Genomic DNA, 57,671 nt, shown 5'->3' with positions numbered 1-57,671 from the left:
GGAGAAAGGCCGCAAGACGATGCGTCTGGCGGTCAGGGAACAGCTCCGGGATCCGCTGCGCGTGCCGGATATTCGCCTGCTGTTTGCGCCGCTGCGGAAACACCGCACGACCATCGTGATCGAGAAGGCGACGGAACTCGGCGTGCGGATCTTGCAGCCTGTCGTAACAGAAAGAACGCAGTTTCAGACCTTTAATATGGAGCGCGCCCAGAGTCAGGTGATCGAAGCCGCCGAGCAGACGGAACGGCTCGACCTGCCGACACTGTTCGAACCGATCGGTCTGGACGAGGCGTTGAAATCATCGCGTCCCCTGATCTTTGCGGATGAAGCCGGCGGGGAATGTGTGGTCGGTGCCGTCAGTAGCATCGGCCTGCCAGTCGATGTGCTAATCGGGCCAGAAGGCGGCTTCACCCATGACGAGCGAGAGCGGATCCGCGCGCTGGACAGGACCGTTCCCGTGACCCTCGGGCCCCGCATATTACGGGCCGACACGGCGGCGATTGGTCTCCTCATGCTGATACAGTCCACAATCGGCGATTGCCGGATCACGGCGTGATTTCATTCAGGCGTGAATATGCTGTGACGGGAATGTCGGGTTTCATACATTTGCGCATACTGATAAGCCTGTCAGTATGAGCGACACATTTGACATGGTGATTATCGGTGCGGGCCTGTCCGGCATCGGTTCGGCCTGTCGTTATGTGACAGAATTTCCCGACGGCCAGTTCGCCGTCCTCGAATCGCGCGAGGCGATCGGCGGAACCTGGGACCTGTTTCGCTACCCCGGGATTCGGTCCGATTCCGACATGCTCACGCTCGGCTATGACTTCCGGCCCTGGCCTGGCGTGAAGACGCTGGCCGGTGGCCCAGCCATCAAGGCCTATGTCGAAGATACGGCGCGCGCATACGGTATCGATGATCATATCCAGTTTCATAGCCGGGTTATCGCTGCAGATTTCGACACGTCGACCGATCTGTGGACCTTGACGATCAATGACACGTGTGACGGAAGCCAGCGGACAATCCGGACGCGTTTTGTGCTCTCCTGTGCTGGCTATTACCGCTACGATAAGGGGCATGATCCGCATTTTGACGGGCGCGAAGATTTCGCGGGCGACATCGTCCATCCGCAATTCTGGCCGGAAGATTATGACTATGCGGACAAACGCATCGCGGTGATCGGCTCCGGCGCCACGGCCGTGACGCTGGTGCCCGAACTCGCCAAGACGGCCCGGCATGTCGTGCAGGTTCAGCGGACCCCGACCTATGTGGCATCATTGCCGTCCGAAGATCCGGTCATGAAAATCACGGACAGGATTTTGTCGAAAAAGTTGTCATACCGCATCAACCGTTGGAAGAATGTGAAACTGGCCGGGTCCATCTATCGTCGCGCCAAGAAAAATCCCGCCAAGACACGCCGCAACATTCGCAAGCGGGCCATCAAGGCCTTAGGCAAAGAGTATCCGGTCGATATCCATTTCAACCCGCCTTACGAGCCTTGGGATCAGCGTCTCTGCGTCGTGCCAGAAGGGGATATGTTCAAGGCGATCAATCGCGGCGAGGCCTCGATCGTGACGGGGCAGATTGACCGCTTCGTTGATGCCGGCATTCTTATGCAGGATGGTACCCTGGTCGAGGCCGATATCATCGTGACAGCAACCGGGCTGGAGATGAATTTCGGACGGAATTATCCGATTGCCATTGACGGCAACGTCTATGATCAGAGCGAACATTTTCTGTTCAAAGGGGCAATGACATCGGATCTGCCCAATATGATCGCCGTCACGGGCTATACGAATGCCAGCTGGACTCTGCGTGCCGATCTGCTGGGCCGCTATCTGATACGGCTGATGAAATATATGCGCGAACGGGGCTTCACACGGGTGATGCCTGTCGCGCCTGAGGGGATGGTGCGTCATCCTGTATCTGACTTCCAGTCAGGGTATTTCCGACGGGTCATCGACACATTGCCGCGACAGGGCGACAGGATGCCGTGGCTGAATGTCCAGAACTACAAACATGATGTGAAACATTTGATCGAAGCGCCGATCGAAGATGATGCGCTGCATTTCAGTCAGGTCGATACGAAGGCCGAACCCTTGCCCGAAGCCGCCGAATGAAGACCTTTCCGAGTTTTGACGGCAAGGTCTGCGTCGTCACGGGCGCGGCGTCAGGCATAGGGCGCGCGGTTGCCATCGCGCTGGCTGCATCCGGGGCGCGTCTGGCGCTGACGGACATTAATAGCGACGAGCTGGACAAGACCGTCGAGATGATCGGCGGGGCCAACCAGCATAAGGTCGATGTCATGGACATGGCGGATGCGCAGGCCATCGCGGCTTACGCCCCCGATGTCGAAGCGGCGCTCGGCCCGGCAGATTACGTCTTCAACATTGCCGGCCTGTCCCGGTTCGGTGATTTCCGCAATACGCCGGCGGAGAGCTTCGAAAAGGTCATGGACGTCAATTTCTATGGCATGGTCCGCATGTCCAAGGCGTTTCTGGAACAGTTGATCAAGACCAAGGGCGGGCTGGTCAATGTCAGTTCTATCTACGGCATTATCGGCGTTCCGGGGCAGGCTCATTACTGCGCGTCCAAATTCGGCATTCGCGGCTTTTCCGAAGCGCTGTCGCTGGAAATGCTCGATTACGGCGTCACGGTTACGTCCGTGCATCCGGGCGGGGTCAAGACCAATGTCGTGCGCAACGGCGAAGTCGACAGTCTCGCCCATATCGGGACGACCAAGGACTCGCTGATCGAGAATTTCGACAAGAATGCTGCGCGGACCAGTGCGGAAGACGCTGCAACCATCATTCTGGACGGAACGGAGCGCAAGAAACTGCTCGTGCTCGTGGGCGGCGACGCGACCTTCGTGCAACGCCTGACCAGGCTTTTCCCCGTGCGCTACCGCAACTTCGTCATGAAACGCCAAGCGCGTATCACCGGTCGGTAGATCACACATGATTGTTACCGTCTTGCGAAGCGGCGGCCATCGGCCTAGGCGGCGTTTGTGAGCGGACCATCGACCCCAAATCCCATTCTGATCGAATCCAAGGCGCAACTGGCCGCGCATCTGGCCCGTGGCTGCAAGCCCAATGCGGATTGGCGCATCGGCACGGAACACGAAAAGATCGCCTTTGCGACGGCGGATAATCGTCCGCTGCCCTATGACGGGGAGACATCGATCCGCGCGCTGCTGGAAGGTCTGCAGCGCTTTGACTGGGAGCCCTACGAGGAAAATGGCCATCTGGTTGCGCTGAAACGCGACGGGGCGTCGGTCAGTTTGGAACCGGGTGGTCAGTTCGAACTCTCCGGTGCGCCGCTGGAGCATGTGCACCAGACTTGCGCCGAAGTGACTCGTCATCTGCGCGAGGTGAGGGAGGTCGCCGACGAAATCGGCGCGGGTTTCCTGTCGCTGGGTTTCCGGCCCGATACCAAGCTGGAAGATGTCCCCGTCATGCCCAAAGGTCGCTACAAGATCATGCGTGACTATATGCAGACCGTCGGGACGCTGGGTCGCGAAATGATGTTCCGGACCTGTACGGTGCAGACCAATCTCGATTTTTCCAGCGAAGCGGACATGGTCAAGAAGTTCCGCGTCAGCCTGGCGCTGCAGCCGGTGGCGACGACACTCTTCGCCAATTCGCCCTTTACCGATGGCAAGCTGAACGGGTTCAAATCCTATCGCTCGCGCGTCTGGATGGATACGGATGCTGACCGGACCGGTATGCTGCCCTGGGTGTTCGATGACGGGATGGGGTTCGAACGCTATGTCGATTATGCGCTCGACGTGCCGATGTATTTCGTCCAGCGCGATGGTCGCTTCCTCGATGCATCCGGCAAGAGCTTCCGCGATTTCATGAACGGGACACTCGATGTCGTGCCGGGCGAAATTCCGACGCTGTCGGATTTTGACGATCATCTCTCCACCATCTTCCCCGAAGTGCGACTGAAGCAGTTCCTGGAAATGCGCGGCGCCGATACGGGTCCTTGGGACGAGCTTTGCGCGCTGCCGGCCTTCTGGGTCGGCTTGCTCTATGACGATCAGGCGCTGGATGAGGCTTGGGATCTTGTCAAGAACTGGACCGCGGAGCAGCGCCAGACACTGCGCGAAGATGTCCCGGCCCAAGGGTTCGAGGCCGTGATCGGCGGGCGATCGGTCCGCGATCTGGCCCTTGAAAGCCTGTCACTATCGCGCGGGGGCCTTAACCGCCGGGCCTATCTCAATGGTCACGGCGAAAATGAAACCGTTTTCCTTCAAGCGCTCGACGCAATGGCGCGCTCAGGACAATCCAATGCGGACTTGCTGATCAAGGCTTATGAGTCGGATTGGAACGGCGATATTTCCCGCTGCTACACGGACTGCATCTACTGATGGGGACCGGATTTGCAGGTTTTCATCCTAAAAGCTGTGCGTTTCTGAACCAGATCTGCCTTTTCTGAGGCCTGCATTTCTGGTGGCCTGCCTTGCAGATTTGGATGATCTCCGGACTGCGCGATTTGAGCGACCTCGCGGCGATGCCAAATTGACCGGCGAGTTTGTATAAATAACTGAATTATATACCATGTTTCTTGGCGGGCGCACTTTGCTTCCAAAACAATGCGTTCATCAGGAAATGACTTTTCTCAATCTCATTCAATTTTGAATGGCTTCATGTGCCCCATTTTGTGGCCGACATGCCCTAGGTGATGGGTGTGGCACCCCCCGCCACGCCCCTCAATCCGCGACGGCCCCCACCGTCCATCCAAGGAGAACCGCCATGAAACTCAATACGCTCGTCATTGCCGCCGCCGCCCTGATGGTCCTGCCGCAAGCCGCATCCGCCAGCACCAAAACGGCTGATCACATCGCGTCCTGCACATCCGAAATCCAGTCTTCCATGGGTGCAACAGCGACCGATATCGATTTCAAAGCCGTCCGTGGCAATTCCCGCCTGCAGACCCTGACATTCGCGATCGATGCCAATGGCACATCCGACACGGTCAAGTGCAAGGTCCGCCGCAAGGGTGCCGTCGAAATCGTCTGGGGCAAATCGGTCAAGCCAGTCATGGCGAAATCGGTTCAGGCCAAGACTGAAACCAACGCCGGCGAATAAACCCGCCTGCCTATCCGGCTTAGCCGGAAAAAGCGATCGACGCCTCCGCCGATGCGGGGGCGTTTTTTGTTTGCGCTTGACGAAATGGCGCGGTCTGGCACGATCTGGCTCCATTAGATCTGTCTGCCGGAGCCTGCCATGACCCGTTCTATTCTTTGTCTGTCGACGGCCTTGGGCCTGTCTCTCATTGCCCTGATGCCTGCCAAGGCGGCATCGCCCGAGGCGGTGCTAGAGTCCAAATTGCGGGCCATCGAGACGGTGCTGGACACGCAATTGGCGCATGAGGCGGTTCCAGGCGCGGCGTTTGGCATTGTCGCCGACCAGGATCTGGTCTGGAGCCACACATTCGGGGTCGAAGATCTGGGCACGCGCCGCGCCGTGAGCGAAGACACGGCCTTTTCCATATGCTCCATCTCCAAACTGTTCACCGGCATTGCCGTGATGGACCTCGAAGAACGCGGCGTTCTCGACATTGATGCGCCGATTACGGCCTATCTGGGGGATGATGGCGGAACTGCTGACGGGGTGACAGTACGCAATCTGCTGTCGCATGTGTCCGGCCTGCCCCGGGAGGGCGAGACCGATTTCTGGTTTACCAATAATTTTCCGGACGATGCCACATTGCGCGCCGATATTAGCGGTCGGACTGACTGGTATCAGCCTTATGATCACTGGCAATATTCCAACCTCGGCATGGCGGCGCTCGGTCAGGTCATCCAAGCGGCCAGCGGTCAGTCATTCCACGATTATGTCGATGCCCGTATCCTTCGTCCGTTGAATATGGGGAATACGACGACGGATATGCCCTTCGACAAGGTCGGGCAGGGCTTTGCCCGAGGCTATTATGTGCGCGATTCCAAGGGCGCGCGTAAGCCAGTCGAAGCGCATCGCTTCGATGCCTTCGCACCCGCCGCCGGCGTCGCGTCGAGCGTCAACGATCTGGCGAAATTCATGGCCTGGCATTTTCGATTGCGCGATGCGGACAGCGAAGAAGTGCTGAAACCCGATACGCTCAAGACCATGCAGCGCGTTCACTGGACTGGCGAGGATTTCGATGAACCGGCCTGGGGCTTAGCCTACGCCACCCGACGTCTCGACGGCAAGACGCTATGGGGTCATGGCGGCTATTGCCCCGGCACGGTGGCGGAATTCACCATGCGTAATCCGGACAAGGTCGGCGTCATCGTCATGGCGACGGCCAATGACGTCAGCGCGGGCGGTATGGCCCGCATGATCCACAGCATGGTACGCGACGATGTGAAGGCGGTCCACATGAAGGAGGCCGACGCGGATTCAGACGATAAGGCAGACCGCGAAGACGACACGTCCTTTGTCGCTTATGAGGGTGTCTATAGCCGCCCCAATTATGACTGGGCCGTCTATGTTGGCCTGTCATCCAAGGGGCTGTTTGCCGTGCCGCTTCATGATGACCGCCCGCATGAGAATGTCGAGACTTTCCGGCACGAGGAGGGCGATGTCTTCATCCGCAAGCGGGATAATGGCTCTGATGCCGAGCCGCTCCGGTTCGAACGGGATAATACGGGCAGGATCGTCAGCGTCGTGTCGGGCGGTTATCGGCTGATGCGCGAATAAGGCGGCAATCCTCCGCCCGATTTGCGCCACATTGTTGCGAAAACAAGGCGGGAGGCTGCCTTAGTCCCGCCAACACCCTCACTTAAGCGTCTTTTCACCAAGACATTCAAGCTGGGGTTTTACACATGCACACGATGAGCCTAGTCAAGGAGCGGACCTATTCACCACGCCGGGTTGGGGAACGCACAATGGCCACCATCTATCTCGTCGATGATGACGAGAATATTCTCACATCCGTCTCCATGTATCTGGAAGGCGAGGGCTATGACGTGCGCAAGTTCCATGACGGCGCCAGCGCGCTGGAAGCGCTGAAAGTCAGTCCCCCGGATCTGGCCGTCTTCGACGTGAAGATGCCGCGCATGGATGGGATCGAACTGCTGCGTCGCTTGCGCCAGAGTTCCAACCTGCCGGTGATCTTCCTGACCTCCAAGGACGACGAACTCGATGAAGCCATCGGCTTTTCCATGGGGGCTGACGACTATATCACCAAACCCTTCAGCCAGCGCCTGCTGGGGGAGCGGATCAAGGCCGTGCTGCGCCGCGCCAAGCTGACCTCGACCGTCAATCCGATGCCGGAAGAGGGCGATGACAAGGTCATTCGCCGCGGAAAGCTTGTGCTCGACAGCAATCGTCACGCCTGTTCGTGGGATGGCGAGTCCGTGCGTCTGACCGTTACGGAATTCCTCATCCTCGAAGCGCTGGCCAAGCGGCCGGGCTACGTCAAATCACGCGATCAGCTGATGGATGCAGCCTATGATGATCAGATCTATGTCGATGATCGCACCATCGACAGCCACATCAAGCGCCTGCGCAAAAAGTTCCGCAAGACGGACCGCTCATTCGACGCTATCGAAACGCTCTATGGTGTCGGATACAAATATAAGGAAAGCTGAGCCCGCCATTCAGTCGAAGACGGACAGGACCCAGAGCGCGCAACAGCCGCAACAGAGAAAAGAGCGTCGGCGCTTCACGCCCCGGCGCTTTCTGTTCTCGTCGCGCCTGACGCAGCTCATCCTGGCGGCCAATCTGATCGGGCTAATCATCCTCGTATCGGGTGCGTTGGCGATGAACCGGTTCGAAGAGGGGCTGATTCAGGGCAAGATAGATAATCTCCAGTCTCTCGCCGCGACCATTACGACCGTCATGGCGGAGCAGGCGACGGGGTTCGGCCTGCAGTCCGAGCTGGATGTGGATGGTGCCAAGCAGGTCCTGCGCGGGGTCAATGTGCCCCAGGGGTGGCGCGTGCGCCTGCATGATCGCAACGGTCTGGTGGTGGCGGACACGGAACGGCTGCGCGACGATATCGAAGTCGGAACGCTGGACCCGATCATTCCACCCGAAGCGGTCGAACCGGACCCGCTTCTGCAAAGGTGGCGCGTCGGACTGACGGGCTGGGCGCGAACGACACTGCATCGACTGCCTTGGCGCAAGGCCCGTCGGGACAGGCTGCGCCGCGATCTGCGCGCAGACGTGATGGCGGGACTGGGCGGCGATGCGGTTGCGGGCGCGCGTTATGATGCCGATGACACGCTGGTCGTGACGGTCACTCTGCCGGTGTCGCGCGTTCAGCAGGTTCTGGGCACGGTCACGGTCGAAAGTCATGATGTTGCGAGCATTGTCGAAGCAGAGCGGCGAGCCTTGGCGCCGATTATCGCGCTCGCCCTGATCGCGACCCTGCTCTCGTCCCTGGCGCTCATTCTGTTCATCACCCTGCCAATGCGCAGGCTCGCGCGCGCAGCCGAGCGTGTGGCGCGCAACCCTCAGGACTATGATGCGATCCCGGATCTATCGCGGCGGCGCGATGAAATCGGCGATCTGTCCGTCGTCATGCGGGACATGACGCGCGGTCTTTTCAACCGGGTCGACGACATTGCCAATTTCGCGGCCGACGTCGCGCATGAAATCAAGAACCCGCTGACCTCGTTAAGATCGGCTTCGGACACCTTATCAGTCGCTCGGACGGATGAGCAGAGAGACAAACTGATCGCAATCATTCAGCAGGACGTGTCGCGCATGAACCGCCTGATCACGGATATCAGTCATGCCTCCAAGGTCGATGCCAATCTGGCGCGGGACACGGCGCAGATTCTCGATCTGGCCGAAATCGTCCACAATATCGTAGATTTCTATCAGCAAACTGCAACCGACAGTGACGCATCCGTGCTCAACGCGACCGCGCTTGTGGAGCCGGTCTTCATCCGGGCATTCGAGACGCCTTTCGCCCAGGTCCTGCGCAACCTCATCGACAATGCCATGACGTTTTCGCCGCCGGGTGGCGTCGTGACCGTGACGGCTGAAGCCGACGAGCAAACGGCGACGATCACCGTGGAGGATGAGGGTCCGGGCATTCCGCCCGCCAATCTCGACGCCGTTTTCGACCGTTTCTACACGCAGCGACCCGAGGGTGCGATCTTCGGATCGCATTCAGGGCTTGGTCTGGCCATTTGCCGTCAGATCGTGCGTGCTCACAAAGGACGGATCTGGGCAGAAAACCGCGCGAATGAGGACGGAGCAGTGCAAGGCGCGCGCTTTACCGTCGCGCTTCCCCGTCAGACGACGGGCGGCGGACCGTCCGCACCGCGCCGGAAACGGAGTTGAGGCAGCAAACGCAGTTAAGTGCGTCCCGGACCGAAAAAAGCGCTTTACCAGACTGTCAAATGACGTTTTAGCGAAGGGATGATTTGCGAGACGGCTTCATGATTGGACTGGTGATCGTCACTCACGGCGAACTGGCGATAGAACTGCGCCGCGCGACGGAACATGTCGTCGGTCCACAGGAGGCCCTGCAAACGATCTGCATCGGACCCGACGACGATATGGAGCGCCGACGCGACGATATTCGCAAAGCGGTCGACACCGTCGATTCGGGGCGGGGCGTTATCCTGCTGACGGACATGTTCGGCGGTACGCCGTCCAACCTCTCCATCTCCATGCTACGCGAAGGCAAGGTCGAAGTGCTGGCCGGCGTCAACCTGCCCATGCTGATCAAGCTGGCCGAGGCGCGACAGACGGCCAGCCTGTCCGAAGCGGCGACCAAGGCGATGGAAGCTGGCCGCCGCTATATCGCCATCGCCTCGCGCATTCTGGCCGGCGAGGAATAGTGCCTTTATCCTGCGGCATTCCGGACGCGAACGGCGCGAGGTCTGCCAAAGCGACCCTGCTGCTGACCAATATGCGCGGCCTGCATGCGCGCGCCTCCAACAAGTTCATGGAAGCGGTCGGGCAGTTCGATGCGCGTGTCTGGGTCCGCAGTCACAATGATGTCTGCGCCGAGACGGTCGAAGCCGACAGCGTCATGGAACTGCTGCTGCTGGGCGCCGCCTGCGGCGAGAAGATCACCGTGACCGCCCAAGGCGAGGATGCGCCGGACGCAATCGCTGCAATCACGGCGCTGGTCAAAAGCCGTTTCGGCGAAGAGGAATGAGAGCGCTCTGTCTGCCAGCCGCGCTGCTTCTGGTGGCCTGTGGCTCAACGCAGGTCTTTCATCCACAAAGCCAATATCCGCCTGATCCCTATGTGAAGGGCTATGCCGATCCGGATGACTGCATTGGCGGCGAAGCGCTGGCGGCCATCGATCTGGACCTGCCGGAATATCCCAGCCGTGCGTTCCGGACCGGGCGACAGGGCTGGGTCCTGCTGCGGCTGGATGTGGCGGCTGACGGGACGATCGCCGATGTGAAGGCGCAGCGTGCCCTGCCGGTTGGTCTGTTCGAACGGTCCGCCGAGCGCGCTGCCGCCAAGTGGCGCTTCGAGCCTCCGGCTTCAGGCGGGTTGACCGATTGCCGGGTTCTGGTGCGTTACCGTCTGGGCGACGTCTCCTTAGGCGGCTGATCCAAGAACGGCTGATCCCAAGGGTGGTTGATCCTAAGGGTGGCTGGTCCCAAGGGTGGCTGATCGATTTTCACGGTTATTTCACGCCGCACTCATAAGACCCGCGCATGGGACATTATAGCCAAATACTTCCAGTCATTCTGAGCGGTGGTGCGGGGAGCCGGCTCTGGCCGCTCTCGCGACAGGCCGAGGCCAAACAATTCCTGGCCCTCTCGGGCGATCGGACGATGATTCAGGAAACCGCCGACCGGATGTCTGGGCCGGAGTTTCTGCCGCCAGCCTTCATCTGCAACGCGTCGCATGTCGACCAGATCCAGACTCAGGTGCCGGACCACGGCGAGATTCTGGTTGAACCTGAAGGTCGCAATACCGGGCCCTGTGCCATGGCGGCAGCGATGCATGTCATGGCGACAGACCCGGATGCGTTGATGCTGCTCGCACCCGCAGATCATGTGATCGAACGCCCCGACGCCTTTCGCGAAGCCGTGCTACGCGCCGCCCCGATTGCGGCTGCCGGTCATCATGTCACTTTCGGTATGACGCCGGATTATCCGGCGACAGGGTTCGGCTATATTCAACAGGGCCAGCCGATCGATGCGGGGCTTTTCCAGATCGAGAGCTTCCGGGAAAAACCGGACGAAGCCACGGCGCGGGGCTGGCTGGAAACCGGCGGCTATCACTGGAATAGCGGGATATTCCTGTTCAAGCCATCACTGGTGATCGAGGAAATGCTGACACTGGCAAACGATTGCGCCAATCCGGCGCGCAAGGCCTATGTCAATGCGACGCGCAACGGTGCCGTGATCGCGCTGGAGCCACAGGCATTCGCACGCTGCAAACCCGAACCGATCGACATCGCGCTGATGGAACGGACAAGCAAAGGCGCGGTCCTGCCCTGCGATCTGGGCTGGCGCGACATTGGCAGCTTCCGGGCATACCGCGATCTTCATGCCGCAGGCGATGACAGTGTGATCTTTGGTGACGGCTATTCGCAGGGCAGCCATCGGAGCCTGATTGACACGGATGGTCCTCTTGTCGCACTGGTCGGTCTCGACAATGTCGGTGTCATTGTCCGGGACGGGCGGATTCTCGTCGTGAACCTCGATGCCGCGCAGGATGTCAAATCCATTGTGACCCGGCTGAAGGCCGACCAGCGTGAGGACATGCTCTGACATGGCGAACTATTTTGGCACGGACGGTATTCGCGGACGGGCTGGCGAAGGTAAGTTAAGCGAAGCTTCTCTCGAACGTCTGGCGCAGGCCATCGGCGCGCATTTCGGCGATGGATCGCTCGGCGTCATTGGACAGGATACGCGCGAATCCGGTGACTGGGTGCGACGGGCCTTGATGCGCGGCCTGCTGCGGCAGGGCGTGAATGTGGCCTCGCTCGGTATACTGCCGACTCCAGCGACCGCAGCCGCCGTTCCACTCCATTCCGCCCATTTCGGCTTGATGATCACGGCCTCGCACAATCCCTGGCAGGATAATGGCGTCAAACTGTTCGGGCCCGACGGTCGCAAGATTTCCGATGCCGCCCAGGACGCGATCGAGACGCTGATCGAAACCGCGATGAGTGACGGGCTCGACCCGGCTCTGGTCCCGGGGCGGGATCACGGTTCAGTCGAGGGCGCAGGTGCCTATGTCGACGGCCTTGTCGAGGCGTTTCAGTCGACCGGTGTGCAATCGCTCGCCGGGCTGAAGCTTGTCGTCGATGCCGCCCACGGCGCGGCCTTTCAGGCCTTTCCGAAGGCGCTACGCAAACTCGGCGTCGAGCCGGTGTTGATCGGGGTCGAACCTAACGGCCGCAACATCAATCTCGACTGCGGCTCCACCCATACCGAAGCCTTGTCCAAATCTGTCATCGCTCATGAGGCCGATATCGGGATTGCGCTGGACGGCGATGCGGATCGATTGATCCTGATGGACCGGACCGGTCAAGAGGTCGATGGCGATCAGATTATCGCGCGGCTGGCAACCGACTGGAAAAATGCGGGGACCTTGAAGAGTGACGCCGTCGTCTCGACCGTCATGTCAAATCTCGGGCTCGAACGTTACCTCGTACAGCAGGGTCTGCGCCTGGACCGGACGCCAGTTGGAGACCGCCATGTCGCGGCCCGCATGTATGAACTCGGCGCCAATCTGGGTGGAGAACCCTCCGGTCATCTGTTGATGACGGATTATGCTGTCACAGGTGATGGCAGCCTGGCCGCGCTGATGATCTTGTCAGGTCTGGTCCGGTCCGGGCAAACCAGCGAGCATTATCTTCATCTGTTCGACGCCTATCCGCAGATCATGCGCAATGTCCGTTATTCGGGGGCGTCTCCGATGGAGCAGCCAGAGGTTCAGGCGGCGATCCGGCGCGTCGATGCCGATCTGGGAGAGGGCGGCCGGGTTCTGGTTCGCGCATCCGGCACTGAACCGAAAATCCGGGTCATGGCCGAAGGCGAGGATCAGTCGCTTGTTTCGGCTGCGGTCGACGAACTGGTTGCTGTGGTCGAGAAAGCCGCGCTTTAAGCGCGCTTGCGCCTTTTCACTGACCGTCCGTCCCGCTAACGAAGGCAGGATGTGAGAGAGTGTGCGGGCGTGGGGTCGTACCAAGCTGGGAGCCGGGAAACAGGCTGTGCCTCTGAATGTGATCGACATGAATCTGGCCATATCCGCGGTCTCCGTCGCGCTGGCGCTGGCCATGGGGTTGATCCTGCTGGTTATTCTGGGGCGCATCAACCGGTCCGAAAAGCGCTGGAAGGGTAAAGCCAAGGATCTCGATCGTCAGATCGGCCAATATGATGGCGTGTTCGGAGCCTATCCGGGACTGGTTCTCGTCTGGGACGAGGCGACGGTCGGCCGGGAGACGGACTTCGGACAGCCTCGCGTCTTTGGCAGCCCTGCAGCGCTGGCGTCCATGATGCGCATGTCCGAACCGGGCGGTTTCGGCGACACGGCGATGCGGGTTCTATCCGGGCTGGCGGACCTCGATCTGATTACGGATGACCCGAAACGACCGACCCTGCGTACCTTGCTCGGCGCGCTCCGCAATGAGGGAGAGCCCTTTTCGACGACGATCCTGTTGCCGGAAGGCAATATCATCGAGGCGGATGGCCGCGTGGCGGGCGCGCAGGTCGTTCTGTGGCTGCAGGATGCATCGATCCGGGGTGAGGATGAACGCAAGGCGATTTCGCGCTTCGAGACATCGCGCACCATGGCGGAGGCTGAACCCGTCGCCTTTGTCGAAATGATGAGCCGGGCACCGCATCCGGTCTGGCGTCTGTCCAGCATGCGCCGGATCAACTGGGCGAATTCGGCCTATATCGACGCTGTCGGCGGGCGCGGTCTGGATGATGTCTTGCATCGTCAACTCCATCTCGATGCGACGACCCAGTCCGAGGCGATGTCCGTGTTGGAGACAGGCTCGCCCAAAGCGTCCGTCCGTCCGATCGTCACGGCCAGTGGCAAGCGCATGGCGATGCAGATCGATCTGTTTCCGGTCAGTGGCGGTGTTGCAGGCATGGCGATGGACGCGTCGGAAGCGGAAAGCCTGCGCCAGACGCTGGACCGTCATGTCGCTGCGCATGATGCGTGGCTGGGCAAGACGAGCGAAGCCGTAATCTCCTTTGCGCCGGACCAGACACTCCGCAGTTTCAATGAGGCGTTCACTACCCTGTTCAAACTCGATCCGGTCTGGCTCCAGACCAGCCCGTCGCACGCATCCCTGTTGGACCGGTTGCGCGAAACGGATCAGCTTCCGCCGCAATCGGATTACCGCGCTTGGAAGAAAAGCGAACTCGGGCTCTATACAAACTGGCCCACCGAAGTGCCGGAAGAGACCTGGAATCTGCCGAACGGCAATCTCTACCGGGTGGTGCGTCTGCGCGACGCGGAGGGTGGTATCAGCCTGATGTTCTCGGACATGACCGACAAGATGACGCTGAAGAGCCAGCTCGGCACACTGATCAATGTGCAGCGTGCGACGCTTGACAAGCTAACCGAAGGCATTGCCGTTTTCAGTACGGATGGACGCCTGCGCCTGCATAATTCCGCCTTTGCTGACCTGTGGCATCTGGAAGAGGATATGCTGCAGGACAATCCGCGCTTTTCAGACATCATCGATCTCTGCTTCCCGCTGCACCACAATGCCGAATTTTGGGACAATCTCAAAGCGCGGGCGACGGACCCTAATCCGGAAATCCGCCGCCATGTCGACGGAGAAATCATCACATCTGACGAACGCATTCTCTGCTGGCTATCACGACCCTTGCCGGACGGGGCAACACTGATCGCCTGGGACGACGTGACCGCGTCGCGCAAGACCGAGCGTGCCCTGGTCGAACGTGCGGAAGCGCTGGAAGAAGCCGACCGGATGAAAAGCGAATTTGTCGCCCATGTCTCCTATCAGTTACGAACTCCGTTGACGACGATAGCCGGCTATTCCGACTTTCTGCAGAATGGCGGGGCAGGGGAGCTGAGCGACAAGCAGAGCGAATATGTCTTTGCGATTCAGAGTGCGTCCGAGGATCTGGCCAAGGCGATCGACGATATTCTCGATATTGCCGCGATCGAAGCGGACAAGCTCGATCTGGAACTCGGCGATGTCGATATCTTTGATTTGCTTGACCACTCGCTCGACTATGTCGCGACCAAAGCTGACGACACACGCATCACACTGGACCTGCAATGCGATACCGATATCGGTATCGTCCGGGCCGATGAAACGCGGATGAAGCAGGTTGTCTATAATCTGCTGACCAATGCGCTGCGCTTTACCAAGCCCGGCGGCTTGATCGAACTGGGTGCGGAACGCTCAGCCGGTGGCGGCGTCAAGATCTGGGTCCGGGATACGGGCGTCGGTATTCCGCTGGAAAAACAGTCAGCTGTTTTCGAGAGCTTCGAAAGCTCCCGCGGAGGCGTCGGGCTGGGACTGACGCTTGTGCAGCGTATAATCGACCGTCACGGGGGCTGGGTCGAACTGGACAGTGTCGAGGATCAAGGCACGCATGTGACCTGTTATCTACCGCGCGAAGCCAATACCGAAGCCGCCCATCCGGAGCTGTTCGCCGTCGTCGAGAGTTAGGACCCCGTTCGCGACGGGCCCATCAGGATCGTCGCCATGTCTCCCTTATGCCGTGACGTCAGGATCAGCAGATAGACCGACAGGAACAGCATCCCGCCGAAAAAGGCCAGAAGAGCCAGAATCCACGACATCGGCGAAAACCCGTTGCGCCAGGCGACCCAGATCGCCGAAAGCATCAGGAAGGTCATGAAATCGAGATTGAACTGACCCGGCCAGCCCATGGCGAGCATGTCGTTGAAGAAGACGGGGAGCAGATTCGGCCCGTGATTGATCATCACAATGGCTGTGTAGACGATGATAGCGCTCAGAATAGCGAACAGAAACATACGGAAGAGGGTCATGATAATCCTTGTAGCAATCGCTACATCCCTAGCAGACTGTAGCGATTGCTACAAGTCACACCTTTCGCGGTCTTCCGCCTGACCACAATGCTTGCATTTACGCGTCTGCGCGATTAGACGCCCGCATTCCGTTTATCCCTCTTTACAAGAGAGTCTCATGGCCCGCGTTACCGTTGAAGATTGCGTCGAGAAGATTCCAAACCGGTTTGACCTCGTTCTCCTTGCTGCGCACCGTTCCCGCAACATTTCCGCAGGCGCGAGCCTGACCGTGGATCGCGACAACGACAAGACCCCCGTCGTGTCGCTGCGCGAGCTGGCCGACGGCAATCTCGATCTCGACGATCTGCGTGAAAGCCTCGTCGCCAACCTGCAACGCGTCATCACGGATGATGACATGCCGGATGAAGAGACGGAAGAGGCGACACCGGTTCTCGCGCTCGAGCATGGCGAAAGCAAACAGGCCGAAATGTCCGAAGCTGATCTGCTGCGTGCCCTGCAGGGTGACCGCGACAATGACAGTTCGACCCGCTTCTAGCCGTCCGGACAGACTGATTTTTTGCCAAGCCATCGGGTGTGCCCGGTGGCTTTTGCATGAGTCCGCCTCTATGCTGGTGCGGTGAACGATCATACGCCGATCATGCCCGCGCCTCAGCCGGGCCAGCAGGGTTATCTGCGCCAGTTCGAGCTTGTCGAGCGGGTCAAGGCGTATGATCCCTCCGCCGATGAAGGGCTGATCAACAAAGCCTATATTTTTACCGTCAAGGCGCATGGCGAGCAGAAGCGCCATTCCGGTGATCCCTATTTCGCCCATCCGATCGAAGTGGCCGGCATCCTCGCCAACCTGCATCTGGATGTCGCATCAATCTGCACGGCGCTTCTGCATGATGTGCTGGAAGATACGGACGTCACGCGCGACGAGCTGGCAGAACAGTTCACGCCGGAGATCGCCGATCTGGTCGATGGGGTGACGAAGCTGTCGCAGCTCGAGCTCAGCCCATCCGCCTCCCGTGAACGCGCACAGGCGGAAAACTTTCAGAAATTTGTCCTCGCCATGAGCAAGGATGTCCGCGTGCTGATGGTGAAGCTATGCGACCGCCTGCATAATATGCGCACACTACAATACCATCCGAAGCAGGCCTCGCGCGAACGGATTGCGCGCGAAACACTCGATATTTACGCCCCGCTGGCGCGGCGGATCGGCATCGACCGGATCTGCTCGGAACTGGAAGATCTGTCATTCCAACACCTCAATGCTAGCGCCTATGAAGGCATTATGCGACGCCTCGAGGACTGGCGTGCTGAGCAGGGCGAAGCCATCAGCGAAGTCTCGACCGCCTTTCGCGACCTGTTTGACGACCACGCCATGACGGTCCGGATCTATGGACGAGAAAAGCGCCCCTTTGCAATCTGGTTAAAACTGCAACGCCAGAATATCAGCTTCGACGATGTCGCTGACCTCTATGCCTTTCGCATTCTGACGCACCAGGAGGATGATTGCTACCGGGTGCTGGGTATCCTGCACCGGGAATATCGCGCAGTCCCGTCGCGCTTCAGGGATTTCATAAGCGTGCCCAAACCCAATGGGTATCAGTCGCTGCACACGACCATCCGCATGCCGGATAATCGCCGCGTCGAGATCCAGATCCGCACGGAGCGCATGGAAGACGTCGCGCAACGCGGCGTCGCGGCTCACTGGGCCTATAAGAATGAAGCTTACGGCTATGATCCCGAACGCGCCAAGGCGTCAGGCGGTGATCCGCTCAAACGCATCCGCCCACTGGTGGAGATGATGGAACAGAGCGGCGACGCGGCGGAGTTTCTTGAACATGCCAAGCTGGAAATGTTTGCTGATCAGGTCTTCACTTTCACGCCCAAGGGCGATCTGATTTCCTTGCCGCGTGGCGCGACGCCGATCGATTTCGCTTACGCTGTCCATACCAAGGTTGGCGACACCTGTATCGGCGCGGTCGTCAATGGGCGCGACGTTCCGCTCCGGACCCATCTGCGCAACGGCGACGTTGTGAAGATCATTCGCGGCGGTACGGCAGAGCCGCAGGAGGGTTGGGAGAATATGGTCGTGACGGGCAAGGCACGCTCCGCCCTGCGCCGCCTGACACGCGACGGAGAGGCCGAAGAATTCCGCCGTATCGGTGCGATGCTGGCCGAGCACGCCTTCGTCCGCGAGGGTCAGACCTTCACAGAGATCGCACTGGACGATGTGGTCAAACGGCTGGGCGTCACGGATGCCGGCGACATCTATGAACAGCTCGGGCGCGGCGATCTGTCGATGAACGAATTCATCATGGCCGTTTTCCCGGCGCTCAAGGACCGCGATCCGGATGCCGAGATGGCAAACCGCGACCTGATTTCGGATCGCTCGGTCCGTCTTTATGTCAAAGGGGAGGGGCTGCGCTCCGGTGTCGGATTGCACCTGAAGTCCTGTTGCTCACCCATACCCGGCGACCGTATCTTGGGGCTACAATCGGCCAGTGGCGGGATCGATATCCATACGATCGACTGCGAGGAACTGGACAAGCCGGACAATCAGAACAAGGTCTGGATCGATCTGGGCTGGCGGCGAACGGTCGAAAAAACGGCTTCTACGGCGCGCATCACGGCGACGGTTGAACATGTGCCGGGCGCACTGGCCGACGTCACGCGTATCATTGGCGAGAATTCAGGAAACCTGATTAATATCAAGACATTGCAGCGCAGTCCGGCCTTCTTCGATATGGTGCTCGACGTCGAAGTGCGCGACAATCGCCACCTGCTCGCCATCATCGCTGCGCTGCGTACATCGCCTTTCGTGGTCGCCGCAGACCGCAGCCGCTCGCAAATCGAGAAAGACCTACCTGATGACAATGACGACTGACGATGTGCTGGACATGTTCCGGGACGCGGGCGCCCTGCTGGAGGGGCATTTCATCCTGTCGTCTGGTCGGCGCAGCCCAGTCTTTCTGCAAAAGGCTCTGATCTTCAAGAACCCGGTTCTGACGGCAACGCTATGTGCGGCGCTGGCGAACAAGGTCAGGGATTCGCTCGACACCCTTCCGGACATCATTATCGCGCCGGCCATGGGCGGCGTGATTCCGGGCTACGAAATGGCGCGGCAGCTCGGTCTGGAATCGCTGTACATGGAGCGCGAAGACGGTGAATTCACCTTGCGTCGCGGCTTTACACTGGAACAGGGACAAACGGTTCTGATGGTCGAAGACATCGTCACGACGGGTCTGTCCTCGCGCGAAACGATTGCGGCGATCACGCAGGCAGGCGGCAAAGTCGTGGCTGGCTGCTGCATCTTCGACCGCTCTGGCGGTGACGCCGATATCGGTGTGCCGCTCATCAGCCTCGCGGCAAAACGCTTCCCCGACTATGATCCGGATGATCTGCCCGCCGAGCTGCAGCGCATGGAGGCGATCAAGCCGGGCAGTCGGGGCCTGTCATGATGCGGCGCGGCGGCAGCGGCCTGCGGCTGGGCGTGAATATCGACCACGTCGCCACCCTGCGCAATGCGCGTGGCGGTCACCATCCTGACCCGCTGGACGCGGCAAAACAGGCGATCACGGCTGGTGCCGACGGCATCACCGCTCACTTGCGTGAGGATCGCCGTCATATCACCGATGCTGATATGGAACGGCTGTCGGATCTGTGTCGGGACCGCAATGTGCCGCTGAATATGGAACTGGCAGCGACCGAGGAAATGGTCGCCATTGCCGAACGGCTGAAGCCACACGCGGCTTGCATCGTACCGGAACGGCGCGCCGAACGTACGACCGAGGGCGGCCTGGATGTTGCCGGGCAGCATAACCGTCTGGTCCCGATGATCGCGCGTCTGGCCGATGCGGGATGCCGGGTCTCGCTGTTCATCGAAGCGCAGGATATTCAGATCGACGCAACGCAGCGTACCCGCGCCGAGGTAGTCGAGTTTCACACAGGGGCGTACGCCCATGCGCTCGATGAAAACGATCAGGACAAGGCGGATGTGATCCTTGCGCAGCTGCAGACCGGGGGTCAGCTGGCCGACGCGGCGGGTCTGGAAGTGCATTATGGTCATGGGCTGACGTTCGAAAATGTCGTGCCGATCGCTCGCATTCCGCAGGCCAGAGAGCTCAATATCGGACACTTCATTATCGGTGAGGCCGTCTTTCTGGGTCTGACTCCCGCAATCCGACGCATGATTTCGATCATTCGTGACGCGCGGCTGGCTTAGGCACCGGAGGCGTCATGATCCTGGGTATCGGTACGGATATTTGCGACATACGTCGCATTCGTTCCATCTATGACCGCCATCCTGAGCGATTTCCGGCCAAGGCGTTCACCGAAGCCGAGCGTAAAAAATGTCTCGCCCGTCCGGACCCCGTACCCTGCCTGGCGAAACGGTTTGCGGCTAAGGAAGCTGTCGCCAAGGCACTGGCGACCGAAGAGAGCGGGGAGCTATCCTGGCACGATGTGGAAGTGATCAATCGACCGTCCGGTCGTCCGGATGTGAAGCTGCATGGCGGAGCCGCCGAACGGCTCGCCAGTATCTTGCCCGCGGCTCACACCGCGCATGTCCGCCTCAGCCTGTCCGACGAGCGTGATTTTGCGGTGGCCTTTGCAGTAGTCGAAGCGAGACCGGAGTGATAGGGCGCGCCAATGTTCAAGCGTAAGCCCAAAGCGAAATCCGGTGGTATCGGCGAACTCGTCTCGACAGTGGTCTGGGCGCTCGGCATTGCCTTCGTCCTGCGGACCTTTATTTTCCAGCCTTTCACCATTCCGACCGGGTCCATGTATCCCGGGCTGATGGAAGGGGATTATGTCATCACGTCCAAATATACGGTCGGTTACGGGCGTTATGCGGCGCTGCCCCTGCCGTTCCCGGATATTGACGGTCGATTGTTCGGTCGGGGCCCGGCCCGCGGTGATGTCGTCGTGTTCCGGCCCGACGGGATCAACCAGAATTATATCAAGCGCGTCGTGGGACTGCCGGGTGATCGCGTTCAGATGATCGATGGTCAGCTCTATCTCAATGACGCGCCAGTCCAGACGGCACTGGTGCGCAACGAACCCTACGCCCATCGGTCCGACGGTGTCGTGCGCGAAACGCTCAATGCCGAGCTGATCGCCGAACAACTGCCGGGGGAAGACGAACCGCATCTGATCTATGACGCGATCAAGAATAATGGGGCGGACAACACATCGGTCTTTACGGTGCCGGCCGGACACTATTTCATGATGGGCGACAATCGCGACTTTTCCGGTGATAGCCGCGTGCCGGTCCGTTTGTCAGGTGCGGGTTACGTCCCGGCGGAAAACATCATCGGCGAAGCGGAATTCGTTCTGTTGTCGGTCAATGAAGACTTCTCCCTGATCAAGCCCTGGACCTGGGGCAATATGAGAGGCGGGCGCTTCTTCAAGGGTATTGAGTGAGCGAGCTCGACCGCAATCGCTATCGCCGGGTCGAAAAGCTCGAACAGCGGCTCGACTACCGGTTCAAGGATCGCGATCTGGCCATGCGGGCGCTGACGCACAGTTCCTACGGGGACGGACAGACCAACCCGCCCAATAATGAACGGCTGGAATTTCTCGGCGACCGTGTTCTCGGTCTGATGACAGCCGAAATTCTCTTCAACCATTCGCGCGAAGCCGAAGGTACGCTGGCGCGGCGACTGAATGCGCTGGTGCGCAAGGAAACCTGCGCCGATGTCGCGCGCCGGATCGACCTTGGTGAATGCGTGCTGATTTCCCCGTCCGAGGAACGCCAAGGTGGCCGGGATAAGGATTCTATTCTCGGGGATGCCTGCGAAGCCCTGATTGCGGCGCTTTATCTGGATGGCGGCATGGCGGCGGCGCAAACTTTCTACAATACATATTGGAAAGAGACGTTCGACCGGGTTGTGTCGCGTTCGGCCAAGGACCCGAAGACGGAATTGCAGGAACGCGCGATGGCGATGAACCACTCCCTGCCGGACTATCAGATCGTGGATCGAACGGGCCCCGATCATGCACCCGAATTCGTGGTCGAGGTCTCGGTCCGCGATGTGGGCTCGGCCATCGGGCGTGGCAAAAGCAAGCGTGACGCCGAACGGCTTGCGGCCAAAGCCCTGATCGAGGCATGGGCATGAACGAGGCATGGGTATGAGCGCATCATCAACCACACGAAGCGGTTTCGCCGCAATCGTCGGCGCGCCGAATGCGGGCAAGTCGACCCTCACCAACCGTCTGGTCGGCGAAAAAGTCTCGATCGTTACACACAAGGTGCAGACGACACGGTTTCAGATCCGCGCCATTGCCCTGCTGGATACGTCAGAGGGCAACCGCGCTCAGGTCGTTCTGGTCGATACGCCCGGCATTTTCGCTCCCCGAAAGCAGGACCGTCTGGCCAAATCCATGGTGCATGCGGCTTGGTCGGGGGCGGATGACGCGAATGCGGTCGTGCATGTGGTTGATGCCGGGGCCTGGTACCGTCACAACCGGAATGAAGGCTCCGCACAGGACCGTCTCGCCAGCGAGGATACGGAACGCGTCATGGCCGGCTTATCGCAGCGCGAACGTAAGGGCGTGCTGGTCCTGAACAAGATCGATACGATCCCGACCGAAGAAACCCTGCCTATCATCGCCCATTTTGATCAGGCCGGGGGTTACGAGCGCATTTTCGTCGTTTCGGCGACCAAGGGCGATGGCATTGATGATCTGGCCACCTATCTGGCCGATGCCATGCCGGAAGGGCCGCTCCTCTATCCCGAAGATCAGGCTGCGGACATTCCGATGCGCCTGATGGCGGCGGAAATCACACGCGAGAAGCTGTTTCTGCGGCTGCATGACGAGCTGCCTTATGCCTCCATGGTCGAGACCGAAAAATGGACCGACCGAAAGGACGGTTCGGTCCGGATCGACCAGATCATCTATGTCCGGCGCGGCACGCAGAAAGGCATCGTGCTCGGCAAGGGCGGGACGACGGTCAAGGATATCGGCGCCGCCGCGCGCAAGGAGATGGAGGACTGGCTGGGTCGCCGGGTGCATCTCTTCATCTTCGTCAAGGTGCGGGAGAACTGGATGGACGACCGCGCGCGCTACACGGAAGCCGGGCTCGAGTTCGACGTCTGATGGATTTCGTCAGCGAGGCGATTGTCCTGCAGGCGCGAAAGCACGGCGAAACCTCCGCCATTATGGAAAATTTCACGCGCGAACGGGGTCGCCATAATGGTCTGGTTCGGGGTGGGGCCGGACGGCGCATGCGCCCGCTGCTGCAACCTGGCAATATCGTCGAAGTCGAATGGCGCGGGCGTCTGGAGGACCATCTTGGCTATTTCACGGTGGAAATCGTCGATGCGCTGGCGGGCCTGTTCATGGAAGATCGGCTCAGCCTGGCGGCACTCAATGCGATTGCCGCGCTGCTGCGCGAAATGCTGCCGGAAAAACAGCCGCTGCCGGACCTCTATGACGTGACCAAGATCGTGCTGGAACGGCTCGATGATCAGGCGGTCTGGCCAGCGCTTTATGTACGCTGGGAGAGCCTCCTGCTACAATCGCTCGGCTATGGTCTGGATCTGTCGCGTTGCGCTGGCACTGGGGTTACGGACAATCTCACCCATGTCAGCCCGCGCTCGGGTCGCGCCGTCAGTACGGACGCGGCTCAACCTTATCTCGACAAGCTGTTTCGTCTGCCGCCATTCCTGCGCGGTGAACCCATCGCCAGTCCGCAGGATATTGCCGACGGCCTGCGCCTGACCGGTCACTTCCTCGAAACCCGCGTCCAATGGGAACGCAACCGCACCCTGCCGGACGCCAGACGCGTCATGGTGGCGCGTTTGCAAGCGACAGGGCTCGCGGCGGACTAGTCGTTGTCGAACAGGCGATGAGGAGCGCGCTGCATGAAATCATGATTACCCGCCACATACGTTCCCTATAGCTCCGAGAAACCTGAATTGGGGCATCAGGTTTGGCCCACCATCGTCCTCAGAGCGCGCATTTTCCCTGTTTGTTCCGCTAGGCATTCGGGCCGAATCCCTTAGAGATTTCGCGCATGGCCCGAACCAAGACCCCGAAAGCTCCGCCTCCGCCGCCCAAGCCGGTGATCGAGGAGCATATCGATAATGCGCTGTCCGCGCGCTATATGGCCTATGCGCTGTCGACCATCACGCAGCGCGCCCTGCCGGATGTGCGTGACGGTCTGAAACCCGTCCATCGCCGCATTCTCTACGCCATGCGGCAGCTCAAGCTTAATCCGGAAGGGGCCTACAAGAAGTCCGCGCGCATTGTCGGCGACGTGATGGGGCAATATCACCCGCATGGCGACCAGAGTATCTATGACGCGCTGGTCAAGCTCAGCCAGCAATTCGCGACCCGCTATCCGCTGGTCGAGGGGCAGGGGAATTTCGGCAATATTGACGGTGATAGCCCTGCGGCCATGCGCTATACCGAAGCCAAGATGACGGCGGCGGGAGTCCTGTTGCTCGAAGGTCTTGACGAAGACGCGGTCGACTTCAAGGATACCTACAATGAAGAGGATCAGGAGCCGGTCGTCCTGCCGGCTGGGTTCCCGAACCTGCTGGCCAATGGGGCGCAAGGGATCGCCGTCGGTATGGCGACATCCGTCCCGCCGCATAATGTCGCGGAAATCTGCAATGCCGCGCTGCACCTGATCAAGACGCCCAATGCCCGGATCGAAACGCTGGTCGAGAACCATATCTTCGGTCCCGATCTGCCGACGGGCGGGATCATGGTCGAACCGCGCGACAGCATTCTGCAGGCTTACAAGACCGGCAAGGGTGGCTTCCGGGTGCGAGCGCGCTGGACCCGCGAGGATCTGGGGCGCGGCCAGTACCAGATCATCGTCACCGAAATTCCCTATCAGGTACAGAAGTCCCGCCTGATCGAGAAGCTCGCCGACGTGATCGAGAGCAAGACGGCCTCGGGCCTAGCCGATGTGCGGGACGAATCCGCTGAAGATATTCGCATCGTGCTGGAGCCGAAATCGAAGAATATCGATCCGGACGTGCTGATGGAAAGCCTGTTCAAGCTGACCGAACTGGAAAGCCGTGTCAGCCTGAACATGAATGTTCTGGACGCCCATGGCGTGCCCCGCGTCATGGATCTGCGCGAGGTAATTCAGGCGTGGCTCGACCATCGCCGCGAAGTTCTGCTTCGCCGAACGCACCAACGGCTGGGCAAGATCGCGCTGCGCCTGGAAGTGCTCGACGGCTATATGATCGCCTTCCTCAATCTTGACGAAGTGATTCGCATCGTGCGCTATGAGGACAAGCCCAAGGACGAACTGATCCGGGCGTTCAACCTGGCCGACCGCCAAGCCGACGCGATCCTGAACATGCGGCTGCGCGCACTCAACAAGTTGCAGGAAATCGAGATCAGGTCGGAAAGTGATGCGCTGCGGCTCGAACAGACGGACCTCGAAGCGCTGGTTGGGTCTGATCAGAAACAATGGGACATGATCGCCGGTCAGATCCGTTCCCTCCGGGACCTTTACGGGCCGAAGACGGAAGAAGGCCGCCGCCGCACCACCTTCGCCGAAGCACCGGATCTGGATATCGATCTGGCGACCGCCTTCATTCAGGAAGAGCCGATTACGGTCGTGCTGTCGAAGAAGGGCTGGATCCGTGCCATGAAGGGCAAGCTGGACGATCTGGATTCGCTGAAATTCAAGGAAGGCGACACGCTGGCCTTTTCCGTTCCGGCCAAGACGACGGACAAGATCATTCTGTTCGCCTCGAATGGCAAGGCTTATACGCTGTCCGGCGACAAGCTGCCAGGCGGGCGCGGCAATGGCGAGCCGATCCGCTTGATGATCGATCTCGAAAACGACCATATTCCTGTCGGCCTGTTCGTTCACGATCCGGACCGGACACTGCTAGTCGCGTCATCGGAAGGCTATGGCTTCCGGGTCAGGGAAGCGGACATTGTCGCCTCGACCAAGGGCGGCAAGCAGGTGCAGACCGTCAAAGGTGATGCCGAAACGATGCGCGTCGTGGCCGCCACGGGCGACCGGGTCGCCGTCATCGGAGAGAACCGCAAGTTGCTGGTCTTTCCCCTAGATGAAGTCTCCGAACTCACCCGCGGCAAAGGCGTGCGGCTACAGAAATATCGCGACGGCGGCGTCAGCGATATTACCACATTCGCCAGCGCGGACGGGCTCAGCTACATCGACACGGCAGGCCGCCGTCAGGAGGTCGCCGACTGGCACCTCTACGAAGGATCCCGCGCGCAAGTCGGACGCAACGCGCCGCGCGGCTTCTCCCGGCAGGGCCTGTTCGCCCCGGACAAGCGGTTGTAAACGCCGCGCCCGGGTACTTTTTCCGGATGCCATCCCCGTTGCCCGCACAGGCCGATAGGCTGGAAGATGGATCACCGGATCAAGTCCGGTGATGTGGGGGAGTAGAGTGCTGGTCCCCGTTCATAGCATGCATAGGGGGCGCTCTCAATTAATCCCCGCCCATGCCGTTAAGTACGGCTTCCGTTTCAGTCACCTACCCTCAATCCCACAAACCTAATCCCCGGACCCCCATTTCCATGCTCTTTTACCCTCGTCCGTCACGGACACGAGGTGGGGCATAACCCTCGGTGTGGCGGATCGGTGTGAGGGCTTCGGCCCGTGTTGCGGACGGACATGTCCGCGACCGGTGAAAGCCGGAAAGGTCCGTCAGGTGATGGCGGAGCGACCGGGCCGAGAGCGGATGTGTCGGCGGTTTATGCTGCCGCTGACACCCTTCCTTGTCTCTGCCGCCCTTGAGGCTGGTCCTTCGCGGACCGCGCGTGAGCCAAGCATCCGCCGCTGCCATGATCCGGCATCGGGGGTTAGGCCGCGGAACCCGCAGGCGATGGGTCGCAGGCGCGGCAGGCGAAACGAACCGAACACCGCGCGCGGGCTCTGTCTTGCGACGAAACGGTACACTCAACTCTTTCCCGGTCACGGGGCAGAGCCCACGCCTCGTGTCATTCCTGACGATGAGGGTTCAGATCAACTCTGATGCCGGAGACCGCCTCTGGTTGGAGAAAGGCGCCTGCCGGAAAACCAACCCGTCAATGCCACCGTCCCAAGAAGCCAATGCCGGGAAGAGATAAGCGGTCGGTGCGAAAGCGAGGCTGAACTATTCGGATGAGTGCGAATATGGCCGAGGCCATGATGCCCGGCAGACATATCGCCGGGCATCATGGCGCAGATTTCCCTGCGCAAGTCTAAGTCGCGTCCTTGCGCTTGCGGTGGGGCTCCCCCACTTTGTTACTGTTCGTTCTGACTCGAAAGCACAGTGTTCATGACGCAAACTCTTCCCGTTCTTCCCTTGCGCGACATAGTCGTCTTTCCGCACATGGTCGTGCCGCTCTTCGTTGGCCGCGACGGCTCGATCAGGGCGCTGGAAGAGGTGATGCGGGCCGACAAGCATATTTTCCTGCTGACGCAGCGTGATCCCGCAACGGATGAACCGGTGAGCGACGATCTGTTTGCCTATGGCTGTATCGCCAAGATCATGCAGTTGCTGAAACTTCCCGACGGCACGGTCCGCGTACTGGTTGAAGGGCAGGACCGGGCGCAACTCAATGACCTGCGCCTGCGCGATGGCTTCATGGAAGCGGACATCGAGACGGTCGGTTCCGACTATGACAAGGTCAAGGCGCGTGCTCTGGCCAAAGATGTACGCGACGCCTTTGCCGATTTCGGCAAGGTCAATAACCGCATCGCCGAAGAAGTCGTCAGCTCGGTCGTCGATACGAATGATCCGTCCAAGCTGGCCGACACGGTCGCGGTTCATCTCGGCGCCGATCTCGAAACCAAGCAGGAACTGTTGGAAACAGCCGACCCCGCCGTGCGGCTGTCGCGGATTCTTGATGCGATTGGCGGCGAGACCTCCGTCCTGAAAGTCGAGAAGAAAATCCGCAGTCGCGTCAAACGCCAGATGGAAAAGACGCAGCGCGAATATTATCTCAATGAACAGATGAAGGCGATCAAGAACGAGCTCGGCGATGACGAGGTCGACGAGATGGCCGAGCTGATCGACAAGGCCGAAAAGACAAAGCTGTCCAAGGAAGCGCGCGAAAAGCTGACCAAGGAGCTGAAGAAGCTCAAACAGATGAGCCCGATGAGCGCGGAAGCCAATGTGTCGCGCAACTATATCGACTGGATGCTGTCGGTGCCGTGGGGCAAGAAGAAGCGCGTTCAGCGCGATCTCGACAAGGCACAAGCCATCCTGGATCAGGATCATTACGGCCTCGACAAGGTCAAGGAACGGATCATTGAACATCTCGCCGTGCAGACACGCACGAAGAAGGTCAAAGGACCAATCTTGTGTCTCGTGGGACCGCCCGGCGTCGGCAAGACGTCTCTGGGACGCTCCATTGCCAAGGCTACGGGGCGTGAATTCGTCCGTGTCAGCCTCGGCGGCGTACGCGACGAGAGCGAGATTCGCGGCCACCGCCGGACCTATATCGGCTCCATGCCGGGTCGGATCATCCAGTCCATGAAAAAGGCCAAATACGTCAATCCGTTCTTTCTGTTCGACGAAATCGACAAGATGGGCAGCGATCATCGGGGCGATCCGTCTGCAGCGCTGCTCGAAGTGCTCGACCCGGAACAGAACGATACGTTCAACGACCATTATCTCGACGTGGATTATGACCTGTCGGACGTGATGTTCGTCACGACGGCCAACAGTCTCGATATGTCGCAGCCCTTGCTCGACCGGATGGAGATCATTCGCATTCCGGGCTATACGGAAGATGAAAAAGTCGAGATCGCGCGCCGTCACCTGATCCCGGAGCAGCGCAAGGAAAACGGTCTGAAAGCGGACGAATTCGACGTGTCTGATGACGCTGTCCGCGCTATTATCCGCTATTATACCCGTGAAGCGGGCGTGCGCTCGCTCAAGCGCGAAATTGCTCGCCTTGCCCGCAAGGCGCTGACTCAGATCATCAAGGAAAAAGGCAAGCAGATTGCCGTTACGGACGCCAATATTGGCGACTTCCTGGGCGTGAAGAAACATCGGTTCGGGCGCACTGACACGGAAGATCAGATCGGCGTCGTCACGGGGCTGGCCTGGACCAGCGTCGGCGGCGACCTGCTGACCATCGAAGCCGTGTCCATGTCCGGACGGGGCAAGATGACGGTGACGGGCAATCTGAAAGAGGTGATGAAAGAATCGATCTCGGCGGCGAACAGCTATGTGCAGGCGCGCGCGCCGGAACTCGGCATAAGCCCGCGCGAATTCCGGGCGCGCGATATACATGTCCATGTCCCCGAAGGCGCAACGCCCAAAGACGGGCCGTCCGCAGGTATCGCCATGGTCACGGCTATGGTGTCCGTGCTGACAGGCATTCCGGTCAAGTCCGACGTGGCCATGACCGGCGAAGTCACGTTGCGCGGTCGGGTCTTGCCGATCGGCGGATTGAAGGAAAAGCTGCTGGCGGCGCTGCGAGGCGGCGTGAAGACCGTGCTGATTCCTGACGAGAATGAAAAGGATCTGGCCGAAATTCCGGACAATGTGAAAGAGGCGCTGACCATTATTCCCGTCGCCTCCGTCGATGAGGTCCTGAAGCACGCACTTACGGCGCTGCCTGATCCGATTGACTGGACCGAGGACGATGCGGCGCAGCTCTCGGGCATATTGCTTGGCGGGATATCCGCGATCGATCCGTCCCGGGATATGGGCACGCAAATCAATTGATGACATTGCAAGCGCAGATCAGCTCTGCGCTGGACGCGGTCGGACTGCAAAGCCGGGCCTGTCAGGAGGCAGGTGAGGGGAGCTGGCCGTCTGCCTTTGCGGTGTCCGATCTGGCCGTTGCGTCGATTGGCGCGGCCTGTGCCGAAGCGGCGGCACTGGCGGGTCGGACTACGCCTGTGACCATAGACCGGCGACTGGCCTCGCTCTGGTTCGGTTTCACTGTGCAGCCACAGGGCTGGGACCTGCCGCCCGTCTGGGACGATCTGGCGGGCATCTACAAAGCGAAGGACGGCTTTGTACGCCTTCATACGAATGCGCCGCATCACAAGGTGGCTGCGCTTGAGGCCCTGAACTGCGATGCAGATCGCGCCATTGTCGCTGCACGCGTCGCGGACATGTCCGCCACAGCCGTGGAAATAGCTGTCGTTCTGGAAAGTGGATGTGCGGCTCGATTGATGAGTCTGTCCGAGTGGGCCGATCACCCACAGGGTCGCGCGGTCCGGTCGGAGCCGCTGATCGACTGGCGCGAGCACGGCGATGCGTCAACGTTCGTTCCGTGTCCGGGCGAACGACCTCTGGCCGGACTCAAGGTTCTTGATCTGACGCGGGTCCTCGCAGGGCCTGTCTGTACGCGCACACTGGCCGGGTTCGGCGCGGATGTGCTGCGCATCGATCCGCCGGGCTGGTGCGAAGCGCTGGTCGAAACGGAAGTGACACCGGGTAAACGGCTGGCGACGTTGGATCTGAAATCCGATGGCGACCGCGAGCGTTTTCTGGCGCTTCTGGAAGCGGCTGATGTGCTCGTGCATGGCTACCGCAATGGCGCCCTCGACGCATTGGGGCTTGGCGAAGAGAAACGACGCAGGGTCAGTCCCGGTCTCATCGACGTATCGTTGAACGCTTATGGTTGGACCGGTCCCTGGTCGACCCGGCGGGGTTTCGACAGTCTCGTGCAGATGAGTAGCGGTATCGCCCATCGAGGCATGGAATGGCGCGGCTCGGACGCGCCCGTACCGCTTCCCGTTCAGGCACTCGACTTTGCGACCGGTTATCTGATGGCAGCGGCTGTCATGCGGGCTCTGCGGGTCGGTGTGGCCCTGTCAGCTCGCCTTTCACTGGCGCGTACGGCGGCCCTGCTGACGTCGCATCCACTCGATAATGACGACACACCGCTCGCGCCGGTTTCTGACAGCGACATGACCGCGGCCATCGAACAGACTGACTTGGGGCCTGCGCGACGTATCCGGTTTCCGGCCGATCTGCCCATGAGCTGGAATTGTCCGGCGCGGCGGCTTCACGCCGATCCTGCGATCTGGTCGGTCTAGGACGCGGTGCGTCACAGGTGCAGACTATTATCGAATTTCCTGATTTCGTAGATTGAATCATTCAAGCTCGCATAGAGAATACCTGCCGCACTGCGCTGTGGATACAGCATTCGGTCGTTTTGGAAGCAGTCCGGCTCCGAGGGATCGGAGACGGCCTGATCGCCATCGAAATAAGTCCATCCTTGCGCATCTATGGCAACAGAGGTGTGGTAGTAGGGTGCCGTCGCTTCGCCGGCATGAATGACGGCGAAGGAGGCGCAGTCATTCAGAGAGCCCCGCGCGATGATAACCCGGTTTTCCATCGTGAATGCGCGCTCAGGCTTGGAGAATTCAGTTTCGGTCATGACGGATGTGGCGAGCGTCACCCTGTCGCCCTGAACATGCAGTCCCGTCGGACGATTGGATGCCGCATCATCTCCGAGTAGGTGGGACAGATCGCATTCGCGCGTCCGCGACCCGCTTGTTGGCTCGAATTCGACCAGCGTCCACCCTCTGAGGCGCGTATCCGCCGCACGATTGTGAGAATAATGGGTGGCCGTTCGCATACCGGAACGGACGAAGGAACCTGGATAGAGATACTGCCCCGATTCACCGCTGAGCACTGTTCTGGTGCTTTGGAAGTCGTCCTGGCTACTCAAGCTTACAAGATCGCCCGAACCTCTGGACTGGTCACGAATGAAAAGATCGATCCGGTCGCCGTAATCCACCCATCGCGGGTAGGTGAACTGGCCCTCCACAGGGGACAGGCGACGGACAACATTCAGTCCGGTATCCAGCTGATAGAGATGCAACGGTGTGCCGTGATAGGCTGTTGCAAGCCAAAACGTCTGACGATCGGGCGACGCCATGATGGCCGGTGCCGCATGGTCATCAGCCCGACCTGGCCCATCGAAGAGGCGATCCCTGAAATCGTGGATGATGCGGGGGGCCTCTGGTGTCCGTACATCCGCAACCATAATGTGACCGTCGGACGTCAGATAGGCGACCACCTTCTGCTTTCCGATCGTCGTCAAAGCCGGACCGTTATAGAAAAGAAGATTGCCGTCCGTTGTCAGAACCACCTCACGTTCGGCGCGATCCGCACAGGCCTGAATCAGTGCCGCGAGAAGGATGAGCGTTATCAGAACGATGGGGCGTTCGGACATTTTACGGCATGCTCTCATATGGACGGGTCCTCTCCTGACATGCTCAACCACGCTGCACATCGGAAACTTAGACTTGACGTGCGCTCCTGGCCAGCCATTTGGGAGGGGTCAGAGGGCCAGGCGGCCGCACTTGCTTGCAAGTGAGGAAAGTCCGGGCTCCAGCAAAGCAGGATGCCGGGTAACGCCCGGCGCGGGTGACCGCAGGGACAGTGCCACAGAGAGTAAACTACCGGACTGTGTGTCCGGAAAAGCTGAAAGGGTGCGGTAAGAGCGCACCGGGCCGACCGCAAGGCAGGCCGTCACGGTAAACCCCATCCGGAGCAAGACCAAATAGGGGCGACACATGCCGGGCTTTGCCGGTGTCGCCCGGGTCGGTTGCCAGAGCGGTCCGGTAACGGATCGCCCAGATGAATGGCCGCACACGCAAATTCCCTTGGGAATTTGTGGGACAGAACCCGGCTTACAGGCCCTCTGACATTTTTCCCCATCGCATCCCGTTGAGTCCCCTACGGATTATCACCTTATCCACAGGACTCACAGACTGTTAACCGCTTGGCACTTATACCTAACAAAACCTCAATGCGGCATTGATGACCACGATTTCCCACGATATCCCACAAAATGCCACGGACCGTTGCAGCGCCTCTCCCGATCGCCCTGCACGGTCCGTGCATTGGGTGATCTTATGTTTCTGTCGAGTTCGACAAATGCCATCGATGCGAAAGGCCGGACATCCGTTCCTGCAGGCTTTCGTGAAGCGTTGGGTCATGAGCAGTCGATCTATATCTGGCCAAGCGTTCATGGCGATTTTCTTGAAGGCGGCGGCACAGCCTATATGGAGAGCCTTCAGCGCGAAATCTTCGCCCGGGTTGCCGACGGATCCTTATCGCCCGTCAATGCCGAGGCGCAGCAGATGGTGCTGCTCGGGAAAGCCCGAAAGCTCGGCTATGACAAGACCGGGCGGATCGTTCTTCCGCAGGATTTCCGAGACCACGCCCATCTCGATGGTTCAGCAACCTTTGTGGGGCTTGGCAACCGGTTTCAGGTCTGGAACCCCGACGCCCACGAGGCCCGCATGATGGCGGCGAGCGAGAAAGCCCGGGCCACGGGCCCCATGCTCGGCGCGTTCGGCGTATGAGCGATCGTCCGCATATCCCGGTCATGCTGGACAGTGTCCTGCGAGCATCCGATGTTCAGAACGGCGATATCGTGATCGATGCGACTTTCGGTTTCGGTGGCTATAGTGAGGCGCTGCTGCGCGTCGCCGATACGCATGTTTTCGGTCTGGATCGCGATCCGACAGTTCGCCCCCGTGCAGCGCAGTTGAGCGAACAATATGCGGGTCGGTTTCTGTTGGTCGAAACGCCTTTTTCAAAAATGGACCGGGTCGACCTGCCGCAGGCCGATGTGATTGTTTTCGATGTCGGTGTGTCCTCCATGCAGATTGATCAGCCGAACCGGGGCTTCTCCTTTCAGAAAGACGGACCACTCGACATGCGGATGAGTCGGTCAGGCCCGACGGCTCGCGATGCGATCATGAGGCTGGATGAAGACGAACTCGCAGCCCTGTTCAGGGTATATGGCGAGGAACGCCACGCACGCCGTGCGGCACGTCGTCTCGTCGAAGCACGAGCCGACGCGCCGATCGATACGACATTGCAGCTGGCGGAAATCATCGAGGCCGTGATCGGACGATCCGGGAAAATTCATCCTGCGACCCGCATTTTCCAAGCGCTGCGGATTTTCGTCAATGACGAGCTGGGGGAGCTTTATCGCGGGCTTTGCGCGGCAGAAAACCTACTCAGTCCCGGCGGTCGTCTGGTCGTCGTGACCTTCCATTCACTTGAAGACAGAATTGCCAAACAGTTTCTACGGGACCGCGCCGGGGAGGTCGCTGGCGGATCGCGTTATGCACCGGCTGTTGAAAAGACAGGGCCGCCTGCCACGTTCATTCTGTCACGCCGATCAACGATCAAGCCGAGCCGGGCCGAAGAGCTGGCCAATCCACGGGCGCGATCGGCCAAGTTGCGCGTTGGAATTCGAACGGACGCGCCGGTTCAGGCTTGCGATCCCTCAGCCTGGATTCCCAAAGGCGCATCGCTACCGTCTCTGGAGCAGCTCGCATGAGCGCGCCCTATGTCTATACGCCCGTTGAGCGGGCCTCGCGCCGTCTGGGTCTGTTCCTGCTGATTCTGCTGGGATTGGTACTGACCGTGACGCTGTTCTTCGTGAAGGCCAGAGCGCAGGAGGCGCGCGCCGATGTGGTAAGGCTGGAAGCTGAAATTGCCGAGCAGGAGCGGGCGTTGACGGTGCTTGCGGCCGAGCAGGCGACCTTGCGAAATCCAGAGCGACTTGGCGAGCTGGGCCGTGAGCGCTTGGGTCTCGCCCCGATTACAGTCGCTGAGACGTCGGTTCTGGATGATATGCCAGTTGTGGGTGGACTGTCTGATGCGGATGAGGGGAGCGCGCCATGAGCCGCGTCAAGCTTTCCCGCCAGAGTGCCGTCCGCCTTGCTGATGTCAATCACATGGCCGTCTCCGAAGGGCGGATACGGATCCGGATCAGTCTTGTCATCTTTCTGGCGATGATCTGCGTCGTGCTGGTTCGGCTGGCCGATGTCGCTCTGTTTTCGCCGGATGCGCATCTGCGTGAGCGACCCGCTGCCATTCTCGATATGCGCGCCGATCTGACGGACCGGAACGGGGTCATTCTGGCCACCACATTGTCGAGCTTCTCGCTTTATGCGGAACCGTCCCGCATCTGGAACCCGGCTGAGACGGCGGCGGCGCTGGCATCCATCCGCCCTGACCTCAATGTCGCTCGTGTTACCAAACAGTTGGCGTCGGACCGCGCGTTCGTCTGGGTCGATCGGGGTCTATCACCGAAGGAGCGTCAGGCCATTTTCGATCTCGGTCATCCGGGTCTCGGTTTCCGAACCGAACCGAAGCGGGTCTATCCCAATGCGCCACTGGCCGCGCATCTGATCGGCTGGACCGATATCGATCTGGCCGGCGCCGCCGGAGCAGAACGCGCTTTCGATAAGCGGTTGGGGGCCGATAACGCACCCGAACTCGCTCTGTCGATCGACGCCCGGGTGCAGCATGCCGTGACCGAGGAGCTTAAGGCGAGCATCGTACATTTCTCGGCGCTTTCCGGCGCGGCCATCGTGATGGACATTCAGACGGGTGAGCTGATCGCCTTTGTCTCGGCCCCTGACTTCAATTCAAACGCCTTTGGCGCAGCATCGCCCGAACAGCGCTTCAATCACGCCTCAATGTCAACCTACGATCTGGGTTCGGTGTTCAAGCCGCTGACCATAGCGATGGTTCTCGAAGACAAGCTGGCAACAAGAGACGAGATGTTCGACGTGCATAAGCCGTACAAGGTGCTGAACAAGTTTATCCGGGATGATCACCCGTCGTCTGTGCCGCTGAATCTGGACTTTGTGCTCGCAGAATCATCCAATCGGGGTACGGCGATGCTGGCACAGAGAATTGGGGCCGAGCGGCAGCAATACTGGCTGCGCCAATTAGGCTTGCTGGACCGCGTGCCGTTTGAGCTTGCCGAAAGTGCGCGTCCGCAAATACAGAAAAATTGGGGTGAAATGGCCACTGTGACAGTCTCTTATGGGCATGGGCTGTCCGTGTCCCCGCTGGCGCTGGTCGCCGCGATCGGCGCGGCCTTGAATGACGGTGTCTATGTCGCCCCGACGATATTGAAGCGGCATGCCACGCATCGGCCCGAAACACGTCGCGTTTTTTCCAGTGCAGTGTCACAAGATCTCGCAGAAATGATGCGTCTGACCGTCACGGACGGAACGGGCCGAAAGGCCAATATCTCCGGGTTTGGCGTCATGGGGAAGACCGGGACGGCGGAGAAGCCGATGCGCGGTGGCTATGATACGGACCGGCTGGTCACCAGTTTCGTCGCTGCTTTCCCGCATTCGTCGCCGCGTTACGCCATGATCGTGACGCTGGACGAGCCCAAAGCCGTCGAAGGCACGCATGGCTACGCAACGGCGGGCTGGAACGCGGCCCCGACGGCGGGCGCCATCATCGAGCGTATTGGTCCGATGCTGCCGGGTGCGCGGGACGTCCCGCAATTCGCCGCCAACCAGATGGAGGCTTTCCAGTGAAGTCTCTGACACTCAATGATTTCGGCTTGGCGTCCGATGCCGTGATTACCGGGCTGAGCTGCGACTCGCGCCAGGTCAAACCGGGGCATGTATTCGCAGCCTTGCCGGGAACGGCGATGGATGGGCGCGATTTCATTCCTGATGCCGTGGCAAAAGGGGCGATCGCAATATTGAGTACACCAGATGCAAACTCGATGGGTCTTCCCCTGATCCGGTCCAATCAACCCCGGCTCGATTATGCGCGCTTCGCCAAGCGGCTCTATCCCGATCAACCTGAGACCGTCGTCGCCGTCACCGGTACCAACGGGAAAAGCTCGACCGTCGAATTTCTGCGCCAGATTTGGCAGCATGCCGGTCACGCGTCGGCCTGTTTCGGCACGCTCGGCGTCAAGACCCGAGACGGGCTGTTGCCCATGAGCCATACGACGCCCGACGCGCTGGCGCTGCATAAGACACTCAATACGCTCCATGCCGACGGAATAACCCATGCTGCCATGGAGGCCTCGTCGCACGGGCTAGATCAGCGCCGGATGGACGAAGTCGCCATCCGCGCTGCTGGCTTCACCAACCTGACGCAGGATCATTACGATTATCACGGCACGCCCGAGGCCTATTACGACGCCAAGGCGCGGCTATTCACGGATCTTGTGCCCACAACCAGCCCAGTCGTGATCATGGCCGATGATGCGGCTGGGCGGACACTGACCAAGAGCTGTGAAGCGATGGGGCTGACTGTCTGGTCCGTCGGCTGGTCAGGGCGAGATATACGGATCGACGAAATCATGCCGCGCGCGGCGTCTCAGCGCCTGTCGCTGATCGTCAATGACTGCCGTCACGTCGTCGAGCTGCCTCTGGCCGCTGAATTTCAAGCGCTCAATGCCGTCATGGCTTTGGGTCTGGCACTGGCAACTGGTGTCGACACCGACGTGGCGCTGGCCGCACTGTCCAAGCTGTCTGGCGTTGCGGGACGTCTGGAAATGGCCGGTCACACAGCCGATGGTGCGCCCGTCTTTGTCGATTTTGCGCATACGGAAGATGGTCTGGCCAAGTTGTTGAAATCGGTTCGACCCCATGTCGAAGGGCAGTTGCGGATCGTATTCGGATGTGGCGGGGATCGCGATCCGGACAAGCGGCCAAAAATGGGGCAGACCGCCTGTAAATATGCCGACGACGTGATTGTAACTGACGACAATCCTCGCAGCGAAGACCCGCAGGCGATCCGTGCCGCCGTCCTGTCTGGCTGCGCGCGTGCCGACGAGATCGGCGATCGCCGTGCGGCCATTGCCGAAGCGATCCGTCGTCTCGAGCCGGGCGATTGTCTGGTTGTGGCAGGCAAAGGTCACGAGCAGGGGCAGATTGTCGGCGACACTGTCGTCCCCTTCAACGATGTTGCCGTCGTGCAGGACTTGCTGTCGTGACGGTGCTGTGGACATCGAACGACATCGCTGCGGCGACAGGCGGGAAGGCGACGGCCGATTTCTCCGTTTCGGGCCTGTCCATCGATACGCGGAGCCTCCAGCCCGGCGATCTGTTCGTGCCGCTAAAAGATACGCGGGACGGCCATGATTTCATCGAGGCGGCGTTTGCGGCAGGCGCTGCCGGAACGTTGAGCGAGTATGCGGATACGGACCGCGCTGTCCATGTCACTCATGTGGACGCGGCCCTGAGAGCGCTAGGGCAGGCCGGTCGTGCGCGAAGCGGTGCTCGGCGAATTGCCGTGACGGGCTCTGTCGGAAAGACCAGCATAAAAGATGCGCTGGCGACCATTCTGGCCCAGCTGGGGAGAACGCATAAATCACAGCGGTCTTTTAATAATCACATCGGTGTGCCCATCACATTGGCCACACTTCCGCCCGATACAGACTTTGCCGTTTTCGAGACCGGGATGAACCATGCGGGCGAACTGACCGATCTGTCGCATCAGGTTGCGCCGCACGTGGCTCTGATCACGACTGTCGCCGCTGCACATCGCGCCAATTTCGACAGCGTCGAAGCGATTGCCGATGCGAAGGCGGAAATCCGCCACGGACTCCTGCCGAACGGGACGCTGATCCTCAATGCGGATAATAGCTATACGCCGCGCATCCGGTCTCTTGCTGCGGGGCAGAAGATTGTCACCTTCGGGCGCGCCAAAGATAGCGATATTCGCATTCTGTCGTCCGACCATCATGCGGATGGCGGTACGGTTTCGCTCGATATTGCCGGGCAGGCCATAACGGTAAGCCTTAACGTGGCTGGAGAACATTGGGCTTCCAATGCGGCAGCTTGCATGGCCGTCGTCAACGTTCTGGGCTTGGATCTGGAGGCTGCCGCGCGCGCTATGCAACACGTCACCGCCAGCGGAGGACGCGGGGACGTTCACGCTCTCACCCTGTCCGATCAGGCGATCACACTGATCGATGAAAGCTATAATGCCAACCCGGCATCCATGCGGGCTGCGATCTCGGCAGCGGCGTTGAGGCCGGGGCGGAAGATCGCCGTGCTCGGGGATATGCATGAGTTGGGGCCGGATGAATTGGACCTGCATGCAGCACTTGCAGAACCGCTGGTGCAGGCGGGTTTCAGCCGCGTTCTGACGATCGGCGAATGTATGCGCAGTCTTCGAGGCGCGCTGCCGCGCGCAATGCGGGGTCTCCACGCCGATAGTGCGGATCAACTCCGTGACGCATTGAGCGATGAATTGCAGGCGGGCGATGTGGTGCTGCTCAAGGGATCGAATGCCGCCGGACTCGGACAGCTTGTCTCCAGACTGAAACAGGAAGGGGCCGCCTGATGCTCTATGAATGGCTCGGACCGCTGGGAGAGGAATTTCAACTCTTCAACCTGTTCAATTACATCACTTTTCGTGTTGGCGGCGCGCTGATGACGGCGATGATCATCGCCTTCATTCTTGGCCCGCGCATGATCGACTGGCTGCGAGCCAAACAGGGTAAGGGGCAGCCGATCCGCGAAGACGGTCCGGAAGGTCATATCATCGCTAAAGCCGGGACGCCGACCATGGGCGGCCTGCTGATCCTGCTTTCCGTCGTGATCTCGACCCTCCTCTGGGGCAATCTGAAAAGCCCGTTCCTCTGGACTGTTTTCATGGTCACCGCTGGTTTCGGCCTGATCGGTTTCTACGATGACTATCTGAAAGTGAAACGCCAGAGCCATAAGGGCTTCTCCGGCAAGATCCGTCTTATGCTGGAATTCATCATTGCTGCGCTGGCTGTCTGGATCCTGACAGGAGCGATCCCGGCGGAGGGTGGTTTCAATACGGGGCTGGCCATACCCATGTTGAAAGATTTCTGGATCAATCTCGGCGTCTTCTTCATCCCCTTCGGCTGTCTTGTCATTGTCGGCAGTGCCAATGCTGTGAACCTGACTGACGGTCTGGACGGATTGGCGATCGTGCCGGTGATGATTGCCTGCATGGCGCTCGCCTTTATCGCCTACCTTGTCGGCAATGCGATCTTTTCGAACTATCTCGGCGTGCCGCATGTGCCTGGCAGTGCCGAGGTGACGATCTTCCTCGGCGCGATCATCGGTGCCTCGCTGGGCTTCCTGTGGTACAATGCGCCGCCGGCCATGATCTTCATGGGCGATACGGGCAGTCTGGCGCTAGGCGGCGCGCTGGGTACGACAGCGGTCGCGATCAAGCACGAAATCGTCTTGGCGATCATTGGCGGCTTGTTTGTCCTCGAAGCGGTCTCAGTTATCGTTCAGGTCGCCAGCTTCAAATTGACGGGTAAACGCGTCTTTCGCATGGCTCCGATCCACCACCATTTCGAGAAGAAGGGTTGGCAGGAACCGACCATCGTGATTTGCTTCTGGATCATCGCCATCATTCTGGCCCTGATCGGGCTTTCGACGTTGAAACTGCGGTAGATGATCAAGGCAACGACATTCAAGGGACGGCGCGTCGCCGTCTTCGGCCTCGGGCGGACCGGCGTATCAGCGGCTTTGTCACTACAGGCCGGCGGCGCTGAAGTCTGGGCCTGGGATGACCGGGACGCCGCCCGCGATGCGGCGCAATCCGAAGGCGTGGACATACAGGATCTTAGCGCGGCTGACTGGTCCGGCTTCGATGAACTGGTTCTGTCGCCGGGCGTTCCGCATGACCTGCCCGCGCCGCACTGGACGGCTGTCGCGGCCACGGCGGCGGACGTCCCGATCATTTGCGATATTGAAATCCTGGCACGCGAGATTAATGCCCGACCGGCTGGCGATCGACCGAAAGTTATTGCGATCACAGGAACGAACGGAAAGTCGACCACGACGGCGCTGATCGGTCATATTCTCAAGACCATCGGTCGTGACGCCCAGATCGGTGGGAATATCGGTCGCGGCGTGCTTGATCTCGATCGCATGCATGCCGGGACGCATTATGTGATCGAGCTGTCTTCCTATCAGCTGGAGCGGACGATAAGTTTGCGAGCGGATGCTGCCATCTTCCTCAATCTCAGCCCTGACCATTTGGACCGTCATGGCTCGATGGAAGCTTACGGCGTCGCGAAGGAACGCATTTTTGCCAACCAGACAAAAGACGACGCAATCATCGTCGGCGTGGACGATGACTATGGTCGCGCCCTGACGACACGATTGAAGGCGGCCAATAACCGCCGGATCATTCCGGTCTCATCGCGTCGGGCGCTGGGTCACGGCGTCTGTTCACTGGGCGGTCCGCTGATGGACCGGACCGGACGCAGCGGACGCGTCGTCTGCGATCTGACGGACGCCAAGGCCCTGGACGGAATCCATAATGCACAGAACGCCGCCGCAGCCTATGCAGCCGTCGCCAGTCTTGGTGTCGAACCGCGACCCATCGGACAGGCCATCCTCAGCTTTCCGGGTCTGGCGCACCGGATGGAACGGGTCGGACAGGATGGTCGCATCCGTTACGTCAATGATAGCAAGGCAACCAATGCCGAAGCGGCGCGTCAGGCCATTGCCAGCTATCAGGATATTTTCTGGATTGCAGGCGGAGTTCCTAAGGAAGGCGGGATCACGTCGCTACTCGATCTCAAGGATCACATCCGCAAAGCCTATCTGATCGGCGATGCGGCGGCTGATTTCGCCACAACACTGAAGGATGCCGGTGTCGACCATAAGGTTTCCGGCACGTTGAAGATGGCCGTTCTCTGCGCCACCCATGATGCGTTGGAGTCGGGTGTCGAGCATCCGGTCGTGATGCTGTCCCCGGCCTGTGCCAGCTTCGATCAATATGCCAACTTCGAGGTCAGAGGTGATGCCTTCCGCAGGGAAGTGCAAAGCCTGATGGAGCTGTTTGCAAATCATCGTGCCGCCAAGGAACAGGCGCAGGCAAACAAAGCGAAGGGGAGTGCGGCATGACGCTATCGACCATGCCAACCCATCTGACGTCGCGCAGTCGCCGTTTCCTGCTGGCTGAATGGTGGCGGTCCATCGATCAGCTGACATTGATATTGCTGCTGTGCCTACTGGGTGCGGGCGTGATCCTCTCCATGGCGGCCTCACCCGCGGCCACGCACAGGCTCGGCATAGGCGAACCTTTCTACTTCCTGATGCGACACATGGTGTTTGCGGGCCTCGGGCTGTGCGGCGCGATCTTCATATCCCTTTTCGAACCGCGCGACGCACGCCGCATCGGCGTTCTGGCTTTATTCGGTGCGGTCGCCCTGATGGCACTGCTGCCGTCAATCGGTTATGAGGTAAAAGGTGCCGTGCGTTGGGTCCGTCTGGGACCGTTCGGCCTGCAGCCATCAGAATTCGCAAAACCGGCCTTCATCGTCTTCGCCGCTTGGATGTTCGCCGCTGCAAAGCGCGATGAGTCCGTGCCTGCTGTGCCGATCGTGCTGGCTATATATGGCTTGCTGATCGCGCTGCTGATTACGCAGCCCGATTTCGGGCAGAGCTTTCTACTGACGCTCTGCTTTGCCGCCGTCTTTTTCTTTGCTGGCGTGTCGCTTGGCTGGGTGCTGGTGATGATGGGTGTGACAGTCGCCGGAGCGGTTGCAGCCTATATGGCACTTCCCCATGTGCGCGCCCGCGTGTCGGCCTTCGTGTCGCCGGACAAGGCGGATGGCTATCAGACGGAAAAAGCTCTGGAGGCGATTGCCAGTGGGGGGTTCTTCGGGCGCGGGCCAGGTGAGGGATCGGTCAAATATGATCTGCCGGACGGGCATACGGACTTCATCTTTGCCGTCACGGTGGAGGAATTCGGATTTCTGATCAGCGCGTTGCTGGTCCTGCTGATCGCGGCCTTCGTTGTGAGGGCATTCTCCAATGCGCTCCGGCTGAACGATCAGTTCTGTCAGTTGGCCACGGCAGGTCTGGCCACGATGATCGGCATGCAGACCATCATCAACCTGTTCGTCAATCTCAACATGGCGCCATCCAAAGGCATGACGCTTCCATTCATTTCATCGGGTGGATCATCGATTCTGGCCCTGTGTTTCAGCGCGGGCCTGATCCTGGCGTTTACGCGGCGTCGCCCTGGCGCTTACCGGATGAGCTGAGATGAAGGCGCTTCTCGCTGCTGGCGGAACCGGGGGACATATGTTCCCGGCCCAGAGCCTGTCCGAAGAACTGACGCGTCTCGGCTGGGACTGCGCCATGATCACGGACGGGCGTGGCCGCAAACATGCAGGCCGGATCAAGGCCGATCCCGTCATCGAGGTGCAGGCGGCATCGATTTCGCCGCGCCGTCCGATCAAGGCCCTGCGCGGTACCATGCAATTGGCGAGAGGGGTTCGGCAGGCCAAATCCTTCATGCGAGACTGGCAACCGGATGTGGTCATCGGTTTTGGCGGCTACCCAAGCTTTCCAGCCCTCCGCGCAGCGGAAAGCCTGAACATTCCCCGCGTGATCCATGAACAGAATGCTGTGCTGGGTCGCGTCAATCGTGTTTTTGCGCGCAAGGCGACTATCGTTGCGAGTGGGTTCGACAGGCTCGAAAAACTTCCCGTCAGGGCCAATCATGTCGTCGTCGGCAATCCCTTGCGCGATGCGATCATCCGCTCCGTAAGCCGCTCAGTCCCAAAAACATCTTCCCATATAAATATACTGGCCGTGGGCGGAAGCTTAGGCGCGAACATTCTATCCGATGTCGTGCCGGAAGCGATTGCCGCTTTACCGGAGCCTATCCGTATGCGGCTACGGCTGACGCAACAGGTCACGGAAAGCCGACTGGACGCCGCCAGGGCAGTGTATGAGCGGATCGGCGCGCACGCCAATCTCGCGACCTTCTTTACCGATATTGAAGATCATCTTGCAAAAGCCGACTTGATCATTGCCCGAGCCGGAGCGTCCTCCGTCTCTGAAATCGCCTTGATGGGAAAACCATCAATCCTCATTCCGCTGGCCATCGCCATGGATGACCATCAGACTGCCAATGCAAGGGCTCTGGAAAGCCTTGGTGCGGCCAAGATTGTGCCTGAAAGCGAATTCACCGTGGCGCGGCTTTCCAAGCTGCTATCGGAGATACTGAATGATCAAGACTGGCTTGACCAGGCGGGCCGAAACGCCAAGAAGCTCGCTCGTCCCGACGCCGCCCGCGACCTGGCCGCGCTCGTCGTCTCTGCAGCTGGCTGAAATCGTGACCCCAATAACGACATTGAAAAAAATACCGGAAACGCGTCGCAATCTGGCGACCAAAGTGCCCTTCGATATGGGTCCGATCCATTTTGTCGGGATTGGCGGCATCGGCATGAGCGGTATCGCCGAAGTGATGCTGAACCTTGGCTATGCCGTGCAGGGCTCGGACATGCGCGAAACGGCGATTACGCGTCGCCTTGAGGAATTGGGGGCGACAGTCTTCATTGGCCAGCAGGCCGAACAGGTCATCGGCGCCGGAGCCATTGTGATGAGCTCCGCTATCAAGCCGAATAATGTCGAACTGGTGGAAGCCCGGGCGCGCTCCATTCCGGTCGTACGCCGCGCTGAGATGCTGGCCGAACTGATGCGCCTCAAATGGACCGTCGCCGTTGGTGGCACCCACGGCAAGACGACGACGACAACAATGATTGCAGCCTTGCTCGAAGGGGGCGGGCTCGACCCGACCGTCATTAATGGCGGGATCATTAATGCTTACGGATCCAATGCCAAGCTCGGCATGGGCAAATGGATGGTCGTCGAAGCCGACGAATCCGATGGGTCGTTCCTGAAGTTGCTGCCGACCGTCGCAGTCGTGACCAATATAGATCCCGAACATATGGAGCATTACGGTGCGTTCGACACGCTCCGCTCCGCATTCGACGCCTTTGTTGAGAATCTGCCATTTTACGGCTTTGCGGTTCTCTGTACGGATCACCCGGAAGTGCAGTCGCTGGTCTCTCGCGTGACGGACCGGCGGATCGTCACCTATGGCTTCAATCCGCAGGCGGATGTGCGCGCCACAAATCTGGAGCTGGAGCCGACGGGCACGCGGTTCGATGCAATTTTCCGGACTGACGAGGAAGATGTTGAATGGAAGGGCCTGTTCCTGCCCATGGCGGGACGTCACAATACACAGAATGTTCTTTCCGCCATCGCGGTTGCGCGGGAACTGGGCATGAGCGAAGATGCTGTGCGGGCCGGGCTGAGCGCTTTTGGCGGGGTTAAGCGACGTTTTACGCCCGTCGGTGACTGGAACGGTGTGACCATCATTGACGACTACGGCCATCACCCGGTCGAAATCAGCGCCGTACTCCAAGCCGCCCGTCAGGTAGCCGAAGGTCGGGTCCATGCGGTCATGCAGCCGCATCGTTACTCGCGACTGAAGGACCTGTTCGAGGACTTTTCAACCTGTTTCAACGATGCCGACACGGTACGCATATCGGATGTATTCGCGGCGGGTGAAGCGCCGATCGAAGGCATTTCCGGTCCTGCGCTGGTGGAAAGCCTGCAAGGTCATGGCCACCGCGAAGTGTCGATGACAACCAAAGCCACGCTCGCGGAAGATCTGAAACCCGATCTGGCAGCGGGCGATCTGATCATCTGCCTGGGCGCCGGGGACATCACGCATTGGGCCGCCGGCCTTGCTGAGGCTCTGGACAAGGTATGAGCGGGCTGGCAGATCTGCCAGCTGTTCGCGGCTCGTTGCGCCGTAATGTCGATCTGGCACCCTATAGCTGGTTGCGCGTTGGCGGACCGGCGGATGTGCTGTTCATGCCCAAGGACGAGGCTGATCTAGCGCTGTTTCTGTCCTCGATCGATCCGGAGTTACCTGTCACGGTTCTCGGTGTTGCGTCTAACACGATCATTCGCGACGGCGGCATTGAGGGCATCGTCATCCGTCTGGGTCCGGGCTTCGGCACAGTCAATGTAGATGGGGTGCGGGTCACAGCCGGGGCTGCTGCGCTGGACGCGCGCGTGGCCAAGGCTGCTGCGAAAAACGGCGTTGCAGGACTCGAATTCTATGCCGGTGTTCCCGGCACGATTGGCGGCGCACTCCGCATGAATGCAGGCTGCTACGGGACTGAAACAAAAGATGTTCTTGTCGAAGCAGTCGCAATCGACCGCCGTGGGCGACGATGCATTCTGAGGGTCGATGAGTTCGGCTATAGCTACCGCAAATCCGAACTCTCTACGGATCTGATTTTCACGCAAGCGACCTTTCAGGGTCAGGCTGACGATCCGGATGCGATCAAGGCATGTATGGACGTAATTACGGACAAGCGTGAGGCATCCCAGCCGATCCGATCGAAAACGGGTGGTTCGACGTTCAAGAATCCGGACGGTCATTCCGCCTGGAAAGTCATTGATGCGGCCGGTCTGCGCGGCTTTCGTGTCGGCGGTGCCCAGATGAGCGAGCAGCACTGCAACTTCATGATCAATGCCGACAATGCGAGCGCAGCCGATCTCGAAGCCTTGGGAGAAACGGTGCGCTCCCGCGTGCTGGACAGCCAAGACATTCAGCTGGAGTGGGAAGTGCGCCGGATCGGTCGGCCCGCATGAAGGTCGCGGTTCTGATGGGCGGTATATCGGCTGAGCGCGACGTCAGCCTTGTCTCCGGTCGGGCCTGTGCCGAAGCGCTGCGCAGAGAGGGGTTTGACGTCATGGAGGTCGACGCCCATCCTGACCGGATCGAAGCCGAGCTGACGGCGATATCGCCGGATGTGGTGTTCAACGCCCTGCATGGTGACTGGGGTGAGGACGGCGAAGTGCAGGGCATCCTCGAGCAGATGCGGCTCCCTTATACGCATTCCAGCGTGGCGGCCTCTCGCGCGGCAATGAACAAGGATTGGGCCAAGGCCGTGTTCGCCCTGCACGGCATCACTGTTCCGATTGGCCAGACCGCATCGCGCACTCTGATCGCGCAGGGCGGCGTGCTACCAGTTCCCTATGTCGTCAAACCCAACGGGTCCGGCTCCTCGGCCAGCGTCTATCTGGTTCATGAGGAAAGCAAGGCCCTGCTGGACACCATGGGGCGAGACGAGGGATTGGGTGACGCACCCGTGATCGAACCGTTCATCGCGGGGCGCGAGCTCACAGTCTCCGTTCTGGGTGGTAAGGCCGTCTGTGTCACGGAAATCGTTCCGGAAGGCGACTGGTATGATTATGACGCCAAATATGCGGATGGCGGATCGCGCCACATCCTCAATCCGCCCCTTCCGGACATTGTGACGCGCATGGCGATGGATAATGCGGAGATCGCTCACCGGGCGCTTCACTGCTCGGGCGTGACGCGGGCCGACTATCGGTTGGACGACCGGAATTGGGATGAAAACCCATCAGAATCCGACGTAGTAAATGGATTAGTAATGCTTGAGCTTAATACTCAGCCCGGAATGACTCCGACATCGCTGGTGCCCGAACAATGTCAGCATGTTGGTATGAGCTTTTCGAAGCTCTGTCGGTGGATTGTGGAGGACGCGTCATGGCCAAGAAAGGGGCAAAGAAACCCGCCAAGCTGACACGCGTCAGCCCGCTCAAACCTGATCTGCGCGGGGCATCGCGCCTCGTTCAATCCCGTATTCATGCCGGGCTACGGTCCGCGACCCTGTCTAACCGTTCGATGCTGCGCTTTGCGTCCAGCGCGATGCTGGTCATTCTGGCACTGGCGTTCGTTGCGCTGTGGCTGGGCGGCTATCTGCCGACCGTTCGACAGAGTGTGACGGATTTTAAGCAGGACAGGCTAATGGCCATGGGCTTCACGGTCGAACGGATCGATGTGACGGGCGAGGGGCGGTTGAACGAAAACGATGTGCGCGCAGCCGTCGGCATCTATGAAGGCGACTATTTTTTCGGTGCCGACCTCAAACGTGCTCAGCGCAATACGGAAAGCCTGCCCTGGGTCGACCGAGCCGTGGTGCGGCGTCTCTGGCCGAACCGGATCGTTGTGCAGCTCGTCGAGATTGAGCCTTACGCACTCTATCAGACCAATGGGACGGTTTATCTGACGGCGCATGATGGACGGATCATCGCTCCTTTATCTGCCGCCAATGAGTTTGTCGCAAGCAGACTGCGGATCTTCACTGGAGTCGATGCGGCCAACCATGCCGTTTCGATCACGCAAATCTTGGAGCAATTCCCAGCGATCTGGGACGCGACCCAATCGCTGACACGGCATGCATCGGGGCGATGGGACCTGCACTTCGCGGAGGGTATGGTCCTGCGTCTGCCTGTTGGAGATGAGGCCGAAGCCCTGCAGCGCTTCAATTCAGTCAAGGCTAGGCTTGGTACGGATTACGGCGTCATCGACCTGCGTCTTGGCGACCGCCTGACGCTGACAGCCAAAACCGCATCCGAAGCGTGAGCGTTCGCCCATCCGATACGGTGTGTGTGCTGGATATCGGCACGGCCAAGGTTGTCTGCCTGATCGGACAGAAGGACCCCGTTATGGGGATCCGCATGCTGGGCTGTGGCACGGCCTGTAGCAGTGGGGTCAAGGCCGGGGCGGTCGTGGATCTGGAAGCCGCTGAAATGGGAATCCGCAAAGCGGTAGAGAAGGCCGAGCGTGCGGCTGGCGTCTCCGTTCACGGAGTCAGCGTCAATGTCGGCCTGCGCTCGCTCGACTCGCGCCATCTGCGTGTTCAGACTGAATTCGCCTCCGGGGCGATTGCCGACCGGGATTTGAAACGCGTGATTGGCACATCTCTGTCGGAACTGTCGCAGCCGGATTATGCCATTCTGCACGCCCTCCCCCTGGATTGGGAAGTGGACGGCGAAAGCGGCATTCGCGATCCGCGCGGTATGTATGGGCAGAAGCTCGGCGTTGATATGCACTTTGTAACCGCAGGGATCGGCCCGCTGCGCAATCTGGCTCATTGTATAGAACGCTGCCATTTGGCGCTGCGCAGCGTCACGGCCAGCCCCTACGCAGCCGCCCAGTCTGTGCTGACCGAGGATGAGCGCGATCTGGGCGTGACGTTGATTGATATGGGCGCCGGGTTGACCACGGTTTCCGTCTTTCGCGACAATACGCTAATTCATGTCGATGCGATCGGCGTCGGCGGTCGCAACGTCACGTCGGATATTGCGAGGGGCTTAAATACGCCGATGGAGGCCGCCGAGCGGATCAAACTGTTTTACGGGTCGGCACTACACGGCGCTCGCGACGAATATGAGCAAATTCCCTGTCCGCCTATCGGGGCCATGGATGAGCTGCAGCATGCCCCCCGGGCCAGGCTGACCACGATTATACGGGCGCGCACAGAGGAGACGCTAGAGCTCATTCGGGACCGTCTGGCCGATGCAAAGCTCGACGCTTATTCTGGCCGCCAGATCGTTCTGACAGGCGGCGCGGCCCAGCTTTCCGGCTTGCGTGAAGTGACGGAACTCGTGTTCAACAAGCGGGTACGGATCGGCACACCGCACGGCGTGTTTGGTTTGACCGATGCGATGGATGCGCCGGACTATGCCGTTGCAGCAGGACTGTTACGGCATGCTTTCCAGCAGGAAGGAGAAGCGATTTCCGGCCCTCCCGATCTGTCTGGGCGACGCTATCAGCGCTCCCGCTATCAGGGCAATGCACTGTCGCGATCCGTTCAGTGGTTGCGCGAGAACTTCTAGCGTGTCCGTCCATCGAAGGTCAGCACGGGCCCTTCGCTGAGACGATAAACCGGTAATCATCGGCCCCGACCGTTTGCGCGATGATCGCGCTCCTCTCCATACCGTCAATGATCAGCGGACGGGGGAGCTTCAAGCGCCGGAAGATTGCCTGGAACACGTCTTCCGATCGTTCGAACTGATCGCTGTCTTCGTAAAGGGTAACAAGCTGGATCGTGGGCTGATCCCGCTTTTCCGTCTTCAACAGATGGAAGTCCTTGATCGCCCCATCCCGCTTGGCGATGACACGCGCGGGCAGCCATGCCGCCTCATAATAGTCGATCGCCTGAGCCTCGCGGTCTGGCTGTACGGTAATACTGTTAATGGTCCAGATATCGTCGCAGCTCGTCTGGGCAGTCAATGGGGCCGGGGTGTTTGTCGATGCGCAAGCTGACATCATGATCAGCGGCAGAAAACAGTACTGGCAGATCAATCTCACAGGGTGAAGCTCCGTGAAATCCCCAGGATCATGAGGACGTCGTTGGTCGCTCCGTCAGGTGCGCGCAGGATTGGGCTGTCGCGATAATCGCCGAGATATTCGCGGTAGGAGACGATGGCGTTGAGCTGCCAGCGCTCATCGAGATCGTACCAGCCGAGCAATGTCGCAGACGCGCGGTGAAACCCGCCGTCGAGATCATAGGCCGGTAGGCCGGAGGCGGCGGCCTGCAACGGCGTCACGCCATAGATGGACTGGTTATGATTGGCATCAGCCCAACTGAGCGTCAGGGCCGGCTGCAGGGCGAAACGCTCGCCGAGCAGCCCTCTGGGTATGAACGTGCCGATGGACAGGTCCGCGTTAAAACCGTCATGCCCACCGATAACATCCTGTCCCGCATCAACCCGAAAGCCGAGCGGGCCATAAGTTGCACGGACAAATCCACCGGCCAGCAGACTGGCACCTATGTCCTCAAATCCGGTCAGGGTCGGACTGTCTTCGCTGTCCCGACCAAAATCGAAGGCGGCGCGCGGCCCCGCTTTGAGCGACCATTCGCCCGGCCCTTCACCTGTACCCAGATCGATCAGCGGGTAGGCCAGCGCCAATCCGGAGAGCTCGAACCCTGCCAGATCGTCAAAGCCGATATAGGGCAGGATCCGAAGCTGCGACTCGGACGATCCGGCATATTCCGGCAGGTAGGCAAGGGCTCCGCCCAATCGAATGGTCGTCTCCTCATCCTCCGCAAAGGCGGTGCCGGGAATGATGAGGCAGGCAAGAAGGCAGGCGAAATGTCTGAGCATGAAGGGCTGCTAACATGAGTCTCGGAACACGGCTATCGTGACAGGATGTCCCGCATGCTCAGCCGATCGGTTGCACGCGTGTGACGAAGTCGACAACTTTCGCTTCCAGCATCTCGCAGGGCTTGAGTTGTGCCCCATTTTTAAGACGATAGAGGTTGCCGCTGATCCGGTCCGTCCCGCCGAGCTCTTCTGCCCAGATCCAGCCTTGCCGACCGCCTGCCCGGACGGTTTTTGTGATGCCGTACCGACGACCGTCATAAAGGCCGTCGAAATTCCCGTCGGGCAGGGCGTCCCAGGCAAGGAGGAAGTCGTCCGAAATGGTCACGTTATCGCTTTGCGAGGGTCTAACATCTGTTGCAAGGCCGGGCTGTGCAAGACGGGCTATATCGGAGGCGGGAGAGGCTTCATTCCCGATTTGTGAGGGGGCCTTGGACGCAGGGTTTCTTCGAATTTGTTACCTTTGGTGTCAAACAAGCTTGGGCGTGCCTGTTCGGCGGCTTGATGCTTGTCCTGCTACTGGCGACATTCCTGTTCTATCCTGACGCCGCCGCCCTCTATCGCTACGATTTCATCACTCTGTGTGCGGTCGCCATTCAGGCGGCGATGCTGGCCATGAAGCTGGAAATCTGGGAGGAAGTCCAGGTCATTTTGGTATTCCACGTTGTCGGCACGGTCATGGAGCTGTTCAAGACGCAAGTAGGCAGCTGGGTCTATCCTGAACCCCCGCTCCTGCGCATCATGGATGTCCCACTCTTTACCGGTTTCATGTATGGCTGCTTTGGCAGCTATATAGCCCGTGTCTGGCGGATCTTCGACTTCCGGTTCACGCGGTTCCCGCCGCTCTGGGCGCAGCTCATCTTAGCGATGGCTGTCTATGTGAACTTCTTCACCCATCATTATGTTGTCGATATACGCTACGGATTATTCGCGGTAGCCGCGCTCCTGTATGGGCCTTGCCTGATCCACTTCCGAACTGATCAAACCCATCGGTCAATGCCGCTTCTACTCGGTCTTATCTTGGTCGCGCTCTTCATCTGGCTCGCGGAAAATATCGCGACCTTTGCGCGCGCCTGGACCTATCCGGGGCAGGAAGCAGGGTGGGAGATGGTCAGTCTGAGCAAATTCGGTTCCTGGTTTCTGCTGATGATCATCAGCTTTGTGCTGGTCGGGACCGTCAATCGGAGGAGGCAGACTTCACCCGCCACGGCGGAAACCGCCTCGCCGGGCCCGCAGCGTAGAGTCTGATCCGGTTTCCCGAAGGATCCAGAATGTCGGCCTCAGTCCAGAGATAGGATTTCATTTCGGTCGGGGCGATCGGGATCAGGTCTGCCTCGCGCAGCAAAGCTGGAACGTCATCGACTTCGAAATAGATGAGTGGCCAATCGGTCGGCGCGGTCCAGTCCGGGTCGACCTGGTGCAGCGACAGTGTGGCCGGCTCACCGCCAGCAGGCAGGTCCGGAAACTCGAACCGGACATAGCGCGGCGCCGAGTCCACGATGAGGATCAGGCCGAGCCTTTGGTAAAATAAAACGCTCGCAGCCATATCCTTGGCTGCGAGCGTGACTTGGTTGAAGCGGATGCCGTGCATGCGCGACGGGTGTTACGCCATTTTCTTCTGAAAATTTTCGTCGATGGCTTCGAGATAGCCCGTCGTCGTCAGCCAGCCTTGCTTGTCACCGACCAGCAGGGCGAGATCCTTGGTCATTTGTCCGCCTTCGATGGTTTCGATCACGGTTTTTTCAAGGTTGGTGGCGAATTTCAGCAGGGCTTCATTATCGTCGAGCTTGGCCCGGTGGGCGAGGCCCCGGGTCCAGGCAAAGATTGAGGCCGTCGAGTTGGTCGAGGTCGCTTCGCCCTTCTGGTGGTTGCGATAGTGACGGGTCACCGTGCCGTGTGCGGCTTCGGCTTCCATCGTCTTGCCGTCCGGAGTCAGCAGGAAGGACGTCATCAGGCCGAGCGAGCCGAAGCCCTGCGCGACAGTGTCGGACTGCACGTCACCGTCATAGTTTTTGCAGGCCCAGATATAGCCGCCGGACCATTTCATGCAGGCCGCGACCATGTCGTCGATCAGGCGGTGCTGATACTCGCCGCCGAACTCTTCGAACTTGGACTTGAACTCGTTATCATAGACGTCCTGGAAGATGTCCTTGAAGCGACCGTCATACTTTTTCAGGATCGTGTTCTTGGTCGACATATAAACCGGCCAGCGGCGCTGGACGCCATAGTTGAAACAGGCGCGAGCGAAGTCTTCGATCGACTTATCCAGATTGTACATACCCATCAGCACGCCCCCACCCGGGAAGTCGAAGATTTTGTGCTCGATGACTTCGCCGTCTTCGCCTTCGAATTTGATGGTTGCTGTGCCGGGGCCGGGAACGACCATGTCAGTCGCTTTATACTGGTCGCCGAAGGCGTGACGGCCGATGACGATAGGCTGGGTCCAGCCGGGGACGAGCCGCGGAATGTTGGAGCAGATGATCGGCTCGCGGAAGACGACGCCGCCGAGAATGTTACGGATCGTGCCGTTGGGTGAGCGCCACATCTTTTTCAGGTCGAACTCCTCGACGCGCTGCTCATCGGGCGTAATTGTCGCGCATTTGATACCGACATTATGCTTCTTGATCGCGTTCGCTGCGTCGACCGTGATCTGATCGTCGGTGGCGTCGCGGCTTTGGATGGATAGATCGTAGTCCAGCAGCTCGATGTCGAGATAGGGCTCGATCAGGCGTTCTATGATCATGTCCCAGATGATGCGCGTCATCTCGTCGCCGTTCATGTTAACGACGGGGTTGTTCACCTTGATTTTGGCCATGAGGTCCTCGATTTGTGTCGGAAAGTCTTGGAAATTTGTGGGCGCGTATAGCAAAGCGATACGCAAGTTAAAGGGCAATCGCCACAGTCTGTTTTCAGGAAATGAGGATCACATGGGCGCGAACAAGCCCGGCAAGGACATACACGACCAGTTGGGGCGTGCCGTGGGCGATTCTGGCGGCACCGTCCCGGCTGTCATTCTCGTCAATCCGCAGCTTGGTGAGAATATCGGTTCGGCTGCGCGGTCCATGTTGAACTTTGGACTGACGGACCTGCGGCTTGTCGCCCCGCGCGACGGCTGGCCCAACCCGGCAGCGCAAACGCTGGCGGCGGGTGCGCTGTCCGTGCTGGAGACCGCACGGATTTTTGCCACCACGCAACAAGCCGTTGCCGATCTGAACTATGTCCTCGCGGCGACGGCGCGACGGCGCGACATCGAACTGCCCGTCGAGGGCGTGGACGGCGTCGGTTTGCGAGTCCGGGCAATGGAAGAAGCCGGTACGCGCACGGGCATCATGTTCGGGCCGGAACAGTCCGGGCTGACAAATTCCGATGTCGCTCTGGCCGATGCGATCCTGACCTATCCCGTCAATCCAGCCTTTCAGTCCCTGAACCTTGCGCAGGCGGTCAATGTGTTCGCCTTTCTCTATGCAGCAGGGCAGGGTATCCCTGACACGTTCGACGATGCTCTGTCCGATGTCGCACCCCGCGAAGACCTTGTACGGCTGTTGGATCATCTGGAGACTGAGCTGGAAGACGCTGGCTTTTTCTACCCGGAATCCAAAAAAGAGCTTATGCGTCACAATATTCGTGCGCCGCTGACTCGAGCCCGGATGACGGAGCAGGAAGTCCGCACCTTTCGCGGGATCGTCAAGGCTCTGTCCAAGGGGCGCGGCGCGCATATTGATCGTAAACGGAAGCTCAAGCGATGAAATTTCTGCCTTATCTCATGCTGATTGTCAGCTTCGTCATCGGCTATTTCGGCCTGACGTTTCTATATGTGTTTGTCGTCGCGATCCTGTCGACCCTGATAATGTTTGCGCCTCGCCGTCGGGAATTACGCGAACAGCCGCAAGCTCCGGATCAGAACATGCTGCTGGACGGCGCGTTTCTGATCACGCAGCAGACCATTCTGCATTTCATCCTGTTCGCGCTCGGCATCTTCATGGCGCGGATGCTCGCCGGCTAGCGCGCCATCCGTCCAGCACGAAGAAGGCGACCCCAATCCAGATGAGGCTGAAGCAGATGGCGTGTGCCTTCGTGAAGGGCTCACCATAATAGACGCCGCAGAGGAATTGCATGGTCGGCCCGACAAATTGCAGGATGCCCAGCGTCGATAGACGAATGCGCCGCGCCGCGAATGCGAAGGCCAGAAGCGGAAGAACCGTGATCGGCCCGGACGCGATTAGCAGCCAGTTGAGCCGCGTTTCGGTTCCGAACACCAGAATATCGGCATGGGACAGCCACACCAGATAGGCGATTGCGGGCAAGATCAGCACCAGCACTTCGATGAAAAGGCCGGGCATGGCTCCGACATCGATCAGTTTGCGCAGCACCCCATACGTTGTAAAACTGGCCGCCAGAAACAGCGAAATGACCGGGAACTGCCCACCATAGACGGTCAGGACCATTACGCCGACAAAGGCCAGCGCGATCGCGCCGCTCTGCAACCGTGTGAGCCGTTCGCCGAAGAACAATACGGCGACCAGTACATAGATGAGCGGATTGATATAATAGCCGAGGCTGCCCTGGAAAATCTGCTCGATTTGAATGGCATAGATGTAAACACCCCAATTCGCGGCAAGCGCAACAGACGCCAGAGCCAGTAGTGCGAGAGTTTGGGATGACGGATTGCGCGGATCGTATCGCCGATCTGCCGCCGAAACAGCAGGATCAGCAAACCGAAGGGCAGGGACCAGAGAATACGGTGCGCCAAAATTTCTGTGGCCGGAACCGCCTTGGTTGCGACGAAGTAGATCGGAAACAGACCCCACATGAAGTAGGCGGACAGGCCGCTGATCAGCCCTGCGCGGGAATTGGTCTGTTGCGGACGTTCCAAAATGACCTCCCTTCGTGAGTATGGGTCACCGCCCCATACACCTCTGTCCCTCTCTGTCATGCCGTGTTGACTTCACGCTTGCTTGCAGTATGTCGCCCGCCTTCAAGACGGGATATTTGCGCCGCCGCCGTTGTAATCGCTCCCCATTGTCAGGAGCCGGCCCGCGAAGGATTGAAAGGGCGCAGCTATGTCCAAGCGTCACACCACCAAATATAAAATCGATCGCCGGATGGGCGAAAACATCTGGGGCCGTCCCAAGTCGCCAGTCAATAAGCGCCCGACTCCTCCCGGTCAGCATGGTGCGGGCCGTCGCGGCAAGATGTCCGACTTCGGCACGCAGCTGCGGGCCAAGCAGAAGCTCAAAGGCTATTACGGCAACATCCAGGAAAAGCAGTTCCGCCGCACCTATGACGAAGCGACAAAGATGAAGGGCGATACCTCCGAAAATCTGATCGGTCTGCTGGAACGGCGTCTGGACGCCGTCGTCTATCGCGCCAAATTCGTCCCGACCGTTTTCGCCTCACGTCAGTTCGTCAATCACGGCCATGTTCTGGTCAATGGCAAGAAGGTCAACATCCCGTCCTACCGCGTCAAACCCGGTGACGTGATCGAGGTGCGCGAAAAGTCCAAGACGATGGCGCTGGTTCTCGAAGCGCTCGAACTGGCCGAACGCGATGTGCCGGAATATATCGATCTCGACGTCAAGGGTATGAAGGCGACTTTCACCCGCGTACCGAGTTTCGACGAAGTGCCTTACCCGGTTCAGATGGAACCGAACCTCGTCATCGAATTCTATTCGCGCTAGATTTCTACCCAAGCGCGAATCCGATCAAACCCGCCTCTCCGAGGCGGGTTTTTTCATGGGTCGCGCTTTCTCGCGATCACCCTCTCGACCGTCTTTACCTCATTCCGAGCTTGACCCGGGACCCATCTTCAAATCGCGGTCGCACGTTCGTCCCCAGCTGGTTCCTCGCGTACGCGGGGATGAGCGAGGATTAGGGTGAGTTTGGTGCGCCGACGATGGACTCGCACGGGCCGAAGACCGAATGATTTTACTAGGGGCTAAGCCGCCATCTCCACGCCCTTGTCCGACAGCATGGTGCGGAGTTCGCCGGATTCGAACATCTCCCGTACGATGTCACAGCCGCCGATGAATTCACCTTTGACGAAGACCTGCGGGATGGTGGGCCAGTTATTGTAGTCCTTGATGCCCTGACGGATTTCGGGGTCTTCCAGCACGTTCACCGCCGAATAATCGACGCCAAGATAGTCAAAAACCTGCACGACCGTTGAGGAGAATCCGCATTGCGGAAAGGTCGGTGTGCCTTTCATGAAAAGAACGACGTCATTCTCGCCAACCGCCTTGGCGATCCGCGCGTGGGTAGGATTGTCGGACATGGAAAGCTCCTGTTCAGTCGCGCTTTAGCTAGGTAGCGGGCCATCACGGGTCAAGGTGACGATCATGTCCATAACACTGAATTCTGCGTGATATCCGGGCAGGGAGGGCTGCACGGGGTCGCGATGAATGCCGGCGCGGCGCAATTGGGGAATTTGTGGAGCGATCCGGCCCGCCCAGCGCAGCGGTCGGGCCGGCAGATTCAGAACGCGGGCTGTGCGCCCCGTCGCGGTCTCGATCGCAGCGAGGATCTCTGCGTAGGTGAGCGTTGCGGGGCCGTTGACGCTGTAAGTGCCCGCCGGAACCGACGGGGAGGACGCCATAAAAACGGCGCGGGCAACATCGCGGTAATCGACCAGCGCCTGGCGCATACGCACTCCTGGCAGCATGATCGGGCGACCTTGACGGACAGATGAGATGAGCTTGCCGAGCACCTGACAGCCGGGTCGGCCGGATATGGCCGTCGGATGCAGAATTACGGCATCGACCGATGCGGTGCGGATCGTCGACTCGGCGGCGCGTATCGGATCATAATAGGGGTCATCCGGCAGCAGTGCGGCATTGTTGGACGACAGGAAGACAGCGCGCGTGCCCCGCAGTGCAGGTAGCCAGTCGAGGATGCGTGCGCTGTGCATGATCGGCGCAATGCAGAGGATCAAGTCGTAAGGTTCGAGCCAGTCGCGATTGTCACGCGCATCATAGGTGCTGAGATCGACCAGCACATGATCAACGCCGTCGGGCGGCGTCCAGGGGCGTCCGGTGAGGACGCGGAGATTGTCGAATTGAGGGATCAGCGCGGCCGCAATCTGCGACGTACCACCGACGATTAGGGTCCGGGGCATCTCCCCGGTCAGGGTGCGCGTGTTTCAAGTGCCAAGGCGTGGAGTTCGCCGCCCATCTTGTCCCCCAGCGCGGCATAGACGAGCTGATGCTGAGCGACACGGCTCTTGCCGATGAATTGTTCGCTGATGATGATCGCTTTCCAGTGATCATTGTCGC

Annotated in this window: 56 protein-coding genes and 1 other RNA gene (2 of these 57 cut by a window edge); 46 read left to right on the top strand and 11 right to left on the bottom strand. The window is 59.8% G+C overall.

Annotated elements, in window-relative coordinates; genetic code table 11:
* From AB6B39_RS11520 to AB6B39_RS11455, 14 genes are all read left to right on the top strand, one after another.
* On the top strand, nucleotides 1–556 hold the 3' portion of the coding sequence (locus AB6B39_RS11520) for a 16S rRNA (uracil(1498)-N(3))-methyltransferase (protein ID WP_284370220.1). Its footprint begins 170 nt before the window's first position; the window shows 556 of its 726 coding nt (coding positions 171–726); its start codon lies beyond the left edge, outside the window; its stop codon occupies nucleotides 554–556.
* Nucleotides 557–632: 76 nt separating this feature from the next.
* Nucleotides 633–2,120 carry a flavin-containing monooxygenase gene (locus tag AB6B39_RS11515; protein ID WP_284370222.1) on the top strand — a complete coding sequence of 496 codons (1,488 nt, stop codon included), beginning with the start codon at nucleotides 633–635 and terminating at the stop codon, nucleotides 2,118–2,120.
* Nucleotides 2,117–2,950, top strand: a complete 834-nt coding sequence (locus tag AB6B39_RS11510; protein WP_284370224.1) for an SDR family NAD(P)-dependent oxidoreductase — start codon at nucleotides 2,117–2,119, stop codon at nucleotides 2,948–2,950. The genes AB6B39_RS11515 and AB6B39_RS11510 overlap by 4 nt, the downstream gene beginning before the upstream one ends.
* Before the next feature lie 57 nt (nucleotides 2,951–3,007).
* The gene (locus AB6B39_RS11505) at nucleotides 3,008–4,372 is read left to right on the top strand and encodes a glutamate--cysteine ligase (protein ID WP_284370226.1); all 1,365 of its coding nucleotides are present in this window, start codon (nucleotides 3,008–3,010) and stop codon (nucleotides 4,370–4,372) included.
* 385 nt (nucleotides 4,373–4,757) lie between these two features.
* Complete coding sequence (locus AB6B39_RS11500) at nucleotides 4,758–5,093, top strand: hypothetical protein (RefSeq protein WP_284370228.1); 336 nt, start codon at nucleotides 4,758–4,760, stop codon at nucleotides 5,091–5,093.
* Between the two features lie 138 nt (nucleotides 5,094–5,231).
* Nucleotides 5,232–6,686: a serine hydrolase gene (locus tag AB6B39_RS11495; RefSeq protein ID WP_284370230.1), complete on the top strand. Its 1,455-nt coding sequence runs from the start codon at nucleotides 5,232–5,234 to the stop codon at nucleotides 6,684–6,686.
* A gap of 188 nt (nucleotides 6,687–6,874) precedes the next feature.
* Nucleotides 6,875–7,579, top strand: coding sequence for a response regulator transcription factor (locus tag AB6B39_RS11490; RefSeq protein ID WP_348520153.1), 705 nt, complete (start codon nucleotides 6,875–6,877; stop codon nucleotides 7,577–7,579).
* A complete protein-coding gene (locus AB6B39_RS11485; RefSeq protein ID WP_371398585.1) occupies nucleotides 7,548–9,284 on the top strand; it encodes a stimulus-sensing domain-containing protein in 1,737 nt (578 codons plus the stop codon). Before AB6B39_RS11490 ends, AB6B39_RS11485 begins: the two co-directional genes overlap by 32 nt.
* Nucleotides 9,285–9,382: 98 nt before the next feature.
* Nucleotides 9,383–9,787: a PTS sugar transporter subunit IIA gene (locus AB6B39_RS11480; protein WP_284370236.1), complete on the top strand. Its 405-nt coding sequence runs from the start codon at nucleotides 9,383–9,385 to the stop codon at nucleotides 9,785–9,787.
* Entirely contained in the window at nucleotides 9,787–10,110 is a 324-nt protein-coding gene (locus tag AB6B39_RS11475; protein WP_284370238.1) for an HPr family phosphocarrier protein, read from the top strand. The genes AB6B39_RS11480 and AB6B39_RS11475 overlap by 1 nt, the downstream gene beginning before the upstream one ends.
* Complete coding sequence (locus tag AB6B39_RS11470) at nucleotides 10,107–10,517, top strand: energy transducer TonB (protein WP_284370240.1); 411 nt, start codon at nucleotides 10,107–10,109, stop codon at nucleotides 10,515–10,517. The genes AB6B39_RS11475 and AB6B39_RS11470 overlap by 4 nt, the downstream gene beginning before the upstream one ends.
* A 107-nt stretch (nucleotides 10,518–10,624) precedes the next feature.
* Nucleotides 10,625–11,689, top strand: a complete 1,065-nt coding sequence (locus AB6B39_RS11465; protein ID WP_284370243.1) for a mannose-1-phosphate guanylyltransferase — start codon at nucleotides 10,625–10,627, stop codon at nucleotides 11,687–11,689.
* A 1-nt stretch (nucleotide 11,690) separates the two neighbouring features.
* Nucleotides 11,691–13,031 carry a phosphoglucosamine mutase gene (gene glmM, locus AB6B39_RS11460; RefSeq protein WP_284370245.1) on the top strand — a complete coding sequence of 447 codons (1,341 nt, stop codon included), beginning with the start codon at nucleotides 11,691–11,693 and terminating at the stop codon, nucleotides 13,029–13,031.
* Between the two features lie 61 nt (nucleotides 13,032–13,092).
* Nucleotides 13,093–15,585, top strand: coding sequence for a sensor histidine kinase (locus AB6B39_RS11455; RefSeq protein WP_284370247.1), 2,493 nt, complete (start codon nucleotides 13,093–13,095; stop codon nucleotides 15,583–15,585).
* Here the strand turns inward: AB6B39_RS11455 and AB6B39_RS11450 are convergent.
* Nucleotides 15,582–15,926 (bottom strand): hypothetical protein, encoded by a 345-nt coding sequence (locus tag AB6B39_RS11450; protein WP_284370249.1) that lies wholly within the window; start codon nucleotides 15,924–15,926, stop codon nucleotides 15,582–15,584. The genes AB6B39_RS11455 and AB6B39_RS11450 overlap by 4 nt on opposite strands.
* A 157-nt stretch (nucleotides 15,927–16,083) precedes the next feature.
* Between AB6B39_RS11450 and rpoZ the strand changes: the two genes are divergently transcribed.
* From rpoZ to AB6B39_RS11390, 12 genes are all read left to right on the top strand, one after another.
* Nucleotides 16,084–16,461, top strand: coding sequence for a DNA-directed RNA polymerase subunit omega (gene rpoZ / locus AB6B39_RS11445; protein ID WP_284370251.1), 378 nt, complete (start codon nucleotides 16,084–16,086; stop codon nucleotides 16,459–16,461).
* A gap of 81 nt (nucleotides 16,462–16,542) precedes the next feature.
* Nucleotides 16,543–18,798: a RelA/SpoT family protein gene (locus AB6B39_RS11440; protein WP_284370254.1), complete on the top strand. Its 2,256-nt coding sequence runs from the start codon at nucleotides 16,543–16,545 to the stop codon at nucleotides 18,796–18,798.
* Nucleotides 18,788–19,372, top strand: a complete 585-nt coding sequence (gene pyrE / locus AB6B39_RS11435) for an orotate phosphoribosyltransferase (RefSeq protein ID WP_348520154.1) — start codon at nucleotides 18,788–18,790, stop codon at nucleotides 19,370–19,372. The genes AB6B39_RS11440 and pyrE overlap by 11 nt, the downstream gene beginning before the upstream one ends.
* Complete coding sequence (locus AB6B39_RS11430) at nucleotides 19,369–20,136, top strand: pyridoxine 5'-phosphate synthase (protein ID WP_284370258.1); 768 nt, start codon at nucleotides 19,369–19,371, stop codon at nucleotides 20,134–20,136. Before pyrE ends, AB6B39_RS11430 begins: the two co-directional genes overlap by 4 nt.
* 14 nt (nucleotides 20,137–20,150) lie before the next feature.
* On the top strand, nucleotides 20,151–20,549 hold the full coding sequence (acpS, locus tag AB6B39_RS11425) for a holo-ACP synthase (RefSeq protein WP_284370260.1): 399 nt from the start codon (nucleotides 20,151–20,153) through the stop codon (nucleotides 20,547–20,549).
* Nucleotides 20,550–20,561: 12 nt separating this feature from the next.
* Nucleotides 20,562–21,335: a signal peptidase I gene (gene lepB / locus AB6B39_RS11420; protein ID WP_284370262.1), complete on the top strand. Its 774-nt coding sequence runs from the start codon at nucleotides 20,562–20,564 to the stop codon at nucleotides 21,333–21,335.
* Entirely contained in the window at nucleotides 21,332–22,030 is a 699-nt protein-coding gene (rnc, locus tag AB6B39_RS11415) for a ribonuclease III (protein WP_284370264.1), read from the top strand. Before lepB ends, rnc begins: the two co-directional genes overlap by 4 nt.
* A 13-nt stretch (nucleotides 22,031–22,043) precedes the next feature.
* Entirely contained in the window at nucleotides 22,044–23,012 is a 969-nt protein-coding gene (era, locus tag AB6B39_RS11410) for a GTPase Era (protein WP_284370266.1), read from the top strand.
* A complete protein-coding gene (gene recO, locus AB6B39_RS11405; protein ID WP_284370268.1) occupies nucleotides 23,012–23,746 on the top strand; it encodes a DNA repair protein RecO in 735 nt (244 codons plus the stop codon). Before era ends, recO begins: the two co-directional genes overlap by 1 nt.
* A 185-nt stretch (nucleotides 23,747–23,931) precedes the next feature.
* Nucleotides 23,932–26,196 (top strand): DNA topoisomerase IV subunit A, encoded by a 2,265-nt coding sequence (gene parC, locus AB6B39_RS11400; protein ID WP_284370270.1) that lies wholly within the window; start codon nucleotides 23,932–23,934, stop codon nucleotides 26,194–26,196.
* 979 nt (nucleotides 26,197–27,175) lie between these two features.
* On the top strand, nucleotides 27,176–29,578 hold the full coding sequence (lon, locus tag AB6B39_RS11395; RefSeq protein WP_284370272.1) for an endopeptidase La: 2,403 nt from the start codon (nucleotides 27,176–27,178) through the stop codon (nucleotides 29,576–29,578).
* Nucleotides 29,579–29,583: 5 nt separating this feature from the next.
* On the top strand, nucleotides 29,584–30,903 hold the full coding sequence (locus AB6B39_RS11390; protein ID WP_371398766.1) for a CoA transferase: 1,320 nt from the start codon (nucleotides 29,584–29,586) through the stop codon (nucleotides 30,901–30,903).
* Nucleotides 30,904–30,914: 11 nt separating this feature from the next.
* On the opposite strand, the gene AB6B39_RS11385 is transcribed toward AB6B39_RS11390, so the two are convergent.
* Nucleotides 30,915–32,048 carry a hypothetical protein gene (locus AB6B39_RS11385; protein WP_284370273.1) on the bottom strand — a complete coding sequence of 378 codons (1,134 nt, stop codon included), beginning with the start codon at nucleotides 32,046–32,048 and terminating at the stop codon, nucleotides 30,915–30,917.
* Between the two features lie 108 nt (nucleotides 32,049–32,156).
* Between AB6B39_RS11385 and rnpB the strand changes: the two genes are divergently transcribed.
* The 16 genes from rnpB (at nucleotide 32,157) to ftsA (ending at nucleotide 49,134) form a co-directional block, all read left to right on the top strand.
* An RNA gene (gene rnpB / locus AB6B39_RS11380) (RNase P RNA component class A) lies at nucleotides 32,157–32,527 on the top strand.
* Between the two features lie 206 nt (nucleotides 32,528–32,733).
* Entirely contained in the window at nucleotides 32,734–33,186 is a 453-nt protein-coding gene (locus AB6B39_RS11375) for a division/cell wall cluster transcriptional repressor MraZ (RefSeq protein WP_284370274.1), read from the top strand.
* On the top strand, nucleotides 33,183–34,175 hold the full coding sequence (gene rsmH / locus AB6B39_RS11370) for a 16S rRNA (cytosine(1402)-N(4))-methyltransferase RsmH (protein ID WP_284370277.1): 993 nt from the start codon (nucleotides 33,183–33,185) through the stop codon (nucleotides 34,173–34,175). Before AB6B39_RS11375 ends, rsmH begins: the two co-directional genes overlap by 4 nt.
* On the top strand, nucleotides 34,172–34,522 hold the full coding sequence (locus tag AB6B39_RS11365; protein WP_284370279.1) for a hypothetical protein: 351 nt from the start codon (nucleotides 34,172–34,174) through the stop codon (nucleotides 34,520–34,522). The genes rsmH and AB6B39_RS11365 overlap by 4 nt, the downstream gene beginning before the upstream one ends.
* Entirely contained in the window at nucleotides 34,519–36,183 is a 1,665-nt protein-coding gene (locus AB6B39_RS11360; protein WP_284370281.1) for a peptidoglycan D,D-transpeptidase FtsI family protein, read from the top strand. The genes AB6B39_RS11365 and AB6B39_RS11360 overlap by 4 nt, the downstream gene beginning before the upstream one ends.
* Nucleotides 36,180–37,601 (top strand): UDP-N-acetylmuramoyl-L-alanyl-D-glutamate--2,6-diaminopimelate ligase, encoded by a 1,422-nt coding sequence (locus tag AB6B39_RS11355; RefSeq protein WP_371398584.1) that lies wholly within the window; start codon nucleotides 36,180–36,182, stop codon nucleotides 37,599–37,601. Before AB6B39_RS11360 ends, AB6B39_RS11355 begins: the two co-directional genes overlap by 4 nt.
* Nucleotides 37,598–38,956, top strand: coding sequence for a UDP-N-acetylmuramoyl-tripeptide--D-alanyl-D-alanine ligase (locus tag AB6B39_RS11350; RefSeq protein WP_284370286.1), 1,359 nt, complete (start codon nucleotides 37,598–37,600; stop codon nucleotides 38,954–38,956). Before AB6B39_RS11355 ends, AB6B39_RS11350 begins: the two co-directional genes overlap by 4 nt.
* On the top strand, nucleotides 38,956–40,050 hold the full coding sequence (gene mraY / locus AB6B39_RS11345) for a phospho-N-acetylmuramoyl-pentapeptide-transferase (RefSeq protein ID WP_371398583.1): 1,095 nt from the start codon (nucleotides 38,956–38,958) through the stop codon (nucleotides 40,048–40,050). Before AB6B39_RS11350 ends, mraY begins: the two co-directional genes overlap by 1 nt.
* Nucleotides 40,051–41,514 carry a UDP-N-acetylmuramoyl-L-alanine--D-glutamate ligase gene (gene murD, locus AB6B39_RS11340; protein WP_284370291.1) on the top strand — a complete coding sequence of 488 codons (1,464 nt, stop codon included), beginning with the start codon at nucleotides 40,051–40,053 and terminating at the stop codon, nucleotides 41,512–41,514.
* Entirely contained in the window at nucleotides 41,511–42,659 is a 1,149-nt protein-coding gene (locus AB6B39_RS11335) for an FtsW/RodA/SpoVE family cell cycle protein (protein WP_284370292.1), read from the top strand. The genes murD and AB6B39_RS11335 overlap by 4 nt, the downstream gene beginning before the upstream one ends.
* Before the next feature lies 1 nt (nucleotide 42,660).
* Nucleotides 42,661–43,734: an undecaprenyldiphospho-muramoylpentapeptide beta-N-acetylglucosaminyltransferase gene (murG, locus tag AB6B39_RS11330; protein WP_284370294.1), complete on the top strand. Its 1,074-nt coding sequence runs from the start codon at nucleotides 42,661–42,663 to the stop codon at nucleotides 43,732–43,734.
* 76 nt (nucleotides 43,735–43,810) lie between these two features.
* On the top strand, nucleotides 43,811–45,184 hold the full coding sequence (gene murC, locus AB6B39_RS11325) for a UDP-N-acetylmuramate--L-alanine ligase (RefSeq protein ID WP_348520156.1): 1,374 nt from the start codon (nucleotides 43,811–43,813) through the stop codon (nucleotides 45,182–45,184).
* Nucleotides 45,181–46,077 (top strand): UDP-N-acetylmuramate dehydrogenase, encoded by an 897-nt coding sequence (gene murB / locus AB6B39_RS11320; RefSeq protein ID WP_284370298.1) that lies wholly within the window; start codon nucleotides 45,181–45,183, stop codon nucleotides 46,075–46,077. Before murC ends, murB begins: the two co-directional genes overlap by 4 nt.
* Nucleotides 46,074–47,036, top strand: a complete 963-nt coding sequence (locus AB6B39_RS11315) for a D-alanine--D-alanine ligase (RefSeq protein WP_284370300.1) — start codon at nucleotides 46,074–46,076, stop codon at nucleotides 47,034–47,036. The genes murB and AB6B39_RS11315 overlap by 4 nt, the downstream gene beginning before the upstream one ends.
* Nucleotides 47,000–47,878 (top strand): cell division protein FtsQ/DivIB, encoded by an 879-nt coding sequence (locus AB6B39_RS11310; RefSeq protein WP_371398582.1) that lies wholly within the window; start codon nucleotides 47,000–47,002, stop codon nucleotides 47,876–47,878. The genes AB6B39_RS11315 and AB6B39_RS11310 overlap by 37 nt, the downstream gene beginning before the upstream one ends.
* Nucleotides 47,875–49,134, top strand: coding sequence for a cell division protein FtsA (gene ftsA, locus AB6B39_RS11305; RefSeq protein WP_284370304.1), 1,260 nt, complete (start codon nucleotides 47,875–47,877; stop codon nucleotides 49,132–49,134). The genes AB6B39_RS11310 and ftsA overlap by 4 nt, the downstream gene beginning before the upstream one ends.
* Nucleotides 49,135–49,153: 19 nt before the next feature.
* Here ftsA and AB6B39_RS11300 read toward each other — a convergent pair whose 3' ends face one another.
* The 3 genes from AB6B39_RS11300 to AB6B39_RS11290 form a co-directional block, all read right to left on the bottom strand.
* On the bottom strand, nucleotides 49,154–49,531 hold the full coding sequence (locus AB6B39_RS11300) for a hypothetical protein (protein ID WP_284370308.1): 378 nt from the start codon (nucleotides 49,529–49,531) through the stop codon (nucleotides 49,154–49,156).
* Between the two features lie 74 nt (nucleotides 49,532–49,605).
* Nucleotides 49,606–50,406: a MipA/OmpV family protein gene (locus AB6B39_RS11295; protein WP_284370310.1), complete on the bottom strand. Its 801-nt coding sequence runs from the start codon at nucleotides 50,404–50,406 to the stop codon at nucleotides 49,606–49,608.
* A 58-nt stretch (nucleotides 50,407–50,464) separates the two neighbouring features.
* Entirely contained in the window at nucleotides 50,465–50,731 is a 267-nt protein-coding gene (locus tag AB6B39_RS11290; RefSeq protein ID WP_284370312.1) for a hypothetical protein, read from the bottom strand.
* A 92-nt stretch (nucleotides 50,732–50,823) separates the two neighbouring features.
* On the opposite strand from AB6B39_RS11290, the gene AB6B39_RS11285 reads away from it, so the two are divergent.
* Nucleotides 50,824–51,651 carry a DUF817 domain-containing protein gene (locus AB6B39_RS11285; protein WP_284370314.1) on the top strand — a complete coding sequence of 276 codons (828 nt, stop codon included), beginning with the start codon at nucleotides 50,824–50,826 and terminating at the stop codon, nucleotides 51,649–51,651.
* Here the strand turns inward: AB6B39_RS11285 and AB6B39_RS11280 are convergent.
* Nucleotides 51,581–51,994, bottom strand: a complete 414-nt coding sequence (locus tag AB6B39_RS11280) for a VOC family protein (protein WP_284370316.1) — start codon at nucleotides 51,992–51,994, stop codon at nucleotides 51,581–51,583. The two genes, AB6B39_RS11285 and AB6B39_RS11280, sit on opposite strands and share 71 nt — an antisense overlap.
* Nucleotides 51,995–52,006: 12 nt before the next feature.
* Nucleotides 52,007–53,218, bottom strand: a complete 1,212-nt coding sequence (locus AB6B39_RS11275; protein WP_284370319.1) for an NADP-dependent isocitrate dehydrogenase — start codon at nucleotides 53,216–53,218, stop codon at nucleotides 52,007–52,009.
* A gap of 112 nt (nucleotides 53,219–53,330) precedes the next feature.
* On the opposite strand from AB6B39_RS11275, the gene AB6B39_RS11270 reads away from it, so the two are divergent.
* On the top strand, nucleotides 53,331–54,149 hold the full coding sequence (locus AB6B39_RS11270; protein WP_284370321.1) for an RNA methyltransferase: 819 nt from the start codon (nucleotides 53,331–53,333) through the stop codon (nucleotides 54,147–54,149).
* Nucleotides 54,146–54,406 carry a hypothetical protein gene (locus tag AB6B39_RS11265; RefSeq protein WP_284370323.1) on the top strand — a complete coding sequence of 87 codons (261 nt, stop codon included), beginning with the start codon at nucleotides 54,146–54,148 and terminating at the stop codon, nucleotides 54,404–54,406. Before AB6B39_RS11270 ends, AB6B39_RS11265 begins: the two co-directional genes overlap by 4 nt.
* On the opposite strand, the gene rarD is transcribed toward AB6B39_RS11265, so the two are convergent.
* Complete coding sequence (gene rarD / locus AB6B39_RS11260) at nucleotides 54,381–55,211, bottom strand: EamA family transporter RarD (protein ID WP_371398581.1); 831 nt, start codon at nucleotides 55,209–55,211, stop codon at nucleotides 54,381–54,383. The genes AB6B39_RS11265 and rarD overlap by 26 nt on opposite strands.
* A gap of 252 nt (nucleotides 55,212–55,463) precedes the next feature.
* Here rarD and rpsD point away from each other — a divergent pair, with 252 nt between their 5' ends.
* Nucleotides 55,464–56,081 carry a 30S ribosomal protein S4 gene (rpsD, locus tag AB6B39_RS11255; protein WP_284370327.1) on the top strand — a complete coding sequence of 206 codons (618 nt, stop codon included), beginning with the start codon at nucleotides 55,464–55,466 and terminating at the stop codon, nucleotides 56,079–56,081.
* Between the two features lie 257 nt (nucleotides 56,082–56,338).
* Here rpsD and grxD read toward each other — a convergent pair whose 3' ends face one another.
* The 3 genes in view from grxD to AB6B39_RS11240 are tightly spaced (at most 24 nt apart) and all read right to left on the bottom strand, a layout consistent with a single transcriptional unit that may run on beyond the window.
* Complete coding sequence (gene grxD, locus AB6B39_RS11250) at nucleotides 56,339–56,674, bottom strand: Grx4 family monothiol glutaredoxin (protein WP_284370329.1); 336 nt, start codon at nucleotides 56,672–56,674, stop codon at nucleotides 56,339–56,341.
* Nucleotides 56,675–56,698: 24 nt separating this feature from the next.
* Nucleotides 56,699–57,514, bottom strand: a complete 816-nt coding sequence (locus AB6B39_RS11245) for an SDR family oxidoreductase (RefSeq protein WP_284370331.1) — start codon at nucleotides 57,512–57,514, stop codon at nucleotides 56,699–56,701.
* Nucleotides 57,515–57,522: 8 nt separating this feature from the next.
* On the bottom strand, nucleotides 57,523–57,671 hold the 3' portion of the coding sequence (locus AB6B39_RS11240) for a BolA family protein (protein ID WP_284370333.1). 82 nt of this gene lie beyond the right edge of the window; the window shows 149 of its 231 coding nt (coding positions 83–231); the start codon falls outside the window, past its right edge; the stop codon is at nucleotides 57,523–57,525.

Origin of the sequence: Algimonas porphyrae (genome assembly GCF_041429795.1) — a bacterium.
GTDB lineage: Bacteria > Pseudomonadota > Alphaproteobacteria > Caulobacterales > Maricaulaceae > Litorimonas > Litorimonas porphyrae.
The sequence above is the reverse complement of the archived record's forward strand: the minus strand, read 5'-3'. Positions and strand labels throughout refer to the sequence as shown.

Coding starts and splice junctions, on each gene's coding strand:
- AB6B39_RS11245 (WP_284370331.1), bottom strand. CDS start 57,514: ATGCCCCGGACCCTAATCGTCGGTGGTACGTCGCAGATTGCGGCCGCG.
- murD (WP_284370291.1), top strand. CDS start 40,051: ATGATCAAGGCAACGACATTCAAGGGACGGCGCGTCGCCGTCTTCGGC.
- AB6B39_RS11500 (WP_284370228.1), top strand. CDS start 4,758: ATGAAACTCAATACGCTCGTCATTGCCGCCGCCGCCCTGATGGTCCTG.
- AB6B39_RS11490 (WP_348520153.1), top strand. CDS start 6,875: ATGGCCACCATCTATCTCGTCGATGATGACGAGAATATTCTCACATCC.
- mraY (WP_371398583.1), top strand. CDS start 38,956: ATGCTCTATGAATGGCTCGGACCGCTGGGAGAGGAATTTCAACTCTTC.
- AB6B39_RS11375 (WP_284370274.1), top strand. CDS start 32,734: ATGTTTCTGTCGAGTTCGACAAATGCCATCGATGCGAAAGGCCGGACA.
- acpS (WP_284370260.1), top strand. CDS start 20,151: ATGATCCTGGGTATCGGTACGGATATTTGCGACATACGTCGCATTCGT.
- AB6B39_RS11470 (WP_284370240.1), top strand. CDS start 10,107: ATGAGAGCGCTCTGTCTGCCAGCCGCGCTGCTTCTGGTGGCCTGTGGC.
- AB6B39_RS11365 (WP_284370279.1), top strand. CDS start 34,172: ATGAGCGCGCCCTATGTCTATACGCCCGTTGAGCGGGCCTCGCGCCGT.
- AB6B39_RS11275 (WP_284370319.1), bottom strand. CDS start 53,218: ATGGCCAAAATCAAGGTGAACAACCCCGTCGTTAACATGAACGGCGAC.
- AB6B39_RS11495 (WP_284370230.1), top strand. CDS start 5,232: ATGACCCGTTCTATTCTTTGTCTGTCGACGGCCTTGGGCCTGTCTCTC.
- AB6B39_RS11310 (WP_371398582.1), top strand. CDS start 47,000: ATGGCCAAGAAAGGGGCAAAGAAACCCGCCAAGCTGACACGCGTCAGC.
- lepB (WP_284370262.1), top strand. CDS start 20,562: ATGTTCAAGCGTAAGCCCAAAGCGAAATCCGGTGGTATCGGCGAACTC.
- rpsD (WP_284370327.1), top strand. CDS start 55,464: ATGTCCAAGCGTCACACCACCAAATATAAAATCGATCGCCGGATGGGC.
- AB6B39_RS11485 (WP_371398585.1), top strand. CDS start 7,548: ATGGTGTCGGATACAAATATAAGGAAAGCTGAGCCCGCCATTCAGTCG.
- AB6B39_RS11295 (WP_284370310.1), bottom strand. CDS start 50,406: ATGCTCAGACATTTCGCCTGCCTTCTTGCCTGCCTCATCATTCCCGGC.
- AB6B39_RS11280 (WP_284370316.1), bottom strand. CDS start 51,994: ATGCACGGCATCCGCTTCAACCAAGTCACGCTCGCAGCCAAGGATATG.
- AB6B39_RS11465 (WP_284370243.1), top strand. CDS start 10,625: ATGGGACATTATAGCCAAATACTTCCAGTCATTCTGAGCGGTGGTGCG.
- AB6B39_RS11430 (WP_284370258.1), top strand. CDS start 19,369: ATGATGCGGCGCGGCGGCAGCGGCCTGCGGCTGGGCGTGAATATCGAC.
- AB6B39_RS11360 (WP_284370281.1), top strand. CDS start 34,519: ATGAGCCGCGTCAAGCTTTCCCGCCAGAGTGCCGTCCGCCTTGCTGAT.
- grxD (WP_284370329.1), bottom strand. CDS start 56,674: ATGTCCGACAATCCTACCCACGCGCGGATCGCCAAGGCGGTTGGCGAG.
- murG (WP_284370294.1), top strand. CDS start 42,661: ATGAAGGCGCTTCTCGCTGCTGGCGGAACCGGGGGACATATGTTCCCG.
- rsmH (WP_284370277.1), top strand. CDS start 33,183: ATGAGCGATCGTCCGCATATCCCGGTCATGCTGGACAGTGTCCTGCGA.
- parC (WP_284370270.1), top strand. CDS start 23,932: ATGGCCCGAACCAAGACCCCGAAAGCTCCGCCTCCGCCGCCCAAGCCG.
- recO (WP_284370268.1), top strand. CDS start 23,012: ATGGATTTCGTCAGCGAGGCGATTGTCCTGCAGGCGCGAAAGCACGGC.
- lon (WP_284370272.1), top strand. CDS start 27,176: ATGACGCAAACTCTTCCCGTTCTTCCCTTGCGCGACATAGTCGTCTTT.
- AB6B39_RS11450 (WP_284370249.1), bottom strand. CDS start 15,926: ATGACCCTCTTCCGTATGTTTCTGTTCGCTATTCTGAGCGCTATCATC.
- AB6B39_RS11510 (WP_284370224.1), top strand. CDS start 2,117: ATGAAGACCTTTCCGAGTTTTGACGGCAAGGTCTGCGTCGTCACGGGC.
- AB6B39_RS11270 (WP_284370321.1), top strand. CDS start 53,331: ATGGGCGCGAACAAGCCCGGCAAGGACATACACGACCAGTTGGGGCGT.
- era (WP_284370266.1), top strand. CDS start 22,044: ATGAGCGCATCATCAACCACACGAAGCGGTTTCGCCGCAATCGTCGGC.
- murB (WP_284370298.1), top strand. CDS start 45,181: ATGAGCGGGCTGGCAGATCTGCCAGCTGTTCGCGGCTCGTTGCGCCGT.
- rpoZ (WP_284370251.1), top strand. CDS start 16,084: ATGGCCCGCGTTACCGTTGAAGATTGCGTCGAGAAGATTCCAAACCGG.
- murC (WP_348520156.1), top strand. CDS start 43,811: ATGGGTCCGATCCATTTTGTCGGGATTGGCGGCATCGGCATGAGCGGT.
- AB6B39_RS11265 (WP_284370323.1), top strand. CDS start 54,146: ATGAAATTTCTGCCTTATCTCATGCTGATTGTCAGCTTCGTCATCGGC.
- pyrE (WP_348520154.1), top strand. CDS start 18,788: ATGACGACTGACGATGTGCTGGACATGTTCCGGGACGCGGGCGCCCTG.
- AB6B39_RS11335 (WP_284370292.1), top strand. CDS start 41,511: ATGACGCTATCGACCATGCCAACCCATCTGACGTCGCGCAGTCGCCGT.
- AB6B39_RS11480 (WP_284370236.1), top strand. CDS start 9,383: ATGATTGGACTGGTGATCGTCACTCACGGCGAACTGGCGATAGAACTG.
- AB6B39_RS11315 (WP_284370300.1), top strand. CDS start 46,074: ATGAAGGTCGCGGTTCTGATGGGCGGTATATCGGCTGAGCGCGACGTC.
- AB6B39_RS11385 (WP_284370273.1), bottom strand. CDS start 32,048: ATGTCCGAACGCCCCATCGTTCTGATAACGCTCATCCTTCTCGCGGCA.
- glmM (WP_284370245.1), top strand. CDS start 11,691: ATGGCGAACTATTTTGGCACGGACGGTATTCGCGGACGGGCTGGCGAA.
- AB6B39_RS11515 (WP_284370222.1), top strand. CDS start 633: ATGAGCGACACATTTGACATGGTGATTATCGGTGCGGGCCTGTCCGGC.